Source organism: Bradyrhizobium sp. B124, assembly GCF_038967635.1.
Classification (GTDB): domain Bacteria; phylum Pseudomonadota; class Alphaproteobacteria; order Rhizobiales; family Xanthobacteraceae; genus Bradyrhizobium.
Map to the genome: position 1 here is coordinate 4,351,672 of NZ_CP152413.1, position 55,053 is coordinate 4,406,724.

A 55,053-nucleotide genomic window follows, 5' to 3' on the forward strand; every position below is an offset into this window, starting at 1 on the left:
CCTGTTTTCCTTTTTCGGCTCGCGCCGCGGCAAGGCCGCCGTGCTCGAGGTGATCAGGCAGATCGGCGAGAACCTGAGGGTTCACCGCTTCGATCGGGAGTCCATCATGCTGGGCGCGGATTCCGCCGCCTCGATGCTGCGCTATTCGCTGACGGCATTGGACTCCAACAAGCCGATCTCGCTCAGGATCGCGCATTTCGCGCAGTTCAAGGCCGGCAAGCTCACGAGCTTCCGCGTGCTGGTCGACAGTTTCGACCTGGTCGAGCAGACCGTCGGCTACCCGATCCATCTGCCGCGCATCGCGGTCTGACGGACCCACGATTTCACGCCTTCGTCATGTCCGGGCTCGAGCGCGAAGCGCGTCTTCGCGTGTTCGGCGCTCCGGGCGGGACGCGGCCGGTTTTACCAGCCCCGAACCGGCCGCGCGGGGAGCCTTGCGCATGCGCGCGCTTGTCCCGGACATGACGATCACTTAGCCGATCACTTGGGCGAGATCACTTAGGCGATCACGCGGCTCTCACTTGCCTGAAGCGCTGCGCTGCCACAATTTCGCACCAAGAAAACCGCATGTTGCGGCGCTGGAATCTGCGGGCTGGGAATGACTTCTACATCACGATTTGGCTGGGCAAGGCTGCCGGTGCTGGCGGCCGGCTTCAGCGTGGCGATAGCGCTTTCGGCCACGGCGCAGACCTCACCATGGCCGATCGCTCCCGCCGCCCAGGACATCGCGAAAGACAGCGCGAAAGGCGCCCCCGCTGATGACGCCGAGGCTGCGGCCGACGAGGCGCCGCCGGCGGCCGACGCCAATGACGCCGACATCCTGAAGGACATCGACCAGAGCAAGCTCGACTGGAGCCAGCTCGATACCGACTCCACCAGCCTGCCCACGCTGGCGCCGAAGAGTGCGACCAAACCCAGCAGCATCGCCGGCAACGATCCGTCCTGGTCGACCAACAACAACGCCAACGGCTCGTCGGCGGTGTCGGTCAAACAGTCGATCTCGCCGTTCCTCGACACCCGCATCGGCGCCGACATGACGGTCGCCAAGCAGGGCACGATCACGACGTCGGAGCAATTGTCGGAGCGGCTCGCCAATGGCGGCAGCCTGCCGCAATCCGGCGGCTCGGCCTGGGCCTCGGTCTCGGCGGGTGGCGTGGCTTCGATCTGGGACAAGACCTCGGTCGAGGCGCGGGTCGATCCCGGCGCCGACCAGAGCAAGGTCGGCACCTCGCTCAGCAAATCGGTGCCGCTGTCGGAGCAGTATTCGCTGACCTTGCAGAGCGGCTACAATTTGATCCAGCAGGGCGTGGTCCCGGTGCCCGGCATCATTGGCAATCCGTCGCGCAGCTACGACACCGATCAGTCTGCGCGCCTGTCCGTGACCGACACCGGCACCAGCATCACCGCCGGCCAGACGCTGTCGACCGCCGAGGACAGATGGCTGCGCCGGGTCGGCGCCGAGCAGAAGCTGTTCGACGGCGTCACCGTCTCCGGCTCGGTCGGCGAGACCCCCCAGGGCACGATCAACAAGAGCATCGGCGCCGGCTACAAGCGCTCATGGTGAACGATCTGTTAGCCCTGTCGCGCTAATGATCAGGCATTGCCCCAACTTGGCCCAGATGCGGTCAAATTCGGCGGCACTGATAGGTCCGTAACTTCATCAATTCGTCGTGCGGGGGACAAGCCGCGCTTCGCTATTGCGAACCAGGGGAAAGCCGATGAACGCCACCAACCGTACCGAGGAAGCCGCTGAAACGACTTCCGAGGTCGATTCCAACCTTGCTGCGGTCTCGGAAGTCGAAGCCGGCATCCGCGACTTCGTGCGCAACGACATCGCCTATCTGCGCCGCCCGGTGGCGAGCCCGGAGACTGCGCCGACCGACACCAATACCGATGCCACCGTCAGCAACGTCAACTCGCTGATCCAGCGCGTCGCCGGCACCTCGCTCGCCGAGATCGAGAAGCTGATCGGCGAGCTCGAGAGCCTGCGCGACCTGCTGCATGCCGAGGGCCAGCGCGTCCAGCGCGAGATCTCCGGCTATGCCCAGCTCAGCCAGGCCGCGATGAAGTCGACGCGAATGATCGCCGACAACGTCTCGCAGTGGAAGCGCGCCGCCGACGGCCTGCGCAACAGCTGATCCCGATCAGTTTTCCAGACTGATGGCCGCCGCCTCCCGAACAGGGGGCGGCGGCTTCGTCTTGCGCGGGCCGATCCAGCGCAGAACGATTCGTTATTCAGCGCGGTGTAAACTCCGCGGCGTCAATCCTTGCAGAAGCCGATTTGAGCTTGAGATGCCGAGCCCGCGTCCAACCCGGAATTCGCGTCCGGACCGCGCCTTGGCGGGGCGTCCATTTGGAGAGAATTCATGCAGAGCGTCCGGCCGGATAACGCCGCCGATCCTATACCGCTGCGCCAGCCGCAGCAGGGCATCGGCACGATCATGATCCGGTTCCTCGGCATCCTGGCAGCCGCGACCGTCGTGATGGTGCTGATCTGGAATCGTTAAGTATCGGGATCGGGAGAAGTGTGACCCAGCCTGCCGACCGGTCACATTGAAAGCGCAAATGCGCGCCCCGGCGCTCGCTCGAGCGCCGTGGATTACAGACGGTCAATCAGCGGTCGATGCTCGCAGTGGTCTCGAAGGAGTAATTGCCGTCGGCAAAGCCCTTCACGACCATTCCGGTGGCCAGCATCACGACAACCGTTACCGTCGCAAAGATAATGCCGACGAGTTTCAGCGCGCTGCGATCTGCCATAGTCGTCCCCAGGTGTTCGGCCCAAGTGCTCGCTCAAGTGCTCGTGCCCCGGCCATAAGGCAGGGATAAAGGTTCAAAATGCGTTAGCAAAAAATGAGTTCCACGCAACGCACAACTACGTCGGCAGCAGAAGTAGCTGCCAACCATGGCGTCCGTGCAACATCAGAGGTGCTGGGGCAACATCAGGAACCGGGATTCCGGCGCGGCACGAAGGCGGTCGCTAGGAATGAGAACACCACCTCATTGCGCTGATTGACGCCGGTGTTGCGGGCTTGAATGATGCCCCATTCCGGCCGCTTCTCGGACGTTCGCTTGGTCTCGACCTGGTTGGTGAAGCTGATGGTGTCGCCGGCCAGCACCGGGCGGATCCAGCGCAGCTCACGGAAGCCCGGCGAAGGCCCCCAGACCGCGACCGTCTCGCCGCGCGCGGCGGCTTCGGCGGCAAGCCGTTTGCCGTCGGCGACCAGCAGCTTCATGCAGACGCTGGCGACGTGCCAGCCCGATGCGGCGAGCCCGCCGAACAGCGACTTGCGCCCCTCCTCCTCGTCGAGATGGAAGCGCTGCGGATCGAACTGCGCGGCAAACCGCTTGATGTCCTCGGCGGTGAAGGTGAATGAGCCGAACGCGCGCTGGGCGCCGATTTCCATGTCTTCAAAAAAGCGCATGATGTCTCCTATGCGCTCGCAGTGTCACGGCGGCCGATCATGATCGGCGCCTCCATCTCGCACAGCATCTCGCCGCGCGCGTTGCGGATCGTGCTCTTGAAGGTGACGATGCCGGTCTCGGGACGGCTCTTCGAGACGCGCGCTTCGACGACATCGACATCCAGCGTCAAATCGTCGCCCGGACGCAGCGGCGCCACCCAGCGCATCTCGTTGACCCCGGGCGCGCCGAGCGATGCGGTGCGGCCGATGAAGCCGTCGAACATCATCCGCATCATCAGCGAGCCGAGATGCCAGCCCGAGCCCGACAGGCCGCGGAGCATGGATTTCTTCGCCGCCTCCTCGTCGAGATGCATCGGCTGCGGGTCGAATTCGGCGGCAAAGGCGAGGATTTCCTCGCGCGAAACGTGGCGCGGGCCGAACGTGCCGAAACGGCCGGGCTTGAAGTCTTCGAAGGTCAGCGTGGTCATTGGGTGAGGATATGCTGGAGGGAAGCCCGATTGTGGCCGTTATTTGCAGCAATCACAACCAGCCCACTCGCATAGCTCGCCCCTGGACTGCCGGCGCCCGGTCCCGGGCCTGGCTTGGCGAGACTGATTGGGCTTCTGCGGTATCGATCCCTTTGGGTGCGGAGGCGCTTTGGCGCCGCCCCGAACCATTGGCCCGGCGAAACGCCTCGTCCTGACCGACGCCTGCTGCGCAGGCTGCCGGGACGAAGTGATCACGCCGGGGGTGACGCAGTAGGATGAACGAGACGCGAATCATATTTCGGCTGGCCGGGAGAACCATGATGTTCGATTTCCAGGATCTGTTTCAGTGGGACCGCTTCATCACGCCCACGATCATCAAGACGTTCTACTGGCTGGTGATCGCGGTCATCGTGCTGTTCGGGATCTCCGGCATCCTGTGGAGCCTCACCGCGATGGCGATCAGCCCGTTCGTCGGCTTCATCCAGTTGCTCGCGTCGATCGCGAGCATCTTCGTCGGCATCGTGTTGTCGCGCATCGCCGCCGAGTTCATCCTGATCGTGTTCCGGATCAACGAGCATCTCGGCGCGATCCGCGATCGCGACGGGGGCATGCACTGAGGCTTTCGCCCTCCCGCCGGATGCGGCCCGCCCGGGCTGTGGTTAATCCGAAGTAGCACCCGCCCGCAAATGCCAGCGAAATTCCGAGCGGGATCTTAAAACCGCTCGCGTATCAGTCTCCGCATTGCGCTTAAGACCAACGCGGGGGCGTCGTGAATTCGAGGAATGGTTTTATTGCCGTGAGGCCGGGTGAGCCGGGCTTTACGACCGAGGATATTCTTTGGGCCGTCGGCATCTGGTCGGTGATCCTGACCCTGGCGCCGGTGATCGCGTTCTATCTGCTGATGGTGGCGTAGCGATCCGGTTCCGTCATTGCGAGGAGCAAAGCGACGAAGCAATCCATTGCTCCGCACGCGCGGGAAAATGGATTGCTTCGCTGCGCTCGCAATGACGCTCACGCAAAAAACGCGCGAGTGCCGCGCGTTTCTTTCCAGTTCGAACCAAAGCGGCGTTGTTACGCCGCCTGCTTGTGCATCGCGCCGGACGCCGACGCCGTGCCGCGGATCGCCTTGATCGAGCGTTCGATCGCGGCCCACAGCCGATTGATCTCCGCGGCAGCGCGGCCTTCCGCATAATATTCGCGCGCGCCTTCACCCTGGCCGAGCGCCATCAGAAGGTCTGCGCGGTTGGTGATCTGGCCGCTCCACACCGGAGCGCGGAATTTCGCCAGCGCCTCACGCGCGATCGCGACGATGCGGCTTTCGGCGCCGTCACGCTGCGCAGGCGCGCCGTTGATCACGACGGCGTAGGGCTTGCGCATCGAGCGGCAGGTCTGAATCGTTTCCTGCACCGCGTTGACGTCGAACACGCCGGGCCGCGCCGGAATGATCACCATCGTGGCGTTCTTGATGGAGTCGTCGACCACAGCCGACAAATTCGGCGGCGTGTCGATGAACACCCACTCGATGCCGTCGCGCTTGGCTTGAGCAATGATCCCGCTGACCGAGTTCACCGCCGTCTTGATCGCCGGCTCGTTGGTGCCGCGCAATTTATGCCAGAGCGTCAGCGAGCCCTGCGGATCGGCGTCGATCAGCAGACAGGGCTTCGTTGCCTTGTGCACTTGCGCGGCGAGGTGAGCAGCCAGGGTACTTTTCCCCGAGCCCCCCTTACGCGAAGCGAAAACAATCACGTTCATACGTTGGCCTCCAGATTGACCCCAGGAGGCGAAAATGAATCAGCACGCTGATTCGCGAAAGAAGAAACTTCTTGCAATCCGCAAAGTGGCCAAGATTACCGGTGCATTCTGCTTTTTGAGTCACACTCAACTTATGACACAACCGAAAATGGAAGCGCTAAGCGCTTGATAAGACTCACGCCTAGCGCTTTTCGGCAGTCTTGGCGCGAGTCTTGGCGCGCTGGCGCGCGATCCACTTGCGCTCGATCCAGCCGAGCAATTGCGCCGTCGGCTTCTGCAAGAACGGGACATCCTGCGCGAACAAAAGGAGGCCGAGCGGCAGCATCCAGAGTCCGAGCACCGGCAGGAAACTGAAGATGCCGCCGATCATCAGGAGGATCGCGAGCGGAATCCGCACGTAGCGCGACGACGGCTTGCGCAGCCACGCGACGAAGCGCGCCGGCCTTTCCGGAAGCTTGGCTTCGAACCAGGCAAAGTGCCGATCGATCTCTTGCTTGTCGTATTCGCTCACGCGCCTCACTCCATCCGTTCCGTCGCGAAACGGATTTGGCAAACAACACAAGCTCCAGAGATGATGCTGCGTGACAGCGTCACAAGGCGTCAGTCTGTCGCGCATGACGGTCTTGAAATTGCCGCCGAGCGATCAGCGCACACCGGTTCGCGTCAAGACAACGCACCGGGCTCGCGGCTCTCGCATGCGCGCGATGGGAACAAGATCAGTGGGTGGACTTCTTCGCCTTGTGCGACTTGGAGACCTTCCGCTTCGCAGGCCGCCGCTCGCTCGCCTCGCGCGGGTCGGGATCTGCGCGGAAGAACACGCGGCAGGCCGGCGAGAGCTGCGCCCTGTTCCTGATCATGCAGGCCGTGATGCGATCGACATCGGGAATCTCGGGACCACAAAGCCGGAACGCATCCGGCGTACAGGCCTGCTGCTGATCGGGCGTGTAAGCCTCACCCCGGCCCGGCAGCAGCAAAGCTGCAAGGGCGATCGAGAGCGCTAACGCAAATGAAAATCTCCTTGAACCGGCGATCCCCATGCATCCCCCAAAGGTGTCACTAGGCGTCGTTAAGGCGTCGTTTCGTGGAGTGTGGGTGAACGCACGCAGAAGTGCAAGCAGGCGAGATGACACGCCACCGGCGATCAAGGGAGGCGGCGAGCTTGCGATGGCCCGAACTTGCGACGTCGCGTTGGGTGATGGTGTGGATGGTACAGTTGGGTGGGCTCGAACCACCGACCTCCTGTTCCACAGACAGGCGCTCTAACCAACTGAGCTACAACTGCATCCTGACGCACAGCCCCGCAAAAAGGGGGCGGCGATTTCGGCGGAAACTAGGTGCAACGCCCGCCTTTGGCAAGGCCGTAACGGGCTGATTTCCGCTCTTATCTCGGGCCATTCCACGGCCCCGTCCAGCAAAAAGGCCCGGACCGCATCGGCCCGGGCCTTCCGCTATCTCATGCTGGCCGAGATCAGGCGGCCGGCTGCTGGTAGAACTTCGAGGCGCTGGCCTTGATCGGCTCGGCGGTCTCGGTGGCGACCTTCTGGCCGAGCTCGGCCAGTTCCTTGGCCTGCGCGGTGTAGGTCTCGAACTGCTTGCGGGCGTGCGAGGTCCACAGCTCGATCGCTTCGGTCGGCGACTTCACGCTGAACAGCTCCTGGGCGAAGTCGAGCGAGGAGGTGGTGTTGGCCTTGAAGAACTCGATCAGCTTGGCCGAATACGCGGTGGCGCCCTTGTTCACCGAGGTGAACACGGCCTCGACCGTCGAGTTGTGAGTCTCGGCAGCGTCCTTGAACTTGGCGTAGCTGTCGCGGGCCTGCAGCACGCCCTTTTCGGCGAACGCGCGCATCTGCTCGGGAACCTCGAACGGGATGATCGAGGCGGAAAACGGATCGGACGGGTTGGTCATACGTGTAATCCTTCGCAACGGGTGAGTAGATGTGACCATTGCGGACGTCCCGGAGACACAAGGGCCGGGAACGTTGAAATGGATCACGCTGCCTTGATTCACGGGAGTGCCATTCGTCGGGCACGCCTAATAAACACCCATATCATGTCAATTTTGTGCAACGCAACGTACGATCGCGTGCAACGCCACATTTTTTATGTGGCGGAATATGGGATTACCGCGCCCCGACCAGGGTTGGGCCCTGCCACACTCCGTCAGCTCTTCGTCAGCTCTCGGTTAGCTCTTGGGCTTGACCGCATCCATCGCGGCGCGGCTGACCGCCTGGCCCATCTCGCTGGCCTGCTCGGCGAGCGAGCGCATCTGGCCCTGCACATATTCGCTTTGCAGCCGCATGACCTCGGTGAGGTCCTTGGCCTTGAGCAGCGACTGGGCGTAGTCCAGCGACGACTGCACGTTCTTCTCGGCGTAGGACAGCGCCTTGGTGGAAAGCTCCTTGGCGCCGGCGCGCATCGTGGCGTTGCGCTCCTCGATCTTGCCGGCGGTGTCCCGCGCGTTGGTCACGAACTGCTCAAAGGCCTTGCGCGCCTGATCGAAGCTCGCCTCCGCCATCGACCGCATGTCCTTGGGAATCTCGAATTTGGGGATCTCGAAATGGTCACGCCCGTTGTCGCTCATGGTCGCTCTCCCTCGCTTGGTGATCGGCCCGCCGGTTGGCCTTACGGGCCAGGGTAAAATACAAGGTAGACTGGACAGCAAAACATATCGTGGCACTGCAATCGCAGGTATGACGCGGTGCCGCCCTGGCTCCGCAACACGCTGTCGCAGCCGCCTCTCTCTAACCGACAACGCCAAACGGCTGTGGATCGTTCAGCCAGGTTAACGTTATCCCGGCTTAAGCCGGGGCACCCTGACCGCGGACATGGACCTGCCGCCCCCCAGTTGCGATACTAACCTTCTGTTAAGGCTGTCGTCCTGCGGCCGCCGGCGATCCGGCAAAGCTAAGGAAGAAGCCAAACCATGCGGTCAAATCTTGCGTGATGAGTGACGCGGAATTCCAGATCCAGGCGCTCGGCGACGTGCGGCTGGCGGACCATGCGACGAGCGGCCTGCCGGCATGGCTGTGGTCGGCCGACGGCGCACGGATTCTGTGGGCCAATCCGGTCGGCGCGCAGGTATTCGGTGCTGCCAATGGCGCCGATCTGGCGAAGCGCGCCTTCGGCCCGGCCGATCCACATCGCCGCCAGGTCGCGCGGCTCGGCCCGAGCCTCGACGCAGGCGGCGCGGTGCGGCTGGAGCGGCTGCGCGGCTTTGGCGCGGCGCCCGGCATGCTCGCGACCTGCGGCTGCAGGCGGATCGAGCTATCAGACGGCAGCCACGGCATCCTGATGAGCGCGCTCAATGCGATCGGCCGCAACATGCCGCTCGCCGAGCGCTTGCTGCGGCTGGTGCAGGGGCTGGCGCGTCCGGCGGCCGCCTTCAACGGCGACGGACTTTTGGTCGCAACCAACGAGGCGGCGCGTGCGCTGCCCGGCCTGCACGATCTCACCGAAGCCGGCCTCGATGCCGCGCGCGACGAAGCGCTGGCGCAGGGCCGCGCGGCAGCGAGCGTTGCGATCGGCCGCGTCGTGCTGCAGCGGATGGGCCACGGCGCCGATCGCGCGCTGATCGCGCTGATCAAGCCCGCGGCGCATCTCGCCGCCAAACCGGCGGCACCGATCGAGCCCGAGCCGGTTGCGCCGGAGACGGCTGCACCGGAAGCACCGGGACGCGCAGCAGCGCCGCAAGAGGCCGCGGCAGTCGAGCCACCACCAGCACCGGCCTCCGTCGAACCGCCAACCGCGCGTGAAGAAGCCCCCGCGCCCATAAGCGAAGCGCCGGCCAGCTTCACGCTGTTCGATGCGCTCGACCCGCAGTTGGAAGAGCGCATCGCGATCGAGCCGATCGCCAGCGCGGCTGAATCCGAGCCTACGGGCGCGGCTCCATCTCCCGCGTCGGAAGAGACGCACGTCGAGACCGCGCCCGTCGAGGCCGCGGCATTCGACACCACGCCTGACGAATCTCCCGCCGTCGAGGAGCCAATATCGGAAGCGCTGATCGAAGTGCCCGCTGAAGCGCAGGTCGAAGCGCCCGCGCACCTTGCTCCACCGCTCGCGTCGGCCGAACTGGCGCCTGCAGAGCAAGCACCGGTCGAGACCACGCCTCTCGACACCACGCCAGACGAAACTGCCGCCGTCGAGGAGCCAATATCGGAAGCGCTCATCGAAGTGCCCGCTGAGGCACAGGTCGAAGCGCTCGCGCACCCTGCTCCATCGCTCGCATCGGCCGAACTGGCGCATGCAGAGCAAGCACCGGTCGAGACCGCGCCTCTCGACACCACGCCTGACGAACCTGCCGCGGTCGAGGAACCGCTATCGGAAGCTCTGATCGAGGTGCCCGCTGCGGCACACGTCGCAGCGCCCGCAGCTGAGCCTACGCCGGCTCTCGAAGAGACGGCACACGCGCCAACTCCAGAAGCATCGGCGCCACCGGCCGATGCCGTGCCCTCGCCTTATGCGATCGCGGATGCGTCGGCTCCGCCGCCTGCCGCCGAACCGGCGCCTGCGACGCTCGCGCCGGTGCCGCCGCCATCCTGGCTCGACGAGCCGCTGCCGGTGCGGCGGCATCCGCTGCGCTTCATGTGGCAGATGGACCATGAGGCCCGCTTCTCGCTCGGCTCCGACGAATTCACCCGCCTGATCGGCCTGCACACCGCGGCAAGCTTCGGCCGTCTCTGGAGCGACATCGCCGAGAGCTTTGGCCTCGATCCCGAGGGCCGCGTCCTCAAGGCGTTCGCCAGCCGCGACACCTGGAGCGGCATCACGCTGCACTGGCCGGTCGACGGCGGCGGCCGGCTGCCGGTCGAACTGTCCGGCCTGCCGGTGTTCGATCGCAACCGGAATTTCGCCGGCTACCGCGGCTTTGGTGTCTGTCGCGACCTCGACGGGCTTGCGCGACTCGCCGCATTGCGCCGCTATGAGTTCTTCAGCGGCTCGATCGCGCCGCGATCGCTGTCGGCCGATGTCGCGCCGGCGCCGCGCACCGCCGCGCCGCCCGGGCCCGCCGCGCCGCATGATGTTGCTCCGCCGCCCGACCCGACCGCAGCACCACCCGAGGAATTGACCGAGCCGAGCGCAGCAGAGACTTCACACCAAGCCGATCCGGATCACGCCGTGGAAACGCCGCAAGAAACGACAGGAGGAACGCAGGAGGAAACGAACGACGTGCGCCACGACCCGCCGCAGAATGTGCTGCCGTTCCGTCTTGCCGGTGATACGCGGCCGCCGTCGTTGACGCCGGTCGAGAACAACGCCTTCAACGAGCTCGCCCGCCAGTTGTCGGCGCGGCTCGAGAGCGAGGCTGGCCTCACCGCGACAACGAACGAGCCCGCCGACACGGAGGCGATTGCCGAAGCGCCGCCCGCCAGCGAACCGGAGGCGGAGGCGCCGCAGCAGCAAGAAGCGATCGCGCAGCTCGATACGCCGGCCGACGCGCCAAAGGCCGGTTGGCTCGCCGCGACGGAACCCGCACCGCGCGGAGAGTCCCGGCGCGACCGCGCGCTACTCGATCTCTTGCCGGTCGGCATCCTGATCTACCGGCTCGACCGCCTGCTCTATGCCAACCACGCCTTCCTCGCCCGCATGGGCTATGACAGCCTGCACGCACTGGAAGCCGCCGGCGGGCTCGACGCGCTCTATGTCGAGCCCGGCGTCTCGCAGGCAAGCAGCACGTCGGGCACCGGCACGCCGGTGACGATCTCCGCGAACCAGAACGCGGACGACGGCGCGCAGTCCGTGTCCGCAGAGGCACGGCTGCACACCATCACCTGGGACGACGATTCCGCGCTGGCGCTGATCTTCTCACGCACGCTGGACGAAGACGCCGCGGTCGCGGCCGCGCTGTCCGATCCGGATCACGAGCCCAAGCCCGTGGCTGCCGCCGAGCCGGTGCTTGCGCCACTACCGCCGCAGGCCGGCCACGCCGACGCCGAGGAGCTCGGCGCGATCCTCGACACCGCGGCCGAAGGCATCATCATGTTCGATGCCGAGGGCAACATCCATTCCTGCAACCGCAGCGCGGAGGCGCTGTTCGGCTATGACGGCGACGAGTTCATCACGCATAATCTCGCCGACCTGTTCGCGCCGGAAAGCCAGCACGGCATCTTCGACTATCTCACGAGCGTGAAGTCGGCCGGCGTCGCCAGTCTGCTCGACCACGGCCGCGAGACGCTCGGCCGCGTGCGCCAGGGCGGCATCATCCCGCTGTCGGTGACGATGGGCCGCACCCGCGCCGATGGCCCGAACTTCTTCGCCGTGTTCCGCGATCTCTCGCAGACGAGGAAGAGCGAGGGCGAATTGCGCGAGGCGCGGCGGCTTGCCGAACGCGCGGCGAACGCCAAATCCGACATGCTGGCGCGGATCAGCCACGAGCTGCGCACGCCGCTCAACGCCATCATCGGCTTTTCCGAGGTGATGATCGGCGAGCGCTTCGGCGCGCTCGGCAACGAGCGCTATGTCGAATACATGAAGGACATCCGCGCCTCCGGCGAGCGGGTGATCGCGATTGTCAATGACCTGCTCGATCTGTCGCGGATCGAGACCGGCAAGCTCGACCTCGCCTTCACCAGCCAGAATCTCAACGAGATGGTGGAGAGCTGCGTCGCTGTCATGCAGCCGCAGGCCAATCGCGAGCGCATCATCATCCGCACCTCGCTCGCGCACACGCTGCCGCCTGTTGTCGCCGACGCCCGCGCGCTGCGCCAGATCACGCTGAACCTGATCGGCAACTCGATCCATCTCGCCAATGCCGGCGGCCAGGTGATCGTCTCGACCGCGCTGTCGGATTTCGGCGAGGTGATGCTGCGCGTGCGCGACACCGGCCAGAGCCTCAACGACAACGAGGTCGCCGCGGCGCTGGAGCCGTTCCGCGCGCCGACGCCGTCCGATCAGGCCGGCTCCGGCGGCGTCAGCCTGTCGCTGACCAAGGCGCTGGTCGAAGCCAACCGCGCCAAATTCCAGATCCGCACCGGCGGCCGCACCGGCACACTGATCGAGATCGTGTTCTCCCACGCCGCGGCGCGGGTGTGAGAGGCGGGTCCGCCCCCTCTCCAAGGGGTAAACCCCAATGCACTGCGAAAATCTGTCGCGCTTGATCGGCGCGGCACGGCATAAATCTTGCTGCAATTCCGATTGTTTGAAATTCATTATCTCGCGAACCCAGCCCGCTTTCCGGGCATCTGGATCTGGCGGATGCGCTGCCTCGTCGTCGCCGACCTGCATTATTCATTGCCGCAGTTCGACTGGCTGCTGGCGGCCGCGCCGCAATTCGATCTGGTGATCTTCGCCGGCGATGCGCTCAACCTCGGCTCGGCGGTCGATTTCCGCGCCCAGATCGTCGTCGTCACGAAATACCTCGCGCGCCTCGCCGGCCTCACGCGCGTGATCTTCTGCTCGGGCAATCATGACCTCGACGAGCGCAACGCAGAGGGCGAGAAGGTTGCGCGATGGGTCGCCGCCGTCAGGGAATTCGGCGTGGCCTGCGACGGCGACAATCTGACCATCGGCGACACGCTGTTCACGGTGTGCCCGTGGTGGGACGGCCCGATGGTCAAGGCGCGGATCGACGACCAGTTGCGCGAGGCAGCCGCCATTCCGTACCGCCGCTGGGTCTGGGTGCATCACGCGCCGCCGGCGGATTCCCCGATCAGCTGGGGCGGCAAGCGCTTCTTCGGCGACGTCGAACTGCTGCGCTGGATCGAACGCCACCACCCGGAGATGGTGATCTCGGGCCATGTGCATCAATCGCCGTTCATCCCGAACGGCTCGTGGTTCGACCGGATCGGGACGACCTGGGTGTTCAATACCGGCCTGCAGCCCGGCCGGCCGCCGGTCTACATCGTACTCGATCTCGCCCAGGAGAAGGTTTTCTGGCTCGCCGCCGGCGACGCGCAGATCGTCGATCTCAACGCCACCCTGCATCGGCCGGCAACGCCGCTCGGCGAGGCGCCGGACTGGCTCACATCCTTGGATCGGATTGCCGATCCGAGCCTGGCGCGACCTGCATCGGCGGCAGGTTGATCATGCTCTGCAGCACTTCGCTGACCATCGCCAGATGGGTGCCGTGATCGGCATATTGATGCATCAGATCGGCAAGATAGGTCGTGGCGACATGCAGCCGTTGCGCCAGGAGCTGCGCGATCAGCAGCGCCAGCGCAGGCTGCTCCCGCAGGAACGACGCTGCATCGTCGAATTCGTACAGGACGCAGTTGGACGCCGTGCGTACCTTTGCGCTGTGCGGCCTGTCGAGCAGAACACTCATCTCACCGAACACCGCGCCGGGCTCGTCGATCACCGCGACCAGACTGTCGCCCTTCACGACCTCGACCTTGCCCTCGAGCAGCACGAACAGGTGACCTGTCTGGCCGCCCTCCTCGATGAAATCCGTGCCGGCCGGCAGGCTGCGCCTGCTCCCGCCCGTGCAGTGATCAAGGATCGCCCGCATGCTGTTTCGCCTCCGTCTGCTGTCAGACTAGGCGGAGATGTGGCCGAGGTGAACGGGATTAGCCGGGCGGTCTGCCCAAATTGTCGGCATGCCGTGCGGGCGGAGCGGCGTGCGGAGGCGGAGACATAGTCTCCACTCACGCACGCTTGTGTGAGGGACGCACCGGCGAACGGGCTCCCCCCCTTGCGGGGGAGAGTTGGGGAGAGGGGTAGCCACACGATGGACTCCCTCTACTCAACTCGCTTCAACACCATACGGTCGAGATTGTAAGACCGACCTTCAACTCGAACATCTCGCCCGGGGTTTACCCCTCTCCCCACCCTCCCCCGCAAGGGGGGAGGGAGCCTGAGAGGCGTGCTCACCTCACGCGCGAGCGGCGCTGGGCAGCGGCGCCCCTACTGCTTGATCTCCAGCGTCTGGCGCTTGCCGGCGGCGATCGAGAACGGCTTTTCCGCCTTCTGGCCGTCGGCGTAGGTGACGACCGCGACGTAGTCACCGGCGCTGAGCGCGACGTTGGTGGTCGCCTCATAGCTCACCGAGACGCGCTTGCGCTCGTCATTGATGTCGCGCTCGGCACCGTAGATGTCGATCTCCTGGGCGCCGTCGGCCTTGATCCCGACCACGCCGGCGTTGAGGTTGACGTTGATCCGGGTGGGCGCGCCGGACTTCACCTCCGCACGCGCCGTGCCTTTGGCCTCGCCGACCGTCACCATCACCTCGTAGCTGCCGCCGGGCAGATCGAACTTGGATTCGGCGTCGTATTCCTGCGCAACCTTCTCGCCCTCGTCACCGTCGGCCTTGGCCGGCTGGTGCACGGCGACCACGAGGTCCTTCTCGACCTTGGGGCCGCCCTCGGCATAGGTGGTGGTGACGATCAGCTTGCCGACGTCGAGGGTGAGCTGGACGTTGCTGGAGTCACCCGCGGCGACCGCGAACGGCTTGCTGGTCTTCGACTGCCCCTTGGTCAGCGTCAGTGTGTAATTGCCCGCGGCGAGCACGAAGCGCGGCACCGCGTCGTATTCCTGCGCGACCAGTCTGCCGCCCTTGTCGGAGACCTGCCAGACCACGTCGTCGACCTTGGCAGCCCCGCCCGCAACCGAGCCTTCGCTGGTGACGTAGCCGGCATCGAGGATGACGTCGAGCGCGGCCGGCTTGCCGTTCTCGACCTTGAGCGGAAACTCGCGCTTGAGCTGCCGGTAGCTCACTTCCACGATGTAATCGCCGGGTGCGATATTGTCGGCGAACGGCGCACCGTAGAAGGTGTTGACGTGCTCGCCCTTCTCGCCTCCGGCCCGCTTGTAGACGCCCCAGTTGACGTCCTCGTCGCTGATCGGATCGAGCCCTTCGGCGAGCCGCGCCACGCCGCGGAGGTTCTTGCCGAGATACGGATCGGCGGCCGCCGGCTTTGGCGGCGCCTCGCTTGCGACCTTGGTGCCTTGCGTCGCCGCCACCGCCTTGGTCAGTGCGCCGGTGAGGCTCGCGGCGTTGCCGGCATCGAGATAGACGCCGCCGGTCGCGCGCGCGATGCATTGCAGCTGGCTCTTCGCCGCGGGGTCGGCGACGTCGAGGCCGATGACATGGGCGGTGAAGCCGATGCCGGCCTTCTTCAGCTCGGCCGCGGCCGCGCACGGATCCGGCGCGCAGGTCTCGATCCCGTCGGAGACCAGGATCACATTGGCCTTGTTCTCGGTCGAGTGCAGCGCCTCGGCGGCGGCACGGAGCGAACCCGAGATCGGCGTCTTGCCCTTCGGGTTGATGCCGTCGATCGCGGCCTTGATCCTCGCCGGATCGAACTTGCTGACCGGCACCATCAGCTCGATGTCCTTGCAGTCACCCTTCGAGCGATGGCCATAGACCATCACGCCGAGACGATCGGCGGGATTCCATTTCGACAGGATGGCATCGACCGCCTGTCGCGCAGCCGAGATCTTGCTCTGCCCATCGACCAGGCCCCACATCGAGCCGGATGCATCGAGCACGAGAATGGTGTCGGTCCCCTGCGCTTGCGCCTGCGCCTGGGCGCCATGAAGTGACAGCAACGCCAGGCCAAGCGACAGCAGGCCGGCAACGAACGAGCGGCGAAAAACCTTAATCACGGATCGATCCTCGATGATGAAGACAATCGGAGGGCAAAGACGGCTGCGGCGGCGGGCATGTCGTGAGATCATTCGCACCTTGCCACAGCTGCGCCCTCCTTCGATCCGGATTTTGTTTTTTGTTGGCCGGATTGCTGATGCGATACATTTCCGGCGCGCACGCGACGAAACGCCAAAACGTCTTTGATTGGCGTCACTTGCGTCCGAACATTTGGACTATTGCGACACGCGTTTGGACTAACGCGACACGCGGGTGACGACTAAATTGCTTCCAGAGTTGCGCGCATCGAGCTCGTCGGCGTGAGCGTCATCACAGATGACGCTGCTTTGCACTAGATCGCACTACTCCCACATGTCTGGCGCGACGCGCCCGGCGAAGGCGCAATCGATGACCCGATCCTGTCGATCACGGTCGACGATCAGTCGCAGCAGGTCCGGGCGCGAGTAGTGGCCGCCGATATCGCATAGCGCCTTGGCGGCGAGAACAACCTCCCGCGATCCGTCAGCGATCAGGATGGTCTCACCTTGCGCCGGCCCCGCGATGATCTCACCGCGTGGATCGATGATCACGCTGTCGCCGCTGTACTCGATCGTCGACAGCTCGCGATAGCGTTCGGGCGTCGCCTCGTGCGACCGCATGCCGCCCACGGCGATGACGTAGCAACCCGCCTGGGACGCGAACGCGCGTGACAGCAGGAGCTGTCGCGGCCACAGCGGCGTGGGTGACGGCGGCGCCACGGCGGGCTCTCGTCCCGGCCACGCGGCGACGTGGATCTGCGTTCCCTGCGCCGCCAGCGCATAGCCGGGCAACATGGTGTTGTGCTCCCAGCAATTGAGCCCGCTGATCCTGCCATAGGGCCGCTCATGAACCCGCAGGCCGACCGCGTCGCCATCGGCCCACACCGAACGCTCGTTGAAGGTCGGCTTGAGTTTGCGATGACGGCCGAGAATCCGCCCCTCGCGGCCGATGAACAGAAGCGTGCAGTAGACCGTGCCCTTCGTTACTGCGTCGCGTTCGGCAACGCCGATCACGACATCGATCCCGGCGCCCTCTGCGGCATCGCAGAGCCGGTCGGTGGCCGGCGACGGAATCTCGACGGAGCTATCGAGATATTCCGCCATGGCGCGAAAGGTGCTCGGCCCGGTCGGCGCATGACAGAAGAACGGATAGCCCGGCAGCCAGGTCTCGCCGAACGCGGCGATCGTTGCCCCCATGGCACCGGCCTCGCGGATCAGGCGACAGGCCTTCTCCACCGACGCCTCGCGATCGAACGGTACCGCGGCGGCCTGGATCGCCGCGAGCCTGAAATGCGTATCGATTGCCATGGCCGGGTGCCGCATCACGCGACGCCGTTGCGGGCAGCATCAAGCGCGCCCGCAAGCAGCTCGAGCGCCTTGACGCGCCGTCGCCGTGCAAGGCGTTCTTCGCCGACCTTGCGTTCATGCTCGCCGGCGATGAAGGCCTGAATGTCCGGCAGCAGACGAATGACGCCGCGGCTGCCCCACTGGCCATCCGGTATCTCGGTCGGAAACACCCAGACCTGCGGCGCCACATCCTCGTACGAACCGCCGTCGGCGCGTACCACGGCTGCGGTCACGTCCTTCACCAGCGCCGCGCGCGAGGCTTCGGTGTACTGCCCCTCGGGCACCGTCGGCACAATGCGATAGCGCGGCGACCGCGACGGCTCGCCTGCCACATAGACCGCGGCCGGCCGATGCAGGAACACGACGGTGACGCCTTGCGCAACCTTGTTGGCCGGGTCGAATCCCTCGTGACCGATCAGGATATCGCCGAGCTCCTTGATGAGCCGCGCTTCCGCTGCCGGCTTCAAGGCTCCTTCGGGAATTGTGACGTCGATCATCGGCATTGAGAGACCTCCTGTTGTTGCCAGCATGAGGTCTATGCGCGGGGTGCTTCCGGCAGCAGTGGCAGTATCGCCATTCTCAGGGCAAATTCGGACACGGCGTCGTCAGCCGGCAGGCGCCATGCGCGCGGGGACACGCGCAAACCGGAGCTGGTATTCGCGCGGTGAAAGCCCGGTTTCGCGCTTGAACAGGCGGCGAAAGGTCGACAGATCGTTGTAGCCGACACGCGCACTGACCGCGTCGAGCTTCAGCCGCCTGGATTCGATCAGGCGCTTGGCCACATCGACGCGCAGCGCCTGCAGATATTGCAGCGGGGCCTCGCCGACCGCGAGCTTGAAGCGGCGGTTCAGGGTGCGTTCGCTGACCGAAAGGTCGCGCGCCAGCCTGGCGAGGCTGAAGCCCCGCTGCAGCGACTTCTCCATCAGGCTTTGCGCCTGCGCCACCAGCGCGTCGGAATGCTGGGTGTCGTGCGTGCGGCTGGCATAGGACGCCTGCGAGACGCGATTGCCGTCGATCAGCATCAGCTTGCCGGTCTCGGCGGCCAGATCGGCGCCGGCGAACTTCTCGACCAGCCGAAGCGCAAGATTGAGCGAGGTGGTCACCGCGCCCGAGCAGACGATCCGGTTCTGCTCGGTGAGGATCTCGGCGACGCGCAGATCCACCGCCGGGTAACGCATCGCAAAGGTCCGCCCCTTCGCCCAATGGGTGGTCGCGACCCGGCCGTCGAGCAGGCCGGCTTCGGCGAGGATGAAGCTGCCGGTGCAATAGGATGCGAGCAGGGTGCCGCGCTCATGTTGCCGCCGCAGCGCGGCGAGCAACGGCTCGACCGTATCGAGCCGGGCGAAGAAGCGTTCGATATCGCCGACGAACGGCCCGGGGATCACCACCGCATCCGCCGCAGACCGCGCGCTGATCGGTCCATCGACGCCAATGATTTGGCCGGACGCGGTCTGCACCGGCCGGCCATTGAGTGACTCGACGCGCCACCGCAGCTGGGACGGCTTGCCGTTGTGGCGCTGCGGCCGCTTCGCCGCCACCGAATTGGCGGCCGTGAACACGTCGACAATGCCCGCAACGCCCGAAGCGAGGATACCGTCATAGACCCAAATCCGGATGAGTGGCATGGCCATGTCCGATCTTGCACAAAGTGAGGCAATTCTGCCATCGCGCGCGCGAGCGGGCAAGCGACGGGCAGCGGCCGCCGATGTGACGGCCGGACGGATAGCTCCCCGGGGGACCCATGGGTGCGATCGGCACCCGGCTTTCCCTGCGCCCTCTGATCTCAGAGCGGCGAAACGAAGAGCAAAGCTCGGACAATCATGTCGCGAGAGCGCGAAGCTGTGTCCCTTCTCATCTGTCATCGCCCGCGAAGGCGGGCGATCCAGTACGCCGCGGCTTATCGATTCGAGCACAACTGCCTCTGGAATACTGGATCGCCCGGTCGAGCCGGGCGATGACACCGAGATGCGGTACGCAATAGCGGTGCGTCGTATCGTGCGAAAACTATCGAAGGCCAGGACCCATTACCCCAAGTGCTGGTTGGTGCGCGACGCTGGGGCCGCGATCCCGCTCACTACCGAATACGGTGGTTATGGGTCCTGGCTTTCGCCAGGACGACGGCGGTGTATATGATCGCTTTCTACGTGCCCCCTTGCCGCCGCCTCAGATCCCCCGCGCAAATCGGCGAAAGCCCGGCGCGCCGGTCAGCGCCTCGAATGCCGCATCGCGCTTCTCCTCGGCGAAGGCAAAACCGGCCATGGTGTAGCAGCGCTCGGCCGCCTCGTTGCCGATCACGAACGAGATCGATGCCCGCGAATAGCCGGCGGCCTTGCCGTCTGCGAGCGCGCGGGCGATCAGGGCCTGCACCAGGCCGCCGCCGCGATGCGACGCTTCGGCTGCGACGTGCTCGATCAGCCAGTCGCCCTCGCCACCCTGAACCCAGCAATTGCGGGCATAGCCGCCGCGCGCGACGATGCCGTCGGCATCGGCACCGGTCTCGGCCGCGACCTCCTCGATCGCCGCGCGTGCGGCGACGACCGTTCCGGATGCAGGCATGGCACACAGCGCGGCAGCCGGCACTCCGTCGACCTCAGCAATCAGGAAATGGGCGACATGGTACCATGACCGCACCCGCGCCACGGCGAGCCGCGCCATGAACGCGAGACACTCCCCCTCCGGCCGGTCGAGCGCGATGTCGAACCAGCCGCGCGGCAACGGGCCGCGCTGCGCGGCCAGCACGATGCGGGCGATGAAGCCGGCGTCGTCGGATCGTGCGGGACGGATCGTGGATCGTCCCGCGCCGGTCATCTCAGGTGTTCGTCAGCGCGACGCGGAATTCCGCCTCGGTCTTGGCCTTGACCTCGTCGAGCGTGACGCCGTCGGCGAGCTCGATCAGCGCCATGCCGTCCTTGCCGTGCTTGTCGATGGTGAACACCGCAAGGTCGGTCACGACCATGTCGACCACGCGCTCGCCGGTCAGCGGCAGATTGCACTGCTTGAGCAGCTTCGCGCCGTCCTTGGCGGAATGCTCCATCACGACCACGACGCGCTTGACGCCGGCAACGAGGTCCATAGCGCCGCCCATGCCCTTCACCATCTTGCCGGGGATCATCCAGTTGGCGAGGTCACCGTTCTGCGCCACCTGCATGGCGCCGAGGATCGACAGATCGATATGGCCGCCGCGCACCATGCCGAAGGAATCCGCCGACGAGAAATAGCTGGTCGAGGGCAATTCGCTCACGGTCTGCTTGCCGGCATTGATGAGGTCGGCGTCCACCTCGTCCTCATAAGGGAACGGTCCCATGCCGAGCATGCCGTTCTCGCTCTGCAGGTTCACGTCGACGCCGTCGGGGATGTAGTTCGAGACCAGCGTCGGGATGCCGATACCGAGATTGACGTAATAGCCGTCGCGCAATTCCTTGGCGGCGCGGGCGGCCATCTGTTCACGGGTCCAAGCCATGGGGCTCTCCTGAAAATCTATGTTTTAGGCTGCGGGACGCGGGCGGGTGTTGCGGAACTCGATCCGCTTCTTGCCGGTCCCGACCTCGATGATGCGTTTGACGAAAATGCCGGGGGTGTGGATGTGGTCCGGGTCGATCTCGCCGGCCGGCACCAGATGCTCGACCTCGGCGACGGTGACCTTCGCGGCGGTCGCCATCATCGGGTTAAAGTTGCGCGCGGTCTTGCGGTAGACGAGGTTGCCGGCGGTGTCGCCCTTCCAGGCGTGCACGATGGCGACGTCGGCGAACAGGCCGCGTTCCATGATGTACTTCTCGCCGTCGAATTCCTTCACTTCCTTGCCTTCGGCGATCAGCGTGCCGACGCCGGTCTTGGTGTAGAAGGCCGGGATGCCGGCGCCGCCGGCGCGGATGCGCTCGGCCAGCGTGCCCTGCGGGTTGAACTCGAGTTCGAGCTCGCCGGCGAGATATTGCTGGGCGAACAGCTTGTTCTCGCCGACATAGGACGAGATCATCTTCTTGATCTGGCGCGTCTCCAGCAGCCGGCTGAGGCCGATGCCGTCGACGCCGGCATTGTTGGAGACGACGGTGAGGCCCTTGACGCCGGAATCGCGGATCGCGTCCGACAGGGTCTCGGCGATGCCGCAGAGGCCGAAGCCGCCCGACATGATCATCATGCCGTCCTTGAGGAGACCATCGAGTGCCGATTTGGCGTCGGGATAAACCTTGTTCATGCAATGAATACCTGATGGAGGGCGCGGAACGGCTCTGTCCAGCGGATTATTAGGCGAAATCTTCGCAATGCGTCAATCACGGCCCCGTGCGGCGACCGGCGGCGGCCTGCGACATCAACATGGCCTTGAAAGCGACAAGAAAACCCTTCAAGTTGCGTGGGTTGGCATCGGCTTCCATTGCGCAGCCGGCAGTGTTCGACGACGACCCGACAAAACTCAACCCGACCGGATATGTCATTGACGATTGCCCAAGGAATTAAGCGCCTGGGGATGCCGATCGCGGCGCTTCTCGGCCTGGCGCTCGTCGGGCTGGTCGGAACGTCGTGGTTCCTCAACCGGGACGCGCTGCGGAGCGCGGTGGAAGCGCAGATCCGCGCCGTGACCGGGCTCGAGCTCGTCGTCAACGGGCCGATCGACGTTTCGGTGTTTCCCGGCAGCTACGTCTCCTTTCACAATGTCGGGCTGAAGGGCGCCGATACCATCGATCCGGCCTTGCAGGTCGACGTGCTGACCGCGAACCTGCGCCTGCTGCCGCTGTTGCTGCGGCGGTTCGAGATTGCCGACGTCATGATGCTCCGCCCGCATATCCATGTGGTTCGCGACAGCGCCGGCGAAAGTAACTGGACCCCGTTCGTCGAGACCATCGCCAAGACGATGACGCCCGGCGCCGAGAACCAAGTGTCATTCTCGGAGATCAGGATCCAGGACGGCGAGCTGAATTACGAGGACGGCACCAACCACATCTCCGAACAGCTCGGCGACATCGACCTGTCGCTGGCCTGGCCCTCCATCTCGCGTTCCTTTGCCGCAACCGGCCAGTTCGACTGGCGCGGCGAGCGCGTCGACGGCTCGATCAGCGCCAGCGATTTCGTCGCGCTGCTGTCGGGCGACCGCTCCGGCCTCAAGGCGCGGCTTGCCAGCGCGCCGCTGAAGATTGCGTTCGACGGAACCGTCGCCAACCGCACCAGCCTGATGATGGAAGGCACGGCCACTATGGACAGCCCGTCGCTGCGCAACGCGTTGCGCTGGATGGGCCAGGCGCCGCCCGGCGGCGGTGGCGGCTTCGGCCGCTTCGCACTGAAGGCCCGCGCCAATGTGGTCGGCGGCTCGGTCGCGCTGACCAATGTCAATGTCGAGCTCGACGGCAATGTCGCCGAGGGCGTGATGACCTACGCCAATAACGGCCGGCAGACGCTGCAGGCGACGCTTGCCGCCGGCAATCTCGATTTCACGCCCTACATCTCGACATTCCGCCTGCTGGCCAGCGGCCAGCGCGACTGGAACCGGCAGCTGTTCGACCTCTCCTCGCTGTCGTCGACCGATCTCGACATGCGCCTGTCGGCCGCCAAGGTGACGGTCGGCCCGTCCAAGCTCGGCCGCACCGCGTTCGGCGCCAATCTGCGCGGCGGCGCGCTCGCGCTCAGTGTCGGCGAGGCGCAGATGTATGGCGGCATCGCCAAGGGTTCGTTCGCGATCGCGCGCTCGGATGCGGTCGCCGACGTCAGGGCGCAATTCCAGTTCACCGATGTCGATCTGCAGGCCTGTGCCAGCGAACTGTTCGGCATCAACAAGCTGTCCGGCCGCGGCAACCTCAACGTCTCCCTGACGGCGTCCGGCTCAAGCCCGTTCGGGCTCGCGTCGTCGCTGGACGGCACCGCGACGCTGAACGGGCATGACGGCGCGATCGCCGGCTTCAACGTCGAGCAATTGCTGCGGCGGCTGGAGAAGCGGCCGCTGTCCGGTGGCGGCAATTTCCGCTCCGGCTCGACGCCCTATGACAATCTCAGCGTCTCGGTGAAATTCGCCGACGGCGTCGCGACCGCCGACGACATCCATGTCGAGAGCCCCGCGGCGAAGATCACGCTGACCGGCACCGCCTCGGTGCCGTCGCGCGAGTACGATCTCAAGGGCGTCGCCAGCCTGACCTCGGCGGCTGCGGGCGGCACCGCGTTCGATCTGCCCTTCGTGATTCAAGGCCCGTGGGACGATCCGTTGATCTTTCCCGATCCGGAAAGCCTGATCCGCCGCTCGCCCGCATCCGCCCCGCTGCTCGACGCCGTGAAGGATCGCAAGACCCGCGACGCGGTGCGCTCGGTGATCGAGCGCATCACTGGCGGAGCCGCACGGCCCGCGGCCGCGCCCGATGCAGCGGCCGGCGCACCCGCCAACGCACCGGCGACGGCGGCCGAGAATGCCAAATCGAACTGATCAAAGTCGAACTGACCAAGGTCGAACTGATCAATCCATTCACTTTCCGCATCAATGCAGCGGGACTGATCCACGCTCTCCCGCGAGCCCCCTACAGAAGTCGTCGACGCGGCATCTTTATCGGGTCACGGGCATGCGCTAGTGTTTTCCCTAACCGGTTAAAAAAACCGGCCTCATGAGGGGAGAAGAACGTGAGATCCAAGGTTATCGGTGCGCTATCAATTGCGGTCGCTGCGGTCGGCCTGTTCGCCGCAACTGCACCCGCTCTGGCCCAGGGCAAGACGATCACCGTCTGGTGGGGCAAGGGATTTTACAAGTCCGAAGACGACGCGCTGCTCGATACGATCAAGAAATTCGAAGCCAAGACCGGCATCAAGGTCGAACTGTCGCAATACGCGATCCAGGACATGATTCCGAAGACGGTCGCCGCGCTCGATTCCGGCACCGTGCCCGACGTCGCCTATTCCGACACCTACGATGTGCAGGCCCAGGGCAAGTGGGCATTCGAGGGCAAGCTCGAAGACCTGTCCGACATCATGCTGCCGATGAAGGACGCCTTCGCGCCGAACACGCTGGAAGCGGCCCTGCTCTACAATGACGTCACCAAGAAGAAGTCCTATTACGGCTTCCCGCTCAAGCAGCAGAGCATGCACGTCCAGATCTGGGGCGACATGCTGGAGAAGGCCGGCTTCAAGGCCGATGACATCCCGACCAAGTGGGAGGATTACTGGACGTTCTGGTGCGACAAGGTGCAGCCGGGGATCCGCAAGGCGACCGGCCAGCGCACCTACGGCGTCGGCCAGCCGATGGGCGTGGAATCCACCGACTCGTTCCAGTCGTTCTACACCTTCATGGACGCCTACCACGTCAAGCTGGTCGACGACGACGGCAAGCTCCTGGTCGACGATCCCAAGGTGCGCGACGGCCTGATCCACGCGCTGAAGGATTATACCGACACCTACATCAAGGGCTGCACCCCGCCGTCCTCGACGACCTGGAAGGACCCGGACAACAACGTCGCCTTCCACAACAAGACGATCGTGATGACCCACAATTTCACGATCTCGATCGCGGCGAAGTGGTTCGAGGATTCGACCAACCCGGCGCTGACCGACGCGCAGCGCGCCGCCGGCAAGCAGGCCTACGAGCACGACATCATCACGGCGTCGTTCCCGAAGGCGCCAGACGGCTCGACGATCCGGTATCGCTCCGACGTCAAGACCGGGCTGATCTTCGCCAACGCCAAGAACAAGGCCGAAGGCAAGCAGTTCATCAGCTTCCTGATGCAGGAAGACAATGTGCGGCCCTATATCGAAGGTGCGCTCGGCCGCTGGTTCCCGGTGACCAAGGCCAGCCAGGCGAGCCCGTTCTGGCAGGCCGACCGGCATCGCAAGGCGGTCTGGAATCAGTTCACCGGCGGCACCGCGCCGTTCGACTTTACCAAGAACTGGAAGTTCACCATCCTGAACAATGAGAACGTCTGGGCCAAGGCCATGAACCGCGTCGTCAGCGAGAAGGTGCCGGTGGACAAGGCCGTCGACGAACTGATCGCGCGTATCAAGCAGGTCGCGGGGTAACGTTGCGAGACCGGCTGCCGCGGCACATTTCCCTGGTCGTCCCTGCGAAAGCAGGGACCCATACGCCGCGGCGGCCGTTTTCGAGAATACTGGTCGACGGCTTTCGCACAACAACGGAAGCCGGTGGTTATGGGTCCCTGCTTTCGCAGGGACGACAGCGGAGTGTAGGGTAACGTATATGGCGATCACGCTCTCCGCATCCGATGTCCCCTCGCCGCCACTGTCGGCGCGGCTCTCGCCGCCGCAGGTCTGGGGCATCGTGCTGCTCGTGCCCTATCTGCTCGTCTTCCTCGCCTTCGTGGTCTATCCGGTCGGCTACGGCCTGTGGCTGGCGCGTCATCCGTCAAGCTATGTCGCGCTTTACAACGACCCGATCTTCGCGCGCGCGGCGGTCAACACGCTGATCTTCCTGGTCATCGGCATCAACATCAAGATGCTGATCGCGCTGTTCCTGTCCGGCTTCTTCGCGCAGCAGCGGCCCTGGATCAGGTGGCTGTCGGTCATCTTCATCCTGCCTTGGGCGGTGCCGTCGATCCCGACCATTCTCTCCGTGCGCTTCATGCTCAACCCCGAATGGGGCGTGGTCAACCAGCTGATCTTCAAGTTCACCGGCGACGACGGCCCGAACTGGCTGAACGATCCGGCGGTCGCGCTCGCGATGGCGATCGGCGTGCACATCTGGAAGTCGCTGCCGTTCTGGACGCTGATCCTGCTGACCGGACGGCTCGCCATCCCGCATGATCTGTACGAGGCATCCGACGTCGACGGCGCCAATTGGTGGCAGAAATTCCGCTACATCACCTGGCCGTCGATGCAGACGCTCTACATCACCTGCACGCTGCTCTCGATGATCTGGACGCTGGGCGACTTCAACAGCGTCTATCTGCTCACCGGCGGCGGGCCCGCCGACCTCACCCACGTGCTGTCGACCCTCGGCATCCGCTATCTCAGGCTCGACCAGCTCTCGCTGGCGATGGCCTCGATCGTCTGCGCGATGCCATTCGTGCTGCCGCTGGTCTATTACATGATGAAACGGTTGTCGCGATGAAGCTGCCCACCCTCCGCGAAGTCGGCACCGAAGCCAAGCTGCTGCTGATCGGCATCCCGGTCTTCATCTGGACCATGATCCCGATCTACCACATGTTCGTGTTCGCGATCTCGCCGAAGGAGGACGCGTTTACCGGCAAGCTGTGGCCGACGCATCCGACGCTGCACAATTTCTCCATCGTGTTCCACCAGCAGCATTACTTCCTGCGCGACTTCTGGATCCAGTTCTGGAATTCGGCCGTGATCGCGCTCGCGGTCGGCGCGCTGACGCTGTTCGTCGCGACCGCAGCGGCATTCTCGATCTCGCGGCTGCGCGTGCCGGGCGGCCGCGCTGTGATGAATCTGGCGCTGTTCACCTACTTCATCCCGGCGGCATTCCTCGCCGTGCCGATGTACCGCACCATGGGCACCTACGGCCTGCTCAACAACCACTGGTCGCTGATCCTGGCGATGGTGACGATCGCCGCGCCCTACGCGATCTGGGTGCTGAAACAGGCTTCCGACAAGCTGCCGGTCGAGCTCGACGAGGCCGCGACGATGGACGGCGCCACCACGCTGCAGCTGTTCCGCCTGGTCTATGTGCCGCTGATGATGCCCTCGCTGGTCGCGGTCGGCACCTACGCGATCCTGCTCGCCTGGAACGAGTATCTCTACGCGTTCCTGCTGCTATCGAAGGACACCGACATCACGCTGCCGGTCGCGCTCGGCAACTTCCTCGCCGCCGACGACTCGCCGTGGGAGCTGTTGATGACCACCGGCTTCATCTACGCGCTGCCGCCGGCCGCGGTGTACTACGCCTTCAAGCGCTACATGGTCGGCGGGCTGACCGCAGGCGCCGTCAAGTCGTGATGTTCACAACGGCGCGGCGCTCTCGCCCTGCGAGCTCGACAGTTTCGAGGCGAACGAGGCGACCAGGATGATCACGGCGATCAGCGCGATCACCAGCGTGCAGATCGCGTTGATCTCGGGCTTCACGCCGAGCCGGACCTCGGAATAGATCCGGATCGGCAGCGTCGCCGAGCCGGGACCGGTGGTGAAGCTCGCGATCACGACGTCGTCGAGCGACAGCGTGAAGGCCAGCATCCAGCCGGCGATGATCGCCGGCACGATCAGCGGCAATGTCACCAGGAGGAACGCGCGCACCGGATCGCAGCCGAGGTCCATCGCGGCCTCCTCCAGGCTGCGGTCGAGCGTGGCGAGGCGCGACTGCACCACGACGGTGACGAAGCACATCGTCAGCGTGGTGTGGGCGATCGTCACCGTCCAGAAGCCGCGCTCGGCATTCAGCGCCACGAACAGCAACAGCAGCGACAGTCCGGAGATCACCTCGGGCATCACCAGCGGCGAATACAGCATGCCGGAGAACAGCGCCCGCCCGCGGAACCGTTCGCCGCGCGCCAGCCCGACCGCCGCCAGCGTGCCCAGCAATGTCGCCAGCGTCGCCGACACCGCGGCGACCGACAGGCTCATCCACGCCGCCTCCAGCATGGCGCGATCGCTGAAGAACTCGTGGTACCAGCGCAGCGACCAGCCGCCCCACACCGTCACCAGCCGCGAGGCGTTGAAGGAGTAGATCACGAGGATGACGATCGGCAGATAAAGGAACGCCAGCCCCAGCGCCAGCGACGTCATGTTGAAGCGCGTGAGCCTGGTGACGGTGTGCGCCATCAGCGATTGCTCTCGAGTTGGCGGCGTTGCAGGCGGTCGTAGAGCACGAGCGGCGGCACCAGCAGCAGCAACAATGCGACCGCCGCGGCTGACGCCACCGGCCAGTCCTTGTTGGTGAAGAACTCGAGCCACAGCGTCTGCCCAATCATCAGCGAATTGGAGCCGGCGAGCAGATCGGGGATCACGAACTCGCCGACAACAGGAATGAAGCAGAGCAGCGCGCCGGCGCCGACGCCCGGCAGCGACAGCGGGAACGTCACCAGCCAGAACGCCTGCAGCGGCGAGGCGCCGAGATCGCCCGCGGCTTCCAAAAGCGAGGCATCCATCTTCGAGAGCGTGGCATAGAGCGGCAGAATCATGAACGGCAGATAGGAGTAGACGATGCCGAGATACATCGCGCTGTCGGTCGACAGCCAGACCACCGGCGCGGACACGATGTGCAGCGCCAGCAGGATCTGGTTGAGCAGGCCGTCATGCTGCAGGATGTTGATCCAGGCATAGATGCGGATCAGAAACGAGGTCCAGAACGGCACGATGACCAGCATCATCGCCACGCCCTGCCAGCGTTGCGGCAGCCGCGCCATGCCGTAGGCAATGGGATAGCCGATCAGCAGCAGGATCAAGGTCGAGGTCACGGCGACGACGAGGCTGCGCAGATAGGATAGGATGTACAGATTGTCCTGCAGCAGCAGGCGGAAATTATCGAACGACAATTGCGCAAAGGCAGCCGCCAGCGCCGCGCGGCCCTCCGTGAAATCGAACACCGGCGTATAGGGCGGCTGCGCGATCGCGGTCTGCGACAGGCTGATCTTCAGCACGAAGCCGAACGGCACCAGGAAGAACAGCACCATCCAGAGATAGGGCGCGATCGCGGCGAGCCGCGCCGGCCGGGCGAAGATGCGGCGCGCGCTCATTGCTCGAGCACCAGGCAGTCGTCGGCGGTGAACCACGCCACCACGCGCTGGCCGGCAAGATAGGCGTCGACATCGAGCCGTGCAGTGTTGGCCATCGACGAACGCACCACCGCGCCGGATTCCAGCCTCACCCTATAGCTCGTGACGCCGCCAAGATAATTGACGTCGGCGACGACGCCCTCCAGCCGGTTGATCGCCTGTGATCCGCTCGCGTCCGAGGCTGGTGCGCGGCGCGACAGCTTCACCTTCTCGGGGCGGATCGCGACGCTGACGACCTCCTTGGTCACCGGCGGCCACAGCTCGCTGACCGCGAGCGTGCCCGCCTCCGCGGTCGAGACCGTCAACCGTCCATTCTCGCGGGCGGCGACCTGGCCGTTGAACAGGTTGATGTCGCCGACGAACTCGGCGATCCAGCGCGAGGCCGGCGCCTCGTAGAGGTTGCGCGGGGTGGCGACCTGGACCAGACGGCCGGCATCCATCACCCCGATCCGGCCGGCCATCGTCATCGCCTCCTCCTGATCGTGGGTGACGATGATGAAGGTCATGCCGAGCCGGCGTTGCAGCTCCATCAGTTCGGCCTGCGTGCTCTCGCGCAGCTTCTTGTCGAGCGCAGCGAGCGGCTCGTCGAGCAGCAGCACCTGCGGGCGGCGCGCCAGCGAGCGCGCCAGCGCCACGCGCTGCCGCTGTCCGCCGGAGAGTTGGTCAGGCTTGCGCTTCTCGAGCCCCTCGAGCTTGACGAGCGCCACCATCTCCGCAACGCGGGTCGCGATGTCACGACGCGCCATGCCGGCGCGCCTAAGGCCGAAGGCGATGTTGTCGCGCACCGACAGATGCGGGAACAGCGCGTAGTTCTGGAACATCATGTTGACGGGCCGCTCATGCGGCAGCACCTGGGCGATGTCGCTGCCGCCGAGCAGGATGCGGCCCTCGTCCGGGGTCTCGAAGCCGGCGAGCATACGGAGCAGCGTGGTCTTGCCGCAGCCGCTCGGCCCAAGCAGCGCGAAGAACTCGCCGGCGCGAATGTCCAGCGAGAGCTGGTCGACCGCGCGGAAATTGCCGAACGACTTGGCGACGCCCTCGATCCGCAGCAGCGGCATGTCCGAGACGGTCGGTTCAGGCAACGGCTTCGCCGCCTCCGCACTCGCTTCGCCCGATGTCACGTCCGCAAGCCCCGATTCCCCGCAAGGTCCGATGATGGCGGCAAACTAGCGGCGGATCGCCACCGGCTCAACCGCTTCACGGACATCTCCCGCAATATTGTCGACGCCCGCACCTCTGCTGGGCGTGGACTCAAAAGCGCGTGCTCAACCGTAGCGATCACATTCGCGATCTCTTTGTCAGCAATCGGAAACGCTGCGCTCAAAGGCTCAGCATACCGTTACGCGTCAAGCGGATCACCGTCTTCAAGCAACTTAGGGGCTATTCCCCGACGCATTTGGCGCACGAAACGTGGCTTGGGAGCCAAGCTGCGCCTTCAAGACCAGGTCGAAGCTGAGGCGCGTTTTTCCATCCTGGAACACCACGCCGTTCGGGCTGAAGGCGACCTTGTCCGGGCCCTTGTTCAACGTCTGCCAGTTGTACGATATGGCGACGATACCGTAAGCCGAAACCGGCTTGACCTCTCCGGCATCTGCCACGCCATTGCCATTGGCATCGCGCCACAGGGCGAGGCCGGCCAGTTCTTTACCAGTCAAAATGCCATCGCGGTCGTCATCGAGTGCGGCCAGCGGTGCATATCCGTTGTCCCAAAACATCCAAAACGTGATGTTGCCGAACAATTGCCGGCCGCTGCTAATTTTGCCATCAAGCTTCAAGTCGCTAACAAGCCAGGCAGCTTTGGGGGTAATCCAGCTCCATTCGCGACTCAACCCGCTGCCGTCCAGGTCGAACGTCACCCGCGCGTCGGGTGCTTCGAGGTCGGTGATCGTGAGCCCATCGGCCAGCGGCACAGCGATGGGAGTGACCGGGTACGGCAGCTTTCCCATCATGGCAGCGTGGTCCTTCAGCGTCTCGATCTCGCGCTTATCCTTCTCGACGTCGAGAAGCGGGACGAGGTAAGAGACGACTTCGCCGGTCAGAGTCCGCCCGCCGAATCCACTGAACGTCAGGCTCTTTTCCTTCTCCCAGGCGTCGGTTGCGATCGTTCGATACTGCTTCACCGCGTCGTCTTTCCTGCCGGCCTGCTCGGTCAACCAGGCGAGGCCGAGTCGGATGACAAGGTTATCCTTATCCAGCTCCAATGCCTGCTTGTACGCTTTCAACGCGGCTTCTAGGTGCGCCTGGGAGGCGGTACTCCAAGTGGAGTCAACGGCAGTCATGACGGTACCGAAAGGAACGGCCGGTGGCTGAATGCCATGGTAGGCCTTCGGCACCGTCAGCGGATCAGACTTCTGAGCGTAAGCCATGCCATGCGCACGACCAAGGTTCAGCAACGCCTCGACGCTGGTAGGATCGTCCTTGGCGATCTTCTCTAGGTTATCGATAAGCCTTGTGACCGGGATCCGCTCCTCTTCCACGCCCACATACCTGCCGAGCGCCGGCGACGTCGCGGCAAGAAAAACCACCAGCAAGATCAAGCGCACGGCGACTCCCATTTGTAAGGGAAGATTGTGGTCAATTTATCCGGTGCACACTGAGGATGCTAGGGTCTGGATGGAGCTTGTGGCGTATGCACGGACGAGTCGCTGCCAGGAAAAGTTTGTCGACGGTTCATGAACCAACTCGAGCCTCCGGCGCTGTCGGTCTTGCGATGCTGTTGAGGGCTAAGCAAACTTAAGCCCCGAAGTGGCTCGTTGCCTTTATGAGTGCATGCCCTAGACTTCGCAGCCGAATTCGGGAGGACAACCGATGATTCACGACCGCTACGGCCTGCAGCTGACCACCGCGTCGGACCGCGCCGCCGCCTACTATGTCGATGGCGTCGATCGCATGCTGGCGGCGCTGCATGGCGCGGATGCCGCGTTCGAAGCGGCGATCGCCGAGGACCCGGAGTTCGCGTTGGCCCATCTCGGCCGTGCCCGCGTCCACCAGCTCAACATGGAGGGTGCCGCGGCCCGCGCCAAGGCAAACGATGCGCGCCAGCTCGCGCCGGCCGCGAGCCCGCGCGAGCGTCAGCACATCGACATCATCGCGTCGGTGATCGAGGGCCAGGGCAAGAAGGCGATGACCGCAGCCGAACAGCATCTCAGCGAATATCCGCGCGATGCGCAGATACTCTCGCTGTTGCTCGGTGCCTTCGGCCTCTATGCCTTCTCCGGCCGGTCCGACCATGACGCCGCGCGGCTCGCAATCTCGGAACGTTATGCCGGCGACTATGGCGACGACTGGTGGTTCCTCACCTATCTCGGCTGGTCGAAGACCGAGGCCGGCGACCTCATCTCGGGCCGCGCCGTCACCGAGCGCGGCTATGCGCTGAAGCCGGAGAACGCCGGCGCCGCGCACGCGGTGGCACATGCGCTGTTCGAGCAGGGCGACGCGGCGGAAGGCCGCAGCTTCCTCTCCGCATGGCTGCCGGCGAATGATCGCACCAGCTTCCTGCAGGGCCATCTCGCCTGGCACCTCGCCTTGATCGCGATCGAGGAAGGCGACGCCGACGGCGCGCTCGCGATTTACGAGCAGCACATCAAGCCGGCGGGCCGACCCTATCCGCCGCTCAATATCTACACCGACACGGCCTCGCTGCTGTGGCGACTGTCGGTCGCCGGCAAGACCGGCCTCGAGCCGCACTGGAAGGATGTCGCCGCCTATGGCGATGGATTTTTCCCCAAGGCCGGTGCCCATTTCGCCGACGTGCACCACGCGCTGGTCGCAGCCACGACGAACAACGATGCGCTGGAGACGCGATTGGCCGAGATGGCGGCGCGCGACGCCGACGGCAAGCTGGCGCCCGGCCCTGCCGCGATCGGACTCGGCCGAGGCGTTGCCGCCTTCGCCGCCGGCGACCATGAGAGCGCCGTGCGCATCCTTGCGCCGCTGATGCCCGAGCTGGTGCGGATCGGCGGCAGCCATGCGCAACGCGAATTGTGGGAGGACACCTTCATCGTCGCATGCCTGCGTGCCGGCCAGGGCCGGCAAGCGACGGGCCTGATCTCGGAGCGGCTGCACCGTCGTCCGTCCCGGCGCGACCTCGCCTGGTCGCAGGAGGCGGCAAGGCAGTAGCCGAACCTCAATCGCCCTTCGCCATGAACGCCGCAAGCGCATCGCGATCGGCTTGCGGCATGGACAGGCCGAGCTTGGAGCGGCGCCACAGGATATCGTCGGGAAAGCGCGCCCATTCCTTGCGCATGAGGTAGCGCACCTCCGCGCCGGTCAGCTCCGGGCCGAAGGCCGGACCGAGATCGGCCTTCTGCTTCGCCTCGCCCAGGATATCCCTCACGTTCAGCCCGTAGGCGGCCACCAGCCGCCGCGCCTCGCCCTCGCCGAGGAATCGCCAGCGGTCGCGCGCGATGTCCACCTCGGTCTCGAAGCGCTGCCAGGCGAATTCGCCGCCCGGCAGCGGTGTCGTCGCAGTCCAGCGCGGCGTCATCGGATAGAACCGCGTGAACTCCGACACCGCCCGCTCCGCGCGGCGTCGCGAGGTGGTGACATCGCCGCCGAAGATGGTGAGCAGCGGCGCCTTGCCGCGCCGGAAATCGAGCGATGCGGCGCCATCGCTGCTGCGCCGGCGCGCGGGAGCGACGACGGAATTGGCGCCGGAGATCGTGCGCAGCACATCGGCCGGGGTGATCTGCTCGCGAAAATAGCGATTCGCTGCGTCGCAGAGATAGGCCACCTCACGCACGCCCATCGCGACAATGGCCGGATCGCCCTTGAAGGGATGGCTGACGCTGCCGATCAGGGTGAAGTCGCGCTCGTAGGGACTGGCGAAGATCAATTGTCCGTCGGAGTTCTGGAACGCATAGACGTTGTCGCAGTCGAACAGGCGGCGCACCACGATCTGGCTGATCTGCACGGTCGCGAGCCGTGGCGCCGGCACGCGCAACACGGTGTCGGCGACGGAGGCGGTCCATGCGCCGGTCGCGTTGACCAGCGACCGCGCCGTGATCACCCGGCGATAGCCGCGGTCGATCGCGACCAGCCGCCAGGTGTCGCTGCGCTCGGCCCAGGTGACGCGCGCGCCGGTGCGGATATCGGCGCCGCGCGCCGCGGCATCGACGGCGTTGAGCACGACGAGCCGCGAATCGTCGACCACGCAGTCGGAATATTCGAACGCGGTTCCGAACGGCCGCTTCAGCGCATTGCCGACCGGATGGTGGGTGACATCCAGCGTCGTCGAGCGCGGCAGGCCGCTGCGCGAGGCCAACCGCTCGTACAGCAGCAGCAACGACCGCAATTGCCACGGCGGCCGTTCCTCGGCATGCGCCGGGATCGCAAAACGCGCCGGCCGCACCAGATGCGGCGCGATGCGCAGCAACACATCGCGTTCCCTGAGCGCCCTGTGGACGCGGAAGAACTCACGCCGTTCCAGGCCCGCCAGATCGCCGTGGACCAGCCGCGGCGAGGCCCCCGACGCGCCGGAGCCGAGATCGCCCTGCTCCAGCAGGATCACGCGCAGGCCGCGGCCGGCGGCATCACGCGCAACGCTCGTGCCGTTCAGGCCACCGCCGATGATCGCGAGATCATAATCCGCCATGGGCAACGGCTATCGCATTTCAATGCGAACGAAATACGTGTTCGCACGAAAAATGCGTCAAGGTGCGGCGCTCAACGACGTGATGCCTGGGTGAAGCGGTCTCACGGCACACTCCACCTCTCCCGCTTGCGGGGACGAGCGACGCTTGCACGATTTCGGAATATTGGAAGAATGCCTCTGAGTTGCCCGACGTGTCAAGTCGCCGGCTCGAACGCCAGCCGCCGCCGGCTACTTTGCATGGGGTTGTTTTCGATATTTTGGCAGCGCCCCTGCGACGCCTTCGCAAGCGAGAGGAGGCACACCGTCTTCGCGACGACGATCCGATCTGCCTCCATCACGCGCTAATCCGCAGCGGTCGCGGCAAAGAAGCCTTCGGGTCCACTGGACTCGATCAGCCTCTTGCCTTCGATCACCCAGAACCGGTTGGCGACCGTGCGCACGAACTGGCGGTCGTGCGACACCAACAGGCAGCTGGCCTGCTGCTCCATCAGTTCCTCCTCCAGCGTCTCCTGGCCCTCGATGTCGAGGTGGTTGGTCGGCTCGTCGAGCAGATAGAAGTTCGGCTGGGTGAGCCGCAGCACCAGCATGCCGAGACGGGCCTTCTGCCCGCCCGACAGCCGCCCGATCGGACGGCCCTGCATCTCGATCGAGAGCCCGGCGCCGGCGAGCAGGCCGCGCGCCCGCTGGTCGCCGACCGCAAAGCGCTGCGTCAGCATGCGCAGCGGCGTGTCGCCGTCCGCGAGATCGGCCAGCGCCTGGTCGCAATAGCCAAGCACCAGCGACTCGGTGGCCCTGATCTCGACGGCTGCCGCCTCCGCGTCCTCGATCGCGAGCCGCAGCGCCGCGACGAACCGGGTCTTGCCGGCGCCGTTCGGCCCGAGCAGCGCGATCCGGTCGCCCTTGCAGATGAACTGCTGGCCGGTCGTGAACAACGGCCTGCCGTCAGGGGTGGCGATCGCAGCGTTGTTCAGCCTGATCAGAACCTTGGCATGGGTATCGCGGTTGGCGAGCCGGATCGTGCCGGCCGAGCGTTCGACATGCGCAGGCTTTGCCGTCTCCACGAGCTTTTCGGCGCGCTGCTTCAACTGCTTGGTCTTCGACAGCAGAAGGTCGCTGCCGGAATTGATGCCGAGGTTGTTGAGCTTGGCCGCCTGCTGTCGCAGCTGCCGGACGGCCTTCATGTCGCGCTGGAAGCGCCGCTCGTCCGAGGCATCGAATTCGTCGAGAGCCGCGCGCGCTGCGATGTAGGGCAACGCGAACAGCTGCGACCGCTCCGGGCGCAGGAACAACGTCCGGTTAGTGGTCGCATCGAGGAAGGCGCGATCGTGGCTCGCAATCACCACCGGCATCTCGCGCGGCAGCGCATTCAGCCAGGCCTCGAGCCGGCCGATTTTGGCGAGGTCGAGATGGTTGGTCGGCTCGTCGAGCAGCAGCACGTCGGGCTCGGTCACCAGCACGCGGGCAAGCATTGCGAGCCGCAGCCAGCCGCCGCTCAATTGCTTGAGCGGGCGCGCCCACAGTTCGTCCGGCACGTCGAGCGATTGCAGGGCGACGTCGACCCGCCAGCTTTCGCCGGCGCGTTGCTCGCCGGGTAGCGCCTCGAGCACGGCGGCATGGAACGGGGTGTCCAGCAGTTTTGGCGGTGCATCCTGCTCGACATGGCCGACGGTCAGTCCGCGCGCGCGGGTGATGTCGCCTTCGTTGGGCTCCATGCTGCCTGTGATACAGCGCAGCAGCGTGGATTTGCCGCGGCCGTTGGCGGCGACGAGGCCGATCCGGTCGCCGGCATTGACGACAAAATTCAGTTCGGAAAACAGCGGCGCGTTCAGCGTCACGCCGAGATTGCGTGCATTGATGAGGGTCACGATCAATTCTCTGGTCTTGCCGGCGATCACGACACGATCCAGAGGCATCCAGCCATCATCGGATGTGCGTGTCGGTGCGCGGCGAGGGATTCAAATGCAGGCGCGAACGCTCAAACGTTCGACGCCGCACGGCCACGAAGGGCAGACCAGGAAGAGATTTTGTCCGAGTTTCCGGTCAGCCCTGCAAACGCATTTGCAGGGCGTTGACGGGGCCACGCTTGAGGTGGGGATCAGTGAATCTCGCCACGACGCAGCCCTCCTTTCTCGGCAAAATGGTGTGGTGAGCCGAGATTTAACCGGACGCGCCGCGGATGGCAAGCGCCGCCGGCCGGGCCGGTCCAACGGTTCAGGCCGACTTACCCCGCTCTGCGCACGGTCTCGGCCAGCCGGTCGCCGCCGACCAGCGCGGCAAATTGACCGATCGGGGCCGGCCGGCCGATCAGATAGCCCTGCACCGCGTCGCAGCCTTCCTCGGAGAGGAAGCTGAGCTGCGCCTCGGTCTCGACGCCTTCGGCGACGATCGACATTTCAAGGCCGTGGCCGAGATCGATGACCGCACGGACGATCGCGGCCGATTGCGGATTGCGGCCGAGATTGATGACGAAGGCGCGGTCGATCTTGATCTTGTCGAACGGAAACGCCTGCAGATAGCTCAGCGAGGAATAGCCGCTGCCGAAATCGTCCATCGAGATGCGCACGCCGAGCGTCTTCAGCCGACGCAGCAGCGACAGGCCGCGGTCGAAATCCTCGATCAGCACGCCCTCGGTGATTTCGAGCTCGAGCCGGTCGGGCGTCAGCCCGGTCTCGAGCAGGATCGAATGCACGAGCCCGACGAGGTCGCCATGGGTGAATTGCGCCGGCGACAGGTTCACGGCGACCTGCATCGGCACCGCCCAGGAGGCGGCCTCCCGGCAGGCTTCGCGCAAGATCCATTCGCCCATCTCGACGATCAGGCCGCTTTCTTCCGCGAGCGGAATGAAGTCACTGGGCGGCACGAAGCCGCGCACCGGATGGTGCCAGCGCGCCAGCGCCTCGAAGCCGATGATCTGGCTGCCCGCAACGCTCGCGCCGGTGGCCGCCTGCGGCTGGTAGTAGAGCGACAATTCGCCGTTCTTGATCGCGACCGACAGCTCCTGATGCAGCACGCGGCGATCGCGGATCTGCTGGTCCATCTCCGGCTCGAAGATCGAGATCGTGCCGCGCGACTTGGCCTTGGCGCGGAACAGCGCCGCGCCCGAATTGGCCAGCAGCGAGGCGGCGTCGGATCCGTTGTGCGGGAACACCGCGATGCCGGTGGTGAGGCCGGTGCGCACCGATTTGCCGTCGATCGCGAAATCCTCACTCAACGCCTCGGCGGCCTGCTCGGCCAGCGCAATGCCGGCGGCCGGCTGCTGGCCGTCGATGATGAGGCCGAATTCGTCGCCGGACAGCCGCGCAACCACGCCGCCGCGCGCCACGGTCTGCAAGCGCTGCGCGACTTCGATCAGCACCTTGTCGCCCATCGCATGGCCGTAGACGTCGTTGATCTCCTTCAGCCCGTCGAGGTCGACGCAGAGCACGGCGAACTCCTCGTCGGTGCCGTCGCAGGCCTCGATCATCTGGGTCAGCGCCTGCAGGAACGCGGCGCGGTTCGGCAGATCGGTCAGGCCGTCATGGTAGGCCATGTGCGCCATGCGCGACTCGGTCTGGCGCCGGTCGGTGACGTCCTCATGGGTCTTGATCAGATATTGCGGCTCGCCGGCGTCGTCGAGCACGGTCATGCGGCGGGTCAGGAACAGCCGCAGGCCGTCCTTGGTCGAGATCGGGTGCTCCTCGGCGATCATGCTGCGCTTCCTGATCGCAGCCTCGTCGCGGGCGAGGATCAGCTTGGCTTCGCGCGCATTGAAGATGTCGGAAGCCGTCAGCCCGACGGCGTCCTCGCGGCGGCGGTTGAGGATCGTCTCGGCGCTGCGGTTGGCCAGCAGATAGCGGCCGTCGCTGACGCGCTGCACGATCAGCGAGACCGGGATGTTGTCGACCACGAGCTCGAGGAATTTCTTGTTGTTCTCGAGCTCGCGCGACAGCGAACGGCGGTCGGTGACGTCCTCGAACAGCGCGATCAGGAATTCCGGATCGCCGGCCTCGTTGCGGGCGATCACGCGGTTCGAGGCCAGGATGCGCTTCTCCGAACCACGTTCGACGAAGAATTCGCTGCGGTGATAGCCTTCCGGCGCGTCCAGCGCGGCGCGGTCGGCGGTGTCGATGCTGGCGGCGGTCTCGGGACGGAAGATCTCGTCGGCCCGCTTGCCCACGATGTGATCGCGCGAGAAGCGCGAGAAGCGCTCGAACGCGCGGTTGGCGAAGATGTAGCGGCCATCCTCGATGTTCTTGGCCGCGACGCAGACCGGGACGTTGTCGAGCACGGATTCGAGGAATTGCGTGGTCGAGGCGAGCTTGCGCGACAGCTTGCGCTGGTCGGTGCAATCAAGATGGGTCGCGACCGAGCCGCCGTTCGGCAGCGGAAAATATTTCACCAGGACTGCCCTGCCGCCGGGCAGTTCGGTGACCAGCCCATCGGGCGCTGCGGCCCTGGCAAAGAAATCCTCGGCACTGATGTCGAGCACGCCGCGGTCGCGGCGCAGCTCCAACAGCTCGGTGCCGGTCATGTTGCGCCTGATGTCGGCGCGCGACAGGCCGTAGATGTCGAGATAGCGGTCGTTGCAGAACACGATGCGCTCGCGCGCATCGGTCATCACCACGCCCTGGTTCAGATGGTTGAGGGCGGACGACACGAAGGCGTTGCGCCGCAATTGCGCGCGCTTGGCCTTGCGCAGAGCCGAAAGGATCCACAGCCCGACCGCGCCGAGGAAGGAGGCAACCACCACGCTGCCGATCAGGAGCTCCCAGACCACGCCGGGATCGAGGTCACCAAGGTAGGTCGACGGTGCGAAGGAAGCGGAGGCTGCTCGGGCTGCGCCGACCGGCACGACGGCGGCGATCAGGCAAAGGACGGCCCTTGCCGGAATCGAATTCTTCCCGCCCGCCTGCCACTTCCTGCCAGCCATCAATCACCCGCGGATTTCCGGGGCGAGTGTCCGGCTCCGGCGGTTTGGATCGGGTAAACGCGTAGGGATGCAACTGGAAAATGCCACTTAATGTACGGCAATTGCCCTGACATGATTAATGCTGCCCTAACAGGGCATGGCTCCCCAACTATTTGAGATGGCCCAAGCACTTGCCTAATAAGCACTTGCCCAAAACGATGGGATCGGCTGAACGATGTTGGCGGCAACGGCGTGGCTGCGCGGAAATGTTCGGACGTGAAGGACGAGATGGACAGGGTTGATTGTGTGGTCGTCGGTGCGGGGGTGATCGGCCTCGCCGTGGCGCGCCGGCTGGCACAGGCCGGTCGCGAAGTGATTGTGATCGAGGAGGCGGAAGGGATCGGCACGGTGACCTCGTCGCGAAACAGCGAGGTGATCCACGCCGGCATCTACTACCGGGCCGGCAGCCTGATGGCGCGGATGTGCGTCAGCGGCAAGCGGGCACTTTATCGTTACTGCGCCGAGCACGGCATCCCGCACAGGAATTGCGGCAAGCTGATCGTCGCCACCACTGCCAAAGAGACCGAAAAACTCCAGTCGATCCGGGCTCATGCCGAGGCCAACGGCGTCGACGACATGCAGCTTCTGTCCGGCGAGGCGGCACGCGCGCTGGAGCCGGCGCTGAACTGCGACGCGGCGCTGCTGTCGCCCTCCACCGGGATTATCGACAGCCATGCCTATATGCTGGCGCTGCGCGGCGACGCCGAGGCGGCCGGAGCAGCATTCGCCTTCCATACGCCGCTGCTCCGCGCCAGGGCCACGGCCAACGGGTTCGAGGTCGAGGCTGGCGGCGCGGCGCCCATGGCGCTCGCCTGCGATCTCCTGGTCAATGCCGCCGGCCTCGGCGCAACGGCCGTCGCGCGCAACGTCGAGGGCATGCCGATCGCGTTGATCCCAACGGCCTATCTGGCCAAGGGCAATTACTTCAGCTGCAGCGCCAGGGCGCCGTTCTCGCACCTGATCTATCCGGTGCCGGAGCCCGGCGGGCTCGGCGTGCACCTGACGCTCGACTTGGCCGGACAGGCGAGGTTCGGCCCCGACGTCGAATGGATCGATCACATCGATTACGCCGTCGACCCCGATCGGGCCGAGCGGTTCTATCCGGCGATCCGGAAATACTGGCCGACCCTGCCGGACGGGGCGCTGATGCCGAGCTATTCCGGAATCCGGCCCAAGATCGTGCCGCCGGCGGTCGCGACCCAGGATTTCCTGATCCAGGGACCGGCCGATCACGGCGTCGCGGGCCTGATCAACCTGTTCGGGATCGAATCGCCCGGACTGACGTCGTCGCTCGCGGTCGCCGACCATGTCGGCGAGCTGGCAGAGCTCTGAGCAAATGCAGCATGGCCTCCCGGGGGATGCGCGCCGCGGCGTTCATCCCTCGGTAAAAGGCCAGACTATTTTGCAGATTTGCGGAGGAACCGGCTTAGTGGACCGTGTCGTCGGCGGAAAGTCTCAACCGCTCGATCTGGTCCTTGACCATCAACTTGCGGCGCTTGAGCTCGCAAATGTGGAGATCGTCTACGGAGGGGTGAACGAGTGCTTCGTGCAGTTCGTTCTCGAGTATTTTGTGCTTACGCTCCAGCTCAACGAGATGGGCCTGTATTGCCATTGCGAACACTCCTCGGTGCGTTAAACCTCAGGTTCGATCCGGACCAATAAGTCTACACGAGTGGGCCGTACTGTCGATAGGGGACGCGAAATGCCGCACGCACTCATTTCGGTTTATCTGTAACTAATCGTGACTATGGAACCGGTTCGGCTTGCGCCGCGCGCGCTCAGGGAGGATATTCCGGCGAGCGGCTGCTTCGGTCGCAACAACCTCGTCGTGCTTACCAGTCAATACACAACCATGAACGATCAGGATGAGCGCGAACTCCTCGCCGAGCTTGCGCGTCTGCAACAAGAGCACCGCGACCTCGATGCCGCGATCGACGCGCTGCATCAATCGCCGGCGCCGGATCTCTTGATGCTGCAACGCTTGAAGAAGCGGAAGCTGCAATTGCGCGACCGCATCGCCTTCATCGAAGATCAGATCACGCCCGACATCATCGCCTGACATCCGCCTCGGCGGTTCGGCGGCCCACTGGTTCAGATCCGGCGGCGGTTTTCCCCGTCATCCACAGCGCTTCACTGGCTTCACGTTCGCGGCAACGGACGCGGGTGCGCTTTTCGGCGCTTGACTCCAAAAGAACAAAATAAGAACATGTCGATCCAGCCGCCAGCCATCAGAGGGAGTTTCGCCATGTCCGCACCGCCTTCCCTGCCCGACAACAGCCGCTACGAGCAGGCCTGCGATCAGGCGATCGCGATGTGCGACGGCAACCTACGCAGCACCATCAAGGCGCTGATCATGGCCAACGAATATCTGGAAACCGAGCTCGAGGAATTGCAGGCCGCGATCGCGGCCGGCTGCGTGCCGGCGCGAACCCATGCGGCGAGCGACGCCGCCTGATCTTCAGGGAGCACAGCAATGGCGGACGTGACCTATTACGTGGCGCTGCCTTTCATGCAGGACGACGATGGCACGCCGGTCGCCGGCAGTGCCGAGGAATGCCAGAGCTCGGCGATCGCGCTGCGCCGGGCGGAGACGATGTCGCGGATGCCCGGCAGCATCGGCGCCGTCGCGTTCAGCCGCACCGGCGATCCCGCGATCGGCGAATTCGGCGATGCCAAGCTGCTGCGGGCCTACGGCAATGTGCCGGAGGATCTGAGCGCGCTGTAATTTTCAGACTTCATGGCGCCGCTGCGCCTTGCGCACGTACATCGCACGATCGGCCTCATCGAGCACGCGATCGGCGTCCGAATGCGCGGTGAGGATCGCAACGCCCGCGGAGGCGCCCGCGGAGACCCGGCTGCCGCGGAACACGAAGGTCAGGCGGTCGATCGCTTCTTCAAGTGCAGCGGCCTTGGCGCGGGCATCGGTCTCGCTGAGATTCCACAGCAGCACCGCGAACTCGTCGCCACCGAGACGGCCGATCACGTCGGAGGCGCGCACCTGGTCCGATATCGCGGCGACGATCGTCTTCAGCACCTCGTCGCCTGCCGCGTGCCCGAAGGCATCGTTGATCGGCTTGAGGCGGTCGACGTCGAGCACGATCAGCGCGCCGGAGGCCTGATAGCGCTTGATAAAGGAGAGCGAACGGACGAGCTCGCGCTCGAAGCCGCGCCGGTTCAGGATGTCGAGCAGGAAGTCGGTCTCGGCGGAGGCCTGCAGCTCCTCGATCCGGGCCTGGGCCCGCGCCAGCTGCGCCCGCAACCTGCGGATCGTGGATTTGTCGCCGGACGCGACCGCGCCCCGCGTGGAAGCTTCGGTTCCAGCCGCTTTGGTTCCCGTCCCCTTTGTTGCCGTCGTGCCGGGTGCGGATTTGCGCGCGGCGGGCGCGCCTTTTCGTCGTTTTGCCGCCCCGGAGGCCGCCGCCGTCGTCTTCTTCTTCATGCGCATCCTTGTTGAGGCCTGCTTATGAAGGCTTGCCGGGATTCACCAAGACAGGATAGTCCATTCTAACTCCCTTGCCACGCCTTGGATGACGCCCGGGCCGCCCCTATAATCCGGCCTATGCTTTTGGATTCCTGCACAGAATTGAAGAGATGACCGCTCCGATCGCCATCATCATGGGAAGCCAGTCCGACTGGGAGACCATGCGCCATGCCGCCGAGACCCTGGCCGCGCTGGGCGTTGCCTGCGAAACGCGCATCGTTTCGGCGCACCGCACCCCCGATCGGCTCTATGCCTTTGCCAAGGGCGCCAAGGCGGCCGGGCACAAGGTGATCATTGCCGGCGCCGGCGGTGCCGCGCATCTGCCGGGCATGACGGCCGCGCTGACGGAGCTTCCGGTGTTCGGGGTTCCCGTCGAGTCGAAGGCGCTGTCCGGCGTCGATTCGCTGTACTCGATCGTGCAGATGCCGGCCGGCATCCCGGTCGGGACGCTGGCGATCGGCAAGGCCGGAGCGATCAATGCAGCGTTGCTCGCGGCAAGCGTGCTCGCGCTCAACGATCCTGCACTGTCGGTCCGTCTTGCGGCCTGGCGCACGCAGCAGACCGATGCGGTCAAGGAGCATCCGGAGGGCTCGGCGTGACGGCTTCGAACCTCGTGAAGCTGAAGCCGGGCGACACCATTGGAATCCTCGGCGGCGGACAATTGGGCCGGATGTTGGTGCTTGCCGCCGCGCGCCTCGGGCTCCGCTGCCAGGTGTTTTCGCCGGATCCGGACTCGCCGGCCTTCGACGTGGTGCAGAACGCGACCTGCGCGGAATATGCCGACGTCGAGGCGCTCGAACTGTTCGCCAACGACGTCGACGTCGTCACCTATGAATTCGAGAATGTCCCGGCAGCGACCGCGATGGTGCTCGCCGCGCGCCGTCCGGTCCTGCCCGCACAGAAGATCCTCGAGACCACGCAGGACCGGCTGATCGAGAAGGATTTCGTCAGCAAGCTCGGGATCGGCACCGCCGATTATGCCGACGTCTCATCGGTCGCCACGCTACGCGCAGCGATCGAACGGATCGGCCTGCCTGCCGTGATCAAGACCCGCCGCTTCGGCTATGACGGCAAGGGCCAGGCCATCATCCGCGCCGGCGACGACCTCGAGCAGGTCTGGCAGGACCTCGGCACCAAGTCAGCCATCCTCGAGGCCTTCGTGCCGTTCGAGCGCGAGATCTCGGTGATCGCGGCGCGCTCCGCTTCCGGCGAGGTCGAGTGCTTCGACGTCACCGAGAACGAGCATCGCGACCATATTCTGAAAACTTCTCGCGCGCCGGCCGCGATCCCCGACGAGCTTGCGGCGCAGGCACGGGCGATCGCCGAAAAGATCGCCGCAGCGCTCGACTATGTCGGCGTGCTCGCGGTGGAGATGTTCGTGGTGCCCGGTAACGGCGCAGCGACGGTGCTGGTCAACGAGATCGCGCCGCGCGTGCACAATTCCGGCCACTGGACGCTCGACGGCGCCTCGATCTCACAGTTCGAGCAGCACATCCGTGCGATCGCCGGCTGGCCGCTGGGCAAGCCGGTGCGCCACGGCGATGTCACCATGACCAACCTGATCGGCGACGACATCCTGAGCTATGAGCAGTGGCTCACCGTTCCCGGCGCCACCGTGCATCTGTACGGCAAGGGCACGCCGCGCCCTGGCCGCAAGATGGGGCACGTCACGGAAGTGACGCCGGCCCGCAAGCCGTAATTAATTCCACTCCGGCCGCCGCCTTCGACTCATCGATGGAAATGGGATCGTGGCGGCCACGATCCCATTAGACCATCGGCTCTGATTGAATCAGAACCGATGCTCTGGCTTTGCGCTTTGACGCGTTTTCTTCACGCGAACCGGCGTCCACTTCGCTCGAAAACGCTCTGGCGGATCACGCAGTCTTGACGCCGGCGACGATGCCGGTCGGCTCGTCGCTGAGCCAGCGATAGATCACGCCGCCGAGCGCGCCGCCGATCAGGGGCGCGACCCAGAACATCCAGAGCTGCCCCAGCGCCCAGCCGCCGACGAACAGAGCCGGCCCGGTGCTGCGCGCCGGGTTCACCGAGGTGTTGGTGACGGGAATGCTGACCAGATGGATCATCACCAGCGCGAGGCCGATGGCGAGCGGCGCGAAGCCGGCGGGCGCCTTGCCGTGGGTCGATCCCATGATGATGAACAGGAACATCATGGTCATCACCACTTCGGTGATGAAGCACACCACCATGCTGTAGTGGCCCGGTGAGTGCGCGTCATAGCCGTTGGAGGCGAAGCCCTTGGTGACATCGAAGCCGGGCGCGCCGCTGGCGATCACATAGAGCAGCCAGGCCGCGATGATCGCGCCGGCGACCTGCGCGATGATGTAGGGCAGCACCTGGCCGCCGGGGAAACGCCCGCCCGCGGCGAGCCCGACCGTCACGGCCGGGTTGAGGTGGCAGCCCGAAATATGGCCGATCGCATAGGCCATGGTCACCACACTCAGCCCGAAGGCCAATGACACGCCGACCAGACCGATCCCAACCTGCGGAAAGCCGGCCGCGATCACCGCGCTGCCGCAGCCAGCGAATGTGAGCCAGAACGTACCGATCAGTTCGGCCGCGTATTTCTTCATGTCCATGTGGCATCTCCCCTATTTCCAATGTCCGGGTTATCTGAAACTCCGGGAGCGGCCCCGATCCTGGCGCCAAACCACCCAAATCAGGGCCGCACGAAGGCATTTTCGCCCCATTTCGTGGCTTTACTAGGCCCTAAAGTCACTCGACCGGTGGACATCTGCGCGTTTGTCTGATACATGCGCGCGCCTAGGGTTAAGAGGCAGGCCTTTTGCCGCCCCTTTACCTCGCCAGAATTCCGAACCGATCAATTCAAAAGAGGATGCCGCGTGCAGGTTCTCGTCCGCGATAACAATGTCGACCAAGCCCTGAAGGCGCTGAAGAAGAAGATGCAGCGCGAGGGCATTTTCCGCGAGATGAAGCTCCGCGGTCACTACGAAAAGCCCTCTGAGAAGAAGGCTCGCGAAAAGGCCGAAGCCGTGCGCCGCGCACGCAAGCTGGCGCGCAAGAAGCTGCAGCGCGAAGGCCTGCTGCCGATGAAGCCGAAGCCGGTGTTCGGCGCTGGTCCCGGTGGCGACCGTGGCGGCCGTCCCGGTGGTGCAGGCGCTGGTCGCGGACCGCGCTGAACCGTTTTGCTGATATGGAAGTCTAACAGCGCGGGCCATGGGCCCGCGTTGTTGTTTTGAAGCCAGCCGTGTTCCGGGGTACCCATGCAAAACGACCGGCAAGAGCACTTTGCATGATGGCCGTTCCGGCGCTCCGCTCCCCGCTCCCAGAAGCTGCGCACCGCCGTCGTGCGGCGCACCTCGTCATTATGGCCGTGGTTCTCGGCCTGCCGCTCGGGGGCTGTTCCTTCGACTTGGGATCATGGGGCTCGGACGACAAGCCGAAACAGGCTGCCGCTGCCGACAAGCCTGCCGCCGACACCATCACCCCACAGGACATCAACAGCGCCAAGGATCACGCCACGCGCGGCCAGGTGCTGGCGCATTCCGGCAAGCTCGATGAGGCGCAGGCGGAATTCGAGCAGGCGCTAACCGCCGACCCTTACAACATCCAGGCGCTGTACGGCCGTGGCCTGATCTATCAGGGCCGCGGACAACATCAGCAGGCGATCGACGATTTCACGGCGGCGAGCGGGCTGTCGCCGCAGAAGGCCGAGCCGCTGGTCGGCCGCGCCACCAGCTACCTCGCGCTCGACAAGGCCAAGCAGGCCGCCTCCGACCTCGACGAGGCCGTGCAGGCCGATCCCGGCAATGTTGCGGCGTGGAGCGCGCGCGGCCAGGCCTATGAGCGGCTCGGCGACAGGGCCAAGGCAGCGGCGTCCTACAATCGCGCGCTCGCGCTGCGGCCAAATGACGGAAGCGCGCGCAGCGGGCTGGCGCGCATCGGCGGCTAGCGCGCTTTCAAACGAGCGGTTACCGATCCGCTCGAACAGGATGCGTCGAGAGCGATAGATCCGTGCTGCGCGTTACTTCGGCAGGACGGCGTGGAACATCGACTTCATGCCGGAGAACATGTCGTCGGTCACCGACGTGCGCTCGTTCTTCGGCGCCGGCATCGCAGCGTCGGCGCGCAGGTCGAGCGGGGCCTGCAACACCGGGACCGGAATGTCCGCCGGCGGCGTCAGCCGATTCGCATCCTGGGCACTGGCGGCGTAGGGCGGACGCGGCTGCGCGGCTTGATCGGCATTGTCGCTGGACGGGTTCGACACCATGATCGGCGGCGGCAACGGCCGGATCGCCGGGGCTGCCGCCGGACGCTGCTGGTCAGGCAGGCGGGCGAGATCGGTGCTGCGAGCGTCCTGGGTACGCACGGCGTCCTGGGACCGCGCAGCGTCCTGCGGACGCTCCTTGCGCAGCCGCTCGATGGCGGCACGCGCAAGATCGTTGGCATCGCGGGCTTCCTCCGGCGTGACGGCGGACTCGACTGGCGCCGCGGCGGGCGCAGCCTTCGCGACCGCCTTCGGCGCTGCCGGATGATGGCGCGCGTCGGCGGGGATGCTGGCCGTCTCAGCCGGCGCATCAGCTTTGGTGTCGACAGATTTGGTATCAGCCGATTTGGGATCGGCGGGCTTCTCGGTGACGGTGGCCTTCTCCGATGCCGACCGCTCGATCAGGGTGCGCTCGGACATGCCCTTGGCCTTCACGCCGGCTTCCGGGAGGCTGCTGACCATTGTGGACTTTTCGGCGGGCTTGGCGACGGCTTTTGGATCTGCCTTGGGATCCACGGCGGCGGTCACGGCTGCGGCATCCGGCGCTTGCGGCTTGGCCACGATGTAATGATTGACGATGTACGCCCCGATGATGGTCGCTGCCACCGAGGGTAAGATGTCCATCACGAATTTCTTCAGGTAACTCAGCATGACCTGCCACTCCCCACCCCGTTATTTCATGCTGGAACTTTGAGGCACATTCAGGGATCAACTGCGACGGATCGGTGGCAAACCCCCGTTCCGACGTCACCTTTGGTGTCACTTTGGTTTCAGCGGAGGCGCCCCCTGCGCAGGCCGCATCCACCTCTTAATTCATCGTGCAGCCGTTAACGGGTTATGAATTTCCACAGCCGCGCCTGCTCGGAGCTGCCATTCTCCCCGCGCAGGGTTACCGCCCGCGTCAGGGCTTGAGTTCGACCTCGAGGAACACGATCTCGCTGGCCGTCTCGTTAAGCACGTCGTGCTGGACCCCGGCCTTGCGGAAATAGGACCTGCCGGCCCCGAGCTGTGCCTTCGAGCGCTCGCCGTTCGGCGCTACGATGGTCATTTCGCCTGCCGTGATCGGAACGATGACGTAGTCCATCTCATGGGTGTGGTGGCCGGTGGCGCTGCCCGGCGCGAGCCGCCATTCGGTCACGCGGACCTCCGCCGTATCCACCTGAACATCCGATTTGGCGCTGAGCATCGTCACTTCACTTCTCCACGAAAGCGTTTTCAAGCGAAGTGGATACCGGTTCGCGTGAAGAAAACGCGTCAAACAAGAATCTAGAGCCCGTTCCGATTCGATCGGAACGGTAAAGGCTCTAAGGCACGAATACCATGAACACGAACACCGCGAACACCACCATGTGAACGAGCCCGAACAGGATGTTGGTGCGGCCGGTTCCGAAGGTGAGCATGCTGACCATGAAGGTGAGCAGCAGGATCAGCATATGCTGGTTGCTGAGCCCGAGCACCAGCTGCTTGTCGAGCGCATAGGCGGCAACGGCTACCGCCGGAACCGTGAGCCCGATGGTGGCGATCGAGGAGCCGAGCGCGAGGTTAATGCTCTTCTGCAGGTCGTTCTTGCGCGCAGCCGACACCGCGGCAACGCTTTCCGGCAGCAGGATCAGGGCAGCCACCACCAGACCGGCAAAGGCCGGCGGCGCGCCGATCTTGACGGTGACGACATCGACCACCAGCGAGAATTTCTTGGCCAGCAGCACCACCGCCAGCAGCGAAACCAGCAGCAAGGCGACACTGATCGCCGTCATGCGGTCCGACATCACCTCGCCATGCGCCGCCGCCTCATTGGCCCCGCTGACGAAGTAATCGCGATGGCGGATGGTCTGGGTGTAGAGGAACACCGCATAAAGCAGCAGGGTCACGACGCTGATCACGGCGAGCTGGGCCGTGGAGTAGATCGGGCCCGGCGCGGTGAGCGTGAAGTTCGGCATGTCGAGCGTGATGGTCGCGAGCACGAACAGAACGCTGAGGTAAAGGTTGGCGCCGGTGATCTGAAAATCCTGCTCGCGGTAGCGGATGCCGCCGATGAAGATGCAGAGCCCGACCAGGCCGTTGCAGACGATCATCACCACCGCAAACACGGTATCGCGTGCCAGGGTCGGCGCCGGCGTGTCGCCCAGCATGATGGTCGAGATCAGCGCCACCTCGATGACTGTCACCGCCAACGTCAGGAGCAGCGTGCCGAACGGCTCGCCGATCCGCTCGGCAATCATCTCGGCATGGTGGACAGCCGCAAACACGGTGCCGAACAGGATCACCAGCAGCACGGCGGCGAACGCCCAGCCCCCCGCCGATGGCGCGAAGCTGTAGCCGGAGGCCGAGACTGCGCCAAACAACAGCACCGCCAGAACGGGATACAGCCAGGCCGACCGTGGCATCGGTCCGTGTGCGCTCATCGTGGGGTCCCCTCACTTCGGTGACCTCGATTATGCGACAGACAATCGCCGCCGTCAGCCTCTCGCGGCGCCGATAAACCGCCTCGCGGTATCCATCGCACCGAAATTGTCGAGATCGTCGTGCCCGCCGCCGGGCAGGCGGACGAATTGCTTGGGCTCGTGGGCGAGGCCGAACAGCCGCTCGCCCAAGCGGATCGGGATCGCCGGATCGTCGGTGCCGTGCATGATCAGGAGCGGTGCCGTGACGCCGGTGATTCGCCGGTCGGAATGGAATTGATCGCGCATCAGCAGGCTGACCGGCACATACCAGAAGAGCACGCCGGCGACGTCAACCGTCGAGGTATAGGGTGCCTCCAGGATCAGTCTGCCGATGGGGTGTTCGGCGGCGAGCGCGACCGCAACGCCGGTGCCGAGAGAGAATCCCCAGGCCACGATCTGCTCGGCGCGGTAGCGCGCGGTGGCGAACGCGTAGGCGGCCGCAGCGTCCTGCAGCAGTCCCCGCTCGCTCGGAGATCCGCTCGAGCCGGCGTAGCCGCGGTACGACAACGCCACCAGCCCGGTCCCGTCGGCCGTGATGGCCTTGAAGCGTGCCACGCGGCCGGCAAGGAAATCGCCATTGCCCGGAAAGAACAGCACGACCGGCCGGCCCGGCTTCGCCGGCACGTGCCAGACGATGACCTTCTCGTCGTCAGCCGTGGTGAGAACATGCTCCTCCGCTTCGGGAAGGCCGGCGGCTGCGGGCGCCGTCCGCCCGACCGGCGGGATCGGAAACAGCAATTCGCGCTGCTTGACGTACAGCACCGCCAGTCCGCCGAGATAGACGACGGCCGCGGCGATCACGAGCCATTTCAGGATTGCAAGTACCAGCGCCATCACAGGTAGCCGCAGCTATGTCTTGCCGCGAAGCTTGAGCAGCTTCTCGACGTCAGCCTTGATGCTGTCGGGGATCGGCCGGCACGCGCACGCCGACGCATGCGCGACATGCCACTTGATGCGCTGCTCGCGCGTAGCCCGGGGCGGCATGCGATGGTCTCGATGCCACTCCCGGTTCAGCGCCATTCGCCGCGTGCCTACATCGCCTTGACGATGTTCTCGGTGACCTTCTTGGCGTCGCCGAGCAGCATCATGGTGTTGTCGCGGTAGAACAGCGGGTTGTCGATGCCGGCATAGCCCGACGCCAGCGAGCGCTTGATGAACATCACGGTGCCGGCCTTCCAGACCTGCAGCACCGGCATGCCGTAGATCGGCGAGGTCTTGTCCTCTTCGGCGGCAGGGTTGGTGACGTCGTTGGCGCCGATCACGAACGCGATGTCGGCCTGGGCGAACTCCGAGTTGATGTCCTCGAGCTCGAACACCTCGTCATAGGGCACGTTGGCCTCGGCCAGCAGCACGTTCATGTGGCCGGGCATGCGCCCCGCCACCGGGTGAATGGCGTATTTCACCTCGACGCCTTCCTTCTTCAGGATATCGCCCATCTCGCGCAGCGCGTGCTGGGCCTGCGCCACCGCCATGCCGTAGCCGGGCACGATGATGACCTTGGAGGCGTTCTTCATGATGAAGGCGGCATCGTCAGCCGATCCGAGCTTGGCGGGTTTCTGCTCGCCCGAGCCGCCGCCGGCCGCCGCGGTCTCGCCGCCGAAGCCGCCGAGGATCACCGAGATGAACGAGCGGTTCATCGCGTGGCACATGATGTAGGACAGGATCGCACCCGACGAGCCGACCAGCGCGCCGGTGATGATCAGCGCCGAGTTGCCGAGCGTGAAGCCGATGCCGGCCGCGGCCCAGCCGGAATACGAGTTCAGCATCGAGATCACGACCGGCATGTCGGCGCCGCCGATCGGGATGATCATCAAGACGCCGAGCGCCAGCGCGATGATGGTGATCAGCCAGAAGTCGAGCGCGCTGCCGCTCATCACCAGGCCGACGATGAAGAACACCAGCGCCAGGGCGAGGACGATGTTGATGACGTGGCGGAACGGCAGGATGATCGGCGCGCCGCTCATCCGCGCCGACAGCTTCAGGAACGCGATCACCGAGCCGGTGAAGGTCAGGGCGCCGATCGCAACGCCGAGCGACATCTCGACCAGGCTCTGCGGATGGATGTTGCCGGGCGTGCCGATGTCGAACGCCTCGGGGGCGTAGAACGCGCCGGCGGCGACCAGCACCGCGGCCATGCCGACCAGCGAGTGGAACGCAGCGACGAGCTCCGGCATCGAGGTCATCGGCACCCGGCGCGCGATGACAGCGCCGATGCTGCCGCCGATCGCGATCGCGACGATGACCAGCAGCCAGGCGACGCCGTCGGCCGGCGGATGGCTCGCCAGCGTGGTGGCGACCGCGATCGCCATGCCGATCATGCCGAAGAAATTGCCCTGGCGCGACGATGCCGGGCTCGACAGGCCGCGCAGCGACAGGATGAACAGCACCCCTGCCACGAGATACAGAACAGCAGCCAGATTGGCGTTCATCTCAGGTCCCCCTTTGTCTTCGTCACCCCGAGGTGCACGCCGCTCACTTGGCTTTCTTCTTGTACATCGCCAGCATGCGCTGGGTGACCAGGAAGCCGCCGAAGATGTTCACGCAGGCGAAGATCAGCGCCACGAAGCCGAAGCCGCGGGCCCAGCCCGATCCGCTCGACACCATGCCGACGCCGACCGCGAGCAGCGCGCCGACCACGATCACCGAGGAGATCGCGTTGGTCACGCTCATCAGCGGGGTATGCAGCGCGGGGGTCACCGACCACACCACGAAGTAGCCGACGAACACGGCAAGAACGAAGATCGACAGCCGGAACACGAACGGATCGACGGCCTGCGCGAGATGCTCCATGGCTTCTCTCCTTACTTCGGCTGGAAGTTGGGATGGATGACGGCGCCGTCCCTGGTCAGCGCGGTGGCCTTCACCAGCTCGTCGTCCCAATTGACCGCGAGCGCCTTGCTGGCCTTGTCGACCATCGTCTCGATGAACGAGAACAGGTTGCGCGCGTAGAGGCTCGAGGCCGACGCGGCGACGCGGCCGGCGACGTTGGTGTAGCCGACGATCTTGATGCCGTCGGTCTCGACCACCTCGCCGGGTCTCGCGCCCTCGACATTGCCGCCGCGCTCGACCGCGAGATCGACCAGCACGGAGCCGGGCTTCATCGACTTCACCATCTCGCCGCTGACGAGCTTCGGCGCCGGACGGCCCGGGATCAGCGCGGTGGTGATCACGATGTCCTGCTTCTTGATGTGCTCGGCGGTCAGCGCGGCCTGCTTGGCCTGATACTCCTTGGACATCTCCTTGGCGTAGCCGCCGGCGGTCTGCGCGTTCTTGAACTCCTCGTCCTCGACGGCGAGGAATTTGGCGCCCAAGCTCTCCACCTGCTCCTTGGTGGCGGGCCGCACGTCGGTCGCGGTGACGACGGCGCCGAGACGGCGCGCGGTCGCGATCGCCTGCAGGCCGGCGACGCCGACCCCCATCACGAACACTTTCGCGGCCGGAATGGTGCCGGCGGCGGTCATCATCATCGGGAAGGCCCGGCCAAACGCTTCGGCGCCCTCGATCACCGCGCGGTAGCCGGCGAGGTTGGCCTGCGAGGACAGCACGTCCATCACCTGGGCGCGGGTGATGCGCGGCATCAGCTCCATCGCAAACGCCGACACGCCGGCATCGGCCATCGCCTTCAGCGCGGCCTCGTTGCCATAGGGATCCATGATCGCGATCACCAGCGCGCCGCGCTTGTACTTCGCGAGCTCCGAGGCTTCGGGCCGCTTCACCTTGATGATGATGTCGGCATCCTTGAGCGCATCGGCGCTGACGGTGGCGCCGGCCGCGACAAGCTCCGAATCGGGCAGCCCCGATTTGACGCCCGCGCCCGGCTCAACGGCGACCTCGGCGCCCAGCGCCTTGAACTTCTTGATGGTATCGGGCGAAACCGCAACCCGCGGCTCGGACGCATCGATTTCCTTGGCAACGGCGATCTTCATGGGCCCTCCGGCGGCGCGAGCGGCGCACGCGTCTTCAAACTAGCGTTATTTTCGCCAGATTGGATACCCGGTTTTTCCATCCGGGTTTCGACAGGAATTCCGGCACCGCCGCGGGACGGCGATGCCGCTAGCCGATCAGGGATCAGACCAGGAAATAGGCCATCAGAGCGAGGAGGATGGCGACGCTGATGGTGCCGTATTTGACCAGCACGATAAACCCTTCATAGGTCTGCTCATGCGCCACGTAATCGTTGCCGTCGGCGGTCGTATAGGCCACTTCGCTATGGTCTGCCATCGCTGTCCCCAGTCAGAAATTCGCGTTCTGCGAGCCATTACCGCAAACAGGTTGGCAGGGCAACGGCGTGGTCCCGATCGGGCGATTTGAACCGCAAATCGTCCCCGATTCACCCCTCGAGCGACGGCCCCGCGGCCGCCCCTCGGGCAGGATTGATCTCCCAAACGCGGGCGTCACGGAACGATCATGCCGCGAGGCGCAAAAAACGCTGCGCGAATCTGACCCGAGCCAGCCGGCAGGCCGATGGTCATCAGCCCATCGTCTCCAGTTCGTCGATCATGCCGGCGATGACGGACAGGCCGCCGTCCCAGAATTTCGGGTCCTTGGCGTCGAGCCCGAACGGCCGCAGCAGCTCGGAGTAATGCTTGGTGCCGCCGGCGGCGAGCATGTCGAGATAGCGCTCGGCGAAACCGTCGGATGCGTGCTCGTAGACCGCATAGAGCGAGTTCACCAGGCAATCGCCGAACGCATAGGCGTAGACGTAGAACGGCGAGTGGATGAAGTGCGGGATGTACATCCAGAACGTCTCGTAGCCCGGCTTGATCTCGATCGCGGGCCCGAGGCTCTCGCCCTGCACGCTGAGCCACAGCTCGCCGATCCGCTCGGCGGTGAGCTCGCCATTCTTGCGCTCGGTATGAACCGCACGCTCGAATGAGTAGAACGCGATCTGCCGCACCACGGTGTTGATCATGTCCTCGACCTTGCCCGCGAGCAGCGCCTGGCGCTGCTTGGCGTTCCTGGTCTGCGACAACAGCCGCTTGAAGGTCAGCATCTCGCCGAACACGCTCGCGGTTTCCGCCAGCGTCAACGGCGTCGGCGCCATCAGCGCGCCGTTCTTCGCTGCCAGCACCTGATGGACGCCATGGCCGAGCTCATGCGCCAGCGTCATCACGTCGCGCGGCTTGCCCTGATAATTCATCAGCACATAGGGGT

At 65.2% G+C, this 55,053-nt stretch carries 58 protein-coding genes and 1 tRNA gene (2 of these 59 cut by a window edge); 21 read left to right on the forward strand and 38 right to left on the reverse strand.

The genetic code is table 11. The features are described from left to right. The 4 genes from AAFG13_RS20960 to AAFG13_RS20975 form a co-directional block, all read left to right on the forward strand. Window positions 1-310, forward strand: partial view of a nuclear transport factor 2 family protein gene (locus tag AAFG13_RS20960; protein ID WP_171947760.1) — the 3' portion only. Its footprint begins 125 nt before the window's first position; the window shows 310 of its 435 coding nt (coding positions 126-435); the start codon falls outside the window, past its left edge; it ends in the stop codon at window positions 308-310. 288 nt (window positions 311-598) lie between these two features. Continuing rightward, window positions 599-1,564, forward strand: coding sequence for a hypothetical protein (locus AAFG13_RS20965; RefSeq protein ID WP_342713204.1), 966 nt, complete (start codon window positions 599-601; stop codon window positions 1,562-1,564). 154 nt (window positions 1,565-1,718) lie between these two features. Continuing rightward, a complete protein-coding gene (locus AAFG13_RS20970; RefSeq protein WP_092117486.1) occupies window positions 1,719-2,138 on the forward strand; it encodes a hypothetical protein in 420 nt (139 codons plus the stop codon). A gap of 228 nt (window positions 2,139-2,366) precedes the next feature. Continuing rightward, window positions 2,367-2,507, forward strand: a complete 141-nt coding sequence (locus AAFG13_RS20975) for a hypothetical protein (RefSeq protein WP_173640867.1) — start codon at window positions 2,367-2,369, stop codon at window positions 2,505-2,507. A 106-nt stretch (window positions 2,508-2,613) separates the two neighbouring features. Here the strand turns inward: AAFG13_RS20975 and AAFG13_RS20980 are convergent, their stop codons facing one another. The 3 genes from AAFG13_RS20980 to AAFG13_RS20990 form a co-directional block, all read right to left on the reverse strand. Continuing rightward, window positions 2,614-2,757 (reverse strand): hypothetical protein, encoded by a 144-nt coding sequence (locus AAFG13_RS20980; RefSeq protein ID WP_016841369.1) that lies wholly within the window; start codon window positions 2,755-2,757, stop codon window positions 2,614-2,616. A gap of 182 nt (window positions 2,758-2,939) precedes the next feature. Continuing rightward, window positions 2,940-3,422 (reverse strand): MaoC family dehydratase, encoded by a 483-nt coding sequence (locus tag AAFG13_RS20985; RefSeq protein ID WP_097673100.1) that lies wholly within the window; start codon window positions 3,420-3,422, stop codon window positions 2,940-2,942. Window positions 3,423-3,430: 8 nt separating this feature from the next. Next, entirely contained in the window at window positions 3,431-3,889 is a 459-nt protein-coding gene (locus AAFG13_RS20990) for a MaoC family dehydratase (RefSeq protein ID WP_212316264.1), read from the reverse strand. Window positions 3,890-4,209: 320 nt separating this feature from the next. Here AAFG13_RS20990 and AAFG13_RS20995 point away from each other — a divergent pair, with 320 nt between their 5' ends. Both AAFG13_RS20995 and AAFG13_RS21000 read left to right on the forward strand, forming a co-directional pair. Then, window positions 4,210-4,506, forward strand: a complete 297-nt coding sequence (locus AAFG13_RS20995) for a DUF4282 domain-containing protein (RefSeq protein WP_092126096.1) — start codon at window positions 4,210-4,212, stop codon at window positions 4,504-4,506. Window positions 4,507-4,658: 152 nt separating this feature from the next. Then, the gene (locus tag AAFG13_RS21000) at window positions 4,659-4,802 is read left to right on the forward strand and encodes a hypothetical protein (RefSeq protein ID WP_171947763.1); all 144 of its coding nucleotides are present in this window, start codon (window positions 4,659-4,661) and stop codon (window positions 4,800-4,802) included. Between the two features lie 158 nt (window positions 4,803-4,960). Here AAFG13_RS21000 and AAFG13_RS21005 read toward each other — a convergent pair whose 3' ends face one another. The 6 genes from AAFG13_RS21005 to AAFG13_RS21030 all read right to left on the reverse strand — a co-directional run bounded on the left by AAFG13_RS21005 (window position 4,961) and on the right by AAFG13_RS21030 (window position 8,222). Further along, the gene (locus AAFG13_RS21005; protein WP_021081815.1) at window positions 4,961-5,641 is read right to left on the reverse strand and encodes a ParA family protein; all 681 of its coding nucleotides are present in this window, start codon (window positions 5,639-5,641) and stop codon (window positions 4,961-4,963) included. A 181-nt stretch (window positions 5,642-5,822) separates the two neighbouring features. Continuing rightward, the gene (locus tag AAFG13_RS21010) at window positions 5,823-6,161 is read right to left on the reverse strand and encodes a hypothetical protein (RefSeq protein WP_342713205.1); all 339 of its coding nucleotides are present in this window, start codon (window positions 6,159-6,161) and stop codon (window positions 5,823-5,825) included. A 196-nt stretch (window positions 6,162-6,357) separates the two neighbouring features. After that, complete coding sequence (locus AAFG13_RS21015) at window positions 6,358-6,678, reverse strand: hypothetical protein (protein ID WP_342713206.1); 321 nt, start codon at window positions 6,676-6,678, stop codon at window positions 6,358-6,360. A gap of 168 nt (window positions 6,679-6,846) precedes the next feature. After that, window positions 6,847-6,923: transfer RNA gene (locus AAFG13_RS21020), tRNA-His, on the reverse strand. Between the two features lie 186 nt (window positions 6,924-7,109). Beyond that, window positions 7,110-7,547 carry a phasin gene (locus tag AAFG13_RS21025; RefSeq protein ID WP_212316266.1) on the reverse strand — a complete coding sequence of 146 codons (438 nt, stop codon included), beginning with the start codon at window positions 7,545-7,547 and terminating at the stop codon, window positions 7,110-7,112. A 276-nt stretch (window positions 7,548-7,823) separates the two neighbouring features. Further along, the gene (locus tag AAFG13_RS21030; protein ID WP_212316267.1) at window positions 7,824-8,222 is read right to left on the reverse strand and encodes a phasin family protein; all 399 of its coding nucleotides are present in this window, start codon (window positions 8,220-8,222) and stop codon (window positions 7,824-7,826) included. A gap of 362 nt (window positions 8,223-8,584) precedes the next feature. Here AAFG13_RS21030 and AAFG13_RS21035 point away from each other — a divergent pair, with 362 nt between their 5' ends. Continuing rightward, window positions 8,585-12,670 carry a PAS domain-containing protein gene (locus tag AAFG13_RS21035; RefSeq protein ID WP_342713207.1) on the forward strand — a complete coding sequence of 1,362 codons (4,086 nt, stop codon included), beginning with the start codon at window positions 8,585-8,587 and terminating at the stop codon, window positions 12,668-12,670. A gap of 162 nt (window positions 12,671-12,832) precedes the next feature. Next, window positions 12,833-13,660, forward strand: a complete 828-nt coding sequence (locus AAFG13_RS21040; RefSeq protein WP_342713208.1) for a metallophosphoesterase — start codon at window positions 12,833-12,835, stop codon at window positions 13,658-13,660. On the opposite strand, the gene AAFG13_RS21045 is transcribed toward AAFG13_RS21040, so the two are convergent. The 9 genes from AAFG13_RS21045 to AAFG13_RS21085 all read right to left on the reverse strand — a co-directional run bounded on the left by AAFG13_RS21045 (window position 13,599) and on the right by AAFG13_RS21085 (window position 21,975). Then, window positions 13,599-14,084 carry a cyclic nucleotide-binding domain-containing protein gene (locus AAFG13_RS21045; RefSeq protein ID WP_212316272.1) on the reverse strand — a complete coding sequence of 162 codons (486 nt, stop codon included), beginning with the start codon at window positions 14,082-14,084 and terminating at the stop codon, window positions 13,599-13,601. The two genes, AAFG13_RS21040 and AAFG13_RS21045, sit on opposite strands and share 62 nt — an antisense overlap. A 395-nt stretch (window positions 14,085-14,479) precedes the next feature. Continuing rightward, window positions 14,480-16,180 carry a vWA domain-containing protein gene (locus tag AAFG13_RS21050; RefSeq protein ID WP_342713209.1) on the reverse strand — a complete coding sequence of 567 codons (1,701 nt, stop codon included), beginning with the start codon at window positions 16,178-16,180 and terminating at the stop codon, window positions 14,480-14,482. Window positions 16,181-16,522: 342 nt separating this feature from the next. Further along, the gene (locus AAFG13_RS21055; RefSeq protein WP_342713210.1) at window positions 16,523-17,506 is read right to left on the reverse strand and encodes a carbon-nitrogen hydrolase family protein; all 984 of its coding nucleotides are present in this window, start codon (window positions 17,504-17,506) and stop codon (window positions 16,523-16,525) included. Window positions 17,507-17,520: 14 nt separating this feature from the next. Then, window positions 17,521-18,048 carry a Tautomerase enzyme gene (locus tag AAFG13_RS21060; protein WP_342713211.1) on the reverse strand — a complete coding sequence of 176 codons (528 nt, stop codon included), beginning with the start codon at window positions 18,046-18,048 and terminating at the stop codon, window positions 17,521-17,523. A gap of 102 nt (window positions 18,049-18,150) precedes the next feature. Further along, entirely contained in the window at window positions 18,151-19,176 is a 1,026-nt protein-coding gene (locus AAFG13_RS21065) for a helix-turn-helix domain-containing protein (RefSeq protein WP_342713212.1), read from the reverse strand. Between the two features lie 532 nt (window positions 19,177-19,708). Continuing rightward, on the reverse strand, window positions 19,709-20,353 hold the full coding sequence (locus AAFG13_RS21070; RefSeq protein ID WP_342713213.1) for a GNAT family N-acetyltransferase: 645 nt from the start codon (window positions 20,351-20,353) through the stop codon (window positions 19,709-19,711). 1 nt (window position 20,354) lies between these two features. Then, a complete protein-coding gene (locus tag AAFG13_RS21075; protein WP_092123540.1) occupies window positions 20,355-21,005 on the reverse strand; it encodes a 3-oxoacid CoA-transferase subunit B in 651 nt (216 codons plus the stop codon). A 24-nt stretch (window positions 21,006-21,029) separates the two neighbouring features. Further along, the gene (locus AAFG13_RS21080; RefSeq protein WP_092123538.1) at window positions 21,030-21,737 is read right to left on the reverse strand and encodes a CoA transferase subunit A; all 708 of its coding nucleotides are present in this window, start codon (window positions 21,735-21,737) and stop codon (window positions 21,030-21,032) included. A gap of 76 nt (window positions 21,738-21,813) precedes the next feature. Further along, window positions 21,814-21,975, reverse strand: a complete 162-nt coding sequence (locus AAFG13_RS21085; RefSeq protein ID WP_342713214.1) for a hypothetical protein — start codon at window positions 21,973-21,975, stop codon at window positions 21,814-21,816. Between AAFG13_RS21085 and AAFG13_RS21090 the strand changes: the two genes are divergently transcribed. The 4 genes from AAFG13_RS21090 (at window position 21,969) to AAFG13_RS21105 (ending at window position 27,418) form a co-directional block, all read left to right on the forward strand. Continuing rightward, window positions 21,969-23,945 carry an AsmA family protein gene (locus tag AAFG13_RS21090; protein ID WP_212316282.1) on the forward strand — a complete coding sequence of 659 codons (1,977 nt, stop codon included), beginning with the start codon at window positions 21,969-21,971 and terminating at the stop codon, window positions 23,943-23,945. The genes AAFG13_RS21085 and AAFG13_RS21090 overlap by 7 nt on opposite strands. Before the next feature lie 191 nt (window positions 23,946-24,136). Then, the gene (locus tag AAFG13_RS21095) at window positions 24,137-25,522 is read left to right on the forward strand and encodes an ABC transporter substrate-binding protein (RefSeq protein WP_212316284.1); all 1,386 of its coding nucleotides are present in this window, start codon (window positions 24,137-24,139) and stop codon (window positions 25,520-25,522) included. Window positions 25,523-25,700: 178 nt separating this feature from the next. Continuing rightward, window positions 25,701-26,570, forward strand: a complete 870-nt coding sequence (locus AAFG13_RS21100; RefSeq protein ID WP_092123532.1) for a sugar ABC transporter permease — start codon at window positions 25,701-25,703, stop codon at window positions 26,568-26,570. Then, window positions 26,567-27,418 (forward strand): carbohydrate ABC transporter permease, encoded by an 852-nt coding sequence (locus AAFG13_RS21105; RefSeq protein ID WP_176533664.1) that lies wholly within the window; start codon window positions 26,567-26,569, stop codon window positions 27,416-27,418. The genes AAFG13_RS21100 and AAFG13_RS21105 overlap by 4 nt, the downstream gene beginning before the upstream one ends. Window positions 27,419-27,421: 3 nt before the next feature. Here AAFG13_RS21105 and AAFG13_RS21110 read toward each other — a convergent pair whose 3' ends face one another. From AAFG13_RS21110 to AAFG13_RS21125, 4 genes are all read right to left on the reverse strand, one after another. After that, the gene (locus AAFG13_RS21110; protein ID WP_342713215.1) at window positions 27,422-28,237 is read right to left on the reverse strand and encodes an ABC transporter permease subunit; all 816 of its coding nucleotides are present in this window, start codon (window positions 28,235-28,237) and stop codon (window positions 27,422-27,424) included. Further along, the gene (locus AAFG13_RS21115) at window positions 28,237-29,151 is read right to left on the reverse strand and encodes an ABC transporter permease subunit (RefSeq protein WP_342713216.1); all 915 of its coding nucleotides are present in this window, start codon (window positions 29,149-29,151) and stop codon (window positions 28,237-28,239) included. Before AAFG13_RS21115 ends, AAFG13_RS21110 begins: the two co-directional genes overlap by 1 nt. Then, on the reverse strand, window positions 29,148-30,248 hold the full coding sequence (locus AAFG13_RS21120; RefSeq protein ID WP_342713370.1) for an ABC transporter ATP-binding protein: 1,101 nt from the start codon (window positions 30,246-30,248) through the stop codon (window positions 29,148-29,150). Before AAFG13_RS21120 ends, AAFG13_RS21115 begins: the two co-directional genes overlap by 4 nt. Before the next feature lie 315 nt (window positions 30,249-30,563). Then, window positions 30,564-31,733 carry a tetratricopeptide repeat protein gene (locus tag AAFG13_RS21125; RefSeq protein WP_342713217.1) on the reverse strand — a complete coding sequence of 390 codons (1,170 nt, stop codon included), beginning with the start codon at window positions 31,731-31,733 and terminating at the stop codon, window positions 30,564-30,566. A gap of 346 nt (window positions 31,734-32,079) precedes the next feature. On the opposite strand from AAFG13_RS21125, the gene AAFG13_RS21130 reads away from it, so the two are divergent. Then, window positions 32,080-33,309 carry a tetratricopeptide repeat protein gene (locus AAFG13_RS21130; protein WP_342713371.1) on the forward strand — a complete coding sequence of 410 codons (1,230 nt, stop codon included), beginning with the start codon at window positions 32,080-32,082 and terminating at the stop codon, window positions 33,307-33,309. 7 nt (window positions 33,310-33,316) lie between these two features. On the opposite strand, the gene AAFG13_RS21135 is transcribed toward AAFG13_RS21130, so the two are convergent. The 3 genes from AAFG13_RS21135 to AAFG13_RS21145 all read right to left on the reverse strand — a co-directional run bounded on the left by AAFG13_RS21135 (window position 33,317) and on the right by AAFG13_RS21145 (window position 39,692). Beyond that, a complete protein-coding gene (locus AAFG13_RS21135) occupies window positions 33,317-34,783 on the reverse strand; it encodes a glycerol-3-phosphate dehydrogenase (protein WP_342713218.1) in 1,467 nt (488 codons plus the stop codon). A gap of 341 nt (window positions 34,784-35,124) precedes the next feature. Next, window positions 35,125-36,696 (reverse strand): ABC-F family ATP-binding cassette domain-containing protein, encoded by a 1,572-nt coding sequence (locus tag AAFG13_RS21140; RefSeq protein WP_342713219.1) that lies wholly within the window; start codon window positions 36,694-36,696, stop codon window positions 35,125-35,127. A gap of 308 nt (window positions 36,697-37,004) precedes the next feature. Continuing rightward, window positions 37,005-39,692 (reverse strand): EAL domain-containing protein, encoded by a 2,688-nt coding sequence (locus AAFG13_RS21145; RefSeq protein WP_342713220.1) that lies wholly within the window; start codon window positions 39,690-39,692, stop codon window positions 37,005-37,007. Between the two features lie 231 nt (window positions 39,693-39,923). On the opposite strand from AAFG13_RS21145, the gene AAFG13_RS21150 reads away from it, so the two are divergent. Continuing rightward, window positions 39,924-41,063 (forward strand): NAD(P)/FAD-dependent oxidoreductase, encoded by a 1,140-nt coding sequence (locus AAFG13_RS21150; protein WP_342713221.1) that lies wholly within the window; start codon window positions 39,924-39,926, stop codon window positions 41,061-41,063. Between the two features lie 94 nt (window positions 41,064-41,157). Here AAFG13_RS21150 and AAFG13_RS21155 read toward each other — a convergent pair whose 3' ends face one another. Further along, the gene (locus AAFG13_RS21155) at window positions 41,158-41,343 is read right to left on the reverse strand and encodes a DUF465 domain-containing protein (protein WP_050422666.1); all 186 of its coding nucleotides are present in this window, start codon (window positions 41,341-41,343) and stop codon (window positions 41,158-41,160) included. A 240-nt stretch (window positions 41,344-41,583) separates the two neighbouring features. Here AAFG13_RS21155 and AAFG13_RS21160 point away from each other — a divergent pair, with 240 nt between their 5' ends. From AAFG13_RS21160 to AAFG13_RS21170, 3 genes are all read left to right on the forward strand, one after another. After that, on the forward strand, window positions 41,584-41,790 hold the full coding sequence (locus AAFG13_RS21160; protein WP_024583705.1) for a DUF465 domain-containing protein: 207 nt from the start codon (window positions 41,584-41,586) through the stop codon (window positions 41,788-41,790). A 186-nt stretch (window positions 41,791-41,976) separates the two neighbouring features. After that, window positions 41,977-42,186 (forward strand): hypothetical protein, encoded by a 210-nt coding sequence (locus AAFG13_RS21165; RefSeq protein WP_342713222.1) that lies wholly within the window; start codon window positions 41,977-41,979, stop codon window positions 42,184-42,186. Window positions 42,187-42,204: 18 nt separating this feature from the next. Further along, entirely contained in the window at window positions 42,205-42,456 is a 252-nt protein-coding gene (locus tag AAFG13_RS21170) for a hypothetical protein (RefSeq protein ID WP_050422668.1), read from the forward strand. Between the two features lie 3 nt (window positions 42,457-42,459). On the opposite strand, the gene AAFG13_RS21175 is transcribed toward AAFG13_RS21170, so the two are convergent. Further along, window positions 42,460-43,176, reverse strand: coding sequence for a GGDEF domain-containing protein (locus AAFG13_RS21175; protein WP_342713223.1), 717 nt, complete (start codon window positions 43,174-43,176; stop codon window positions 42,460-42,462). Window positions 43,177-43,322: 146 nt separating this feature from the next. Between AAFG13_RS21175 and purE the strand changes: the two genes are divergently transcribed. Further along, window positions 43,323-43,811, forward strand: a complete 489-nt coding sequence (gene purE / locus AAFG13_RS21180) for a 5-(carboxyamino)imidazole ribonucleotide mutase (protein WP_212316300.1) — start codon at window positions 43,323-43,325, stop codon at window positions 43,809-43,811. Beyond that, complete coding sequence (locus AAFG13_RS21185) at window positions 43,808-44,911, forward strand: 5-(carboxyamino)imidazole ribonucleotide synthase (RefSeq protein WP_342713224.1); 1,104 nt, start codon at window positions 43,808-43,810, stop codon at window positions 44,909-44,911. Before purE ends, AAFG13_RS21185 begins: the two co-directional genes overlap by 4 nt. A 175-nt stretch (window positions 44,912-45,086) precedes the next feature. On the opposite strand, the gene aqpZ is transcribed toward AAFG13_RS21185, so the two are convergent. Further along, entirely contained in the window at window positions 45,087-45,809 is a 723-nt protein-coding gene (aqpZ, locus tag AAFG13_RS21190; RefSeq protein WP_092123506.1) for an aquaporin Z, read from the reverse strand. 264 nt (window positions 45,810-46,073) lie between these two features. On the opposite strand from aqpZ, the gene rpsU reads away from it, so the two are divergent. Both rpsU and AAFG13_RS21200 read left to right on the forward strand, forming a co-directional pair. Further along, window positions 46,074-46,370: a 30S ribosomal protein S21 gene (rpsU, locus tag AAFG13_RS21195; protein ID WP_021078544.1), complete on the forward strand. Its 297-nt coding sequence runs from the start codon at window positions 46,074-46,076 to the stop codon at window positions 46,368-46,370. A 113-nt stretch (window positions 46,371-46,483) separates the two neighbouring features. After that, entirely contained in the window at window positions 46,484-47,143 is a 660-nt protein-coding gene (locus AAFG13_RS21200) for a tetratricopeptide repeat protein (protein WP_342713225.1), read from the forward strand. 72 nt (window positions 47,144-47,215) lie between these two features. Here the strand turns inward: AAFG13_RS21200 and AAFG13_RS21205 are convergent, their stop codons facing one another. The 10 genes from AAFG13_RS21205 to AAFG13_RS21250 form a co-directional block, all read right to left on the reverse strand. Then, window positions 47,216-48,109 (reverse strand): hypothetical protein, encoded by an 894-nt coding sequence (locus AAFG13_RS21205; protein WP_342713226.1) that lies wholly within the window; start codon window positions 48,107-48,109, stop codon window positions 47,216-47,218. Window positions 48,110-48,359: 250 nt separating this feature from the next. Continuing rightward, the gene (locus AAFG13_RS21210) at window positions 48,360-48,644 is read right to left on the reverse strand and encodes a cupin domain-containing protein (RefSeq protein ID WP_092123500.1); all 285 of its coding nucleotides are present in this window, start codon (window positions 48,642-48,644) and stop codon (window positions 48,360-48,362) included. A 118-nt stretch (window positions 48,645-48,762) separates the two neighbouring features. Further along, the gene (locus AAFG13_RS21215; RefSeq protein ID WP_212316308.1) at window positions 48,763-49,860 is read right to left on the reverse strand and encodes an ionic transporter y4hA; all 1,098 of its coding nucleotides are present in this window, start codon (window positions 49,858-49,860) and stop codon (window positions 48,763-48,765) included. Window positions 49,861-49,914: 54 nt separating this feature from the next. Next, window positions 49,915-50,733, reverse strand: coding sequence for an alpha/beta hydrolase (locus AAFG13_RS21220; protein WP_342713227.1), 819 nt, complete (start codon window positions 50,731-50,733; stop codon window positions 49,915-49,917). A gap of 15 nt (window positions 50,734-50,748) precedes the next feature. Then, entirely contained in the window at window positions 50,749-50,883 is a 135-nt protein-coding gene (locus AAFG13_RS21225) for a hypothetical protein (RefSeq protein WP_342713228.1), read from the reverse strand. Window positions 50,884-50,930: 47 nt separating this feature from the next. Beyond that, window positions 50,931-52,328, reverse strand: coding sequence for an NAD(P)(+) transhydrogenase (Re/Si-specific) subunit beta (locus AAFG13_RS21230; protein WP_092116272.1), 1,398 nt, complete (start codon window positions 52,326-52,328; stop codon window positions 50,931-50,933). A gap of 43 nt (window positions 52,329-52,371) precedes the next feature. Then, window positions 52,372-52,689, reverse strand: coding sequence for a proton-translocating transhydrogenase family protein (locus tag AAFG13_RS21235; protein ID WP_016841609.1), 318 nt, complete (start codon window positions 52,687-52,689; stop codon window positions 52,372-52,374). A gap of 11 nt (window positions 52,690-52,700) precedes the next feature. Next, entirely contained in the window at window positions 52,701-53,825 is a 1,125-nt protein-coding gene (locus AAFG13_RS21240; RefSeq protein WP_212316509.1) for a Re/Si-specific NAD(P)(+) transhydrogenase subunit alpha, read from the reverse strand. Between the two features lie 142 nt (window positions 53,826-53,967). After that, a complete protein-coding gene (locus AAFG13_RS21245) occupies window positions 53,968-54,120 on the reverse strand; it encodes an aa3-type cytochrome c oxidase subunit IV (RefSeq protein WP_092123491.1) in 153 nt (50 codons plus the stop codon). A gap of 250 nt (window positions 54,121-54,370) precedes the next feature. Then, window positions 54,371-55,053, reverse strand: partial view of a M3 family oligoendopeptidase gene (locus tag AAFG13_RS21250; protein WP_342713229.1) — the 3' portion only. The gene runs 1,279 nt beyond the window's last position; the window shows 683 of its 1,962 coding nt (coding positions 1,280-1,962); the start codon falls outside the window, past its right edge — the gene reads right to left on this strand; the stop codon is at window positions 54,371-54,373.

Coding starts and splice junctions, on each gene's coding strand:
- AAFG13_RS21040 (WP_342713208.1), top strand. CDS start 12,833: ATGCGCTGCCTCGTCGTCGCCGACCTGCATTATTCATTGCCGCAGTTC.
- AAFG13_RS21220 (WP_342713227.1), bottom strand. CDS start 50,733: ATGGCGCTGGTACTTGCAATCCTGAAATGGCTCGTGATCGCCGCGGCC.
- AAFG13_RS21175 (WP_342713223.1), bottom strand. CDS start 43,176: ATGCGCATGAAGAAGAAGACGACGGCGGCGGCCTCCGGGGCGGCAAAA.
- AAFG13_RS21110 (WP_342713215.1), bottom strand. CDS start 28,237: ATGGCGCACACCGTCACCAGGCTCACGCGCTTCAACATGACGTCGCTG.
- AAFG13_RS21245 (WP_092123491.1), bottom strand. CDS start 54,120: ATGGCAGACCATAGCGAAGTGGCCTATACGACCGCCGACGGCAACGAT.
- AAFG13_RS21225 (WP_342713228.1), bottom strand. CDS start 50,883: ATGCCGCCCCGGGCTACGCGCGAGCAGCGCATCAAGTGGCATGTCGCG.
- AAFG13_RS21200 (WP_342713225.1), top strand. CDS start 46,484: ATGATGGCCGTTCCGGCGCTCCGCTCCCCGCTCCCAGAAGCTGCGCAC.
- AAFG13_RS21060 (WP_342713211.1), bottom strand. CDS start 18,048: ATGCCGATGATCGACGTCACAATTCCCGAAGGAGCCTTGAAGCCGGCA.
- AAFG13_RS21045 (WP_212316272.1), bottom strand. CDS start 14,084: ATGCGGGCGATCCTTGATCACTGCACGGGCGGGAGCAGGCGCAGCCTG.
- AAFG13_RS21015 (WP_342713206.1), bottom strand. CDS start 6,678: ATGGGGATCGCCGGTTCAAGGAGATTTTCATTTGCGTTAGCGCTCTCG.
- AAFG13_RS21080 (WP_092123538.1), bottom strand. CDS start 21,737: ATGAACAAGGTTTATCCCGACGCCAAATCGGCACTCGATGGTCTCCTC.
- AAFG13_RS20975 (WP_173640867.1), top strand. CDS start 2,367: ATGCAGAGCGTCCGGCCGGATAACGCCGCCGATCCTATACCGCTGCGC.
- aqpZ (WP_092123506.1), bottom strand. CDS start 45,809: ATGGACATGAAGAAATACGCGGCCGAACTGATCGGTACGTTCTGGCTC.
- AAFG13_RS21075 (WP_092123540.1), bottom strand. CDS start 21,005: ATGGCTTGGACCCGTGAACAGATGGCCGCCCGCGCCGCCAAGGAATTG.
- AAFG13_RS21070 (WP_342713213.1), bottom strand. CDS start 20,353: ATGACCGGCGCGGGACGATCCACGATCCGTCCCGCACGATCCGACGAC.
- AAFG13_RS21025 (WP_212316266.1), bottom strand. CDS start 7,547: ATGACCAACCCGTCCGATCCGTTTTCCGCCTCGATCATCCCGTTCGAG.
- AAFG13_RS21090 (WP_212316282.1), top strand. CDS start 21,969: ATGTCATTGACGATTGCCCAAGGAATTAAGCGCCTGGGGATGCCGATC.
- AAFG13_RS21165 (WP_342713222.1), top strand. CDS start 41,977: ATGTCCGCACCGCCTTCCCTGCCCGACAACAGCCGCTACGAGCAGGCC.
- AAFG13_RS21055 (WP_342713210.1), bottom strand. CDS start 17,506: ATGGCAATCGATACGCATTTCAGGCTCGCGGCGATCCAGGCCGCCGCG.
- AAFG13_RS21130 (WP_342713371.1), top strand. CDS start 32,080: ATGCTGGCGGCGCTGCATGGCGCGGATGCCGCGTTCGAAGCGGCGATC.
- AAFG13_RS21230 (WP_092116272.1), bottom strand. CDS start 52,328: ATGAACGCCAATCTGGCTGCTGTTCTGTATCTCGTGGCAGGGGTGCTG.
- AAFG13_RS21115 (WP_342713216.1), bottom strand. CDS start 29,151: ATGAGCGCGCGCCGCATCTTCGCCCGGCCGGCGCGGCTCGCCGCGATC.
- AAFG13_RS20990 (WP_212316264.1), bottom strand. CDS start 3,889: ATGACCACGCTGACCTTCGAAGACTTCAAGCCCGGCCGTTTCGGCACG.
- AAFG13_RS21160 (WP_024583705.1), top strand. CDS start 41,584: ATGAACGATCAGGATGAGCGCGAACTCCTCGCCGAGCTTGCGCGTCTG.
- AAFG13_RS20995 (WP_092126096.1), top strand. CDS start 4,210: ATGTTCGATTTCCAGGATCTGTTTCAGTGGGACCGCTTCATCACGCCC.
- AAFG13_RS21035 (WP_342713207.1), top strand. CDS start 8,585: ATGAGTGACGCGGAATTCCAGATCCAGGCGCTCGGCGACGTGCGGCTG.
- AAFG13_RS21085 (WP_342713214.1), bottom strand. CDS start 21,975: ATGACATATCCGGTCGGGTTGAGTTTTGTCGGGTCGTCGTCGAACACT.
- AAFG13_RS21210 (WP_092123500.1), bottom strand. CDS start 48,644: ATGCTCAGCGCCAAATCGGATGTTCAGGTGGATACGGCGGAGGTCCGC.
- AAFG13_RS21105 (WP_176533664.1), top strand. CDS start 26,567: ATGAAGCTGCCCACCCTCCGCGAAGTCGGCACCGAAGCCAAGCTGCTG.
- AAFG13_RS21215 (WP_212316308.1), bottom strand. CDS start 49,860: ATGAGCGCACACGGACCGATGCCACGGTCGGCCTGGCTGTATCCCGTT.
- AAFG13_RS21155 (WP_050422666.1), bottom strand. CDS start 41,343: ATGGCAATACAGGCCCATCTCGTTGAGCTGGAGCGTAAGCACAAAATA.
- AAFG13_RS21120 (WP_342713370.1), bottom strand. CDS start 30,248: ATGCCGCTGCTGCGGATCGAGGGCGTCGCCAAGTCGTTCGGCAATTTC.
- AAFG13_RS21065 (WP_342713212.1), bottom strand. CDS start 19,176: ATGGCCATGCCACTCATCCGGATTTGGGTCTATGACGGTATCCTCGCT.
- purE (WP_212316300.1), top strand. CDS start 43,323: ATGACCGCTCCGATCGCCATCATCATGGGAAGCCAGTCCGACTGGGAG.
- AAFG13_RS21030 (WP_212316267.1), bottom strand. CDS start 8,222: ATGAGCGACAACGGGCGTGACCATTTCGAGATCCCCAAATTCGAGATT.
- AAFG13_RS21135 (WP_342713218.1), bottom strand. CDS start 34,783: ATGGCGGATTATGATCTCGCGATCATCGGCGGTGGCCTGAACGGCACG.
- AAFG13_RS21100 (WP_092123532.1), top strand. CDS start 25,701: ATGGCGATCACGCTCTCCGCATCCGATGTCCCCTCGCCGCCACTGTCG.
- AAFG13_RS21170 (WP_050422668.1), top strand. CDS start 42,205: ATGGCGGACGTGACCTATTACGTGGCGCTGCCTTTCATGCAGGACGAC.
- AAFG13_RS20985 (WP_097673100.1), bottom strand. CDS start 3,422: ATGCGCTTTTTTGAAGACATGGAAATCGGCGCCCAGCGCGCGTTCGGC.
- AAFG13_RS21235 (WP_016841609.1), bottom strand. CDS start 52,689: ATGGAGCATCTCGCGCAGGCCGTCGATCCGTTCGTGTTCCGGCTGTCG.
- AAFG13_RS21005 (WP_021081815.1), bottom strand. CDS start 5,641: ATGAACGTGATTGTTTTCGCTTCGCGTAAGGGGGGCTCGGGGAAAAGT.
- AAFG13_RS20980 (WP_016841369.1), bottom strand. CDS start 2,757: ATGGCAGATCGCAGCGCGCTGAAACTCGTCGGCATTATCTTTGCGACG.
- AAFG13_RS21205 (WP_342713226.1), bottom strand. CDS start 48,109: ATGCTGAGTTACCTGAAGAAATTCGTGATGGACATCTTACCCTCGGTG.
- AAFG13_RS20970 (WP_092117486.1), top strand. CDS start 1,719: ATGAACGCCACCAACCGTACCGAGGAAGCCGCTGAAACGACTTCCGAG.
- AAFG13_RS21140 (WP_342713219.1), bottom strand. CDS start 36,696: ATGCCTCTGGATCGTGTCGTGATCGCCGGCAAGACCAGAGAATTGATC.
- AAFG13_RS21145 (WP_342713220.1), bottom strand. CDS start 39,692: ATGGCTGGCAGGAAGTGGCAGGCGGGCGGGAAGAATTCGATTCCGGCA.
- AAFG13_RS20965 (WP_342713204.1), top strand. CDS start 599: ATGACTTCTACATCACGATTTGGCTGGGCAAGGCTGCCGGTGCTGGCG.
- AAFG13_RS21240 (WP_212316509.1), bottom strand. CDS start 53,825: ATGAAGATCGCCGTTGCCAAGGAAATCGATGCGTCCGAGCCGCGGGTT.